This window comes from Enterobacter cloacae complex sp. I3 (genome assembly GCF_014896175.1).
GTDB classification, from domain to species: Bacteria; Pseudomonadota; Gammaproteobacteria; order Enterobacterales; family Enterobacteriaceae; genus Enterobacter; species Enterobacter bugandensis.
This window is the reverse complement of the sequence record NZ_JADBQZ010000001.1, coordinates 173,015-230,386: the sequence shown is the minus strand read 5'-3', so window position 1 is coordinate 230,386 and position 57,372 is coordinate 173,015. Positions and strand designations below refer to the sequence as shown.

Sequence of the window (57,372 nt, the reverse complement as noted above, 5' to 3'; positions counted from 1 at the left end):
GAATTTGTCCTCGTCGCGCCCGCTGACGCTGCCGACAGCGTATGTCCAGTTAGCTGCCGCCACGCCGGGGATGACGATGCCAAACTTCCCGCTATGCTCAATCAGCTCACGTGACCAGGTACTTTTGTCCACCACAATCGCGATGCGCGGCGGTTCAAACTCAACGGGCATTGACCATGCGGCGGCCATAACGTTACGTCTGTCCAGGGTTTCATCACGACTGGTGATAAGCACGGTAGGGCCGTGGTTCAACAGGCGGCTGGCATGACGTAATTCAACAGGGCGAAAGTGGCTCATAGGATCTCCTCATCGGTAACGATGAGTATGACGAAAAAGCACGTAAATCAAAGTGAGTGCGTAAAATTAGTTTATAAACAGAACATCACAATCAAAGGAAAATGATGTATGTCCCCCTTTCTGACTGACTATTTTGCCCGCATTGGGTGGGCGCAACCGACACGGGTTGATATCGAAACCCTGCGCGCGCTGCATTTACACCACAACTGTGCGATCCCGTTCGAAAATATTGATGTCGTCCTGCCGCGCGAAATCCATCTTGACGATCAATGTCTGGTCGACAAGCTGGTGACGGCGCGACGCGGAGGATATTGCTTTGAGCAAAACGGCCTTTTCGAGCGCATGTTGCGTGAAGTCGGGTTTAACGTGCGCAGCGTGCTGGGACGCGTGGTATTAGCGAGCCCGCCGCAAATGCCGCCGCGCACGCACCGCCTGCTGCTGGTTGAACTGAACGGAGAACGCTGGATAGCGGACGTTGGGTTTGGCGGCCAGACGCTGACGGCGCCGATTCGCCTGCTTGCCAACGAGGAGCAGGGGACACCACACGGTATGTACCGGCTGCTGAGCGAAGGCAACGACTGGGTGCTGCAGTTCCGACACCACGAGCACTGGCAGTCGATGTACCACTTTGACCTGACGACGCAGTATTTCAGCGATTACGTGATGGGGAATTTCTGGTCGGCGCACTGGCCGCAGTCGCACTTCCGTCATCATCTGCTGATGTGCCGCCATCTGCCGGACGGCGGCAAGCTGACGCTGACTAACTTCAACTTTACCCACTGGCAGAACGGTCACGTGGAGGAACAGATCCATTTGCCGGATGCGGAGGCGCTGTATAAGCTGATGCAGGAGCGGTTTGGCCTGGGCGTTGATGACCCGAAACACGGCTTTACGCTGGCCGAGCTGACGGCAGTGATGGCGGGGTTTGATACGCATCCGCAGGCAGGGAAATAGCCCGGTGGCGGCTACGCCTTACCGGGCCTGCGGGAGTGTGAACGTAGGTCGGGTAAGGCGTAGCGGCACCCGACAAAATCAACGGCGCGATCTCACCACCTGATACCGACGGGTAAAATACTCAAACGGCGCGCTCCACACGTGCACCAGACGGGTGAACGGGAAGATGAGGAAGATCGTCATCCCCAGCACCAGATGCACGCGGAAGATCGGCGCGACGCCGCTCAACATCTCCGACGAGCCCCCCTTAAACGTTACGATCCCCTGCGCCCAGCCGACCAGTTTCATCATCTCGCTTCCGTCAGGATATTGCGCGGAGAAAGGAATGGTCGACAGCCCCAGGATGCACTGAAGCAGCAGGATACTCATGATGATAATATCCGGCGTGGTGGACGTGGCGCGTACCCGCTGGTTGAAGAGGCGGCGGATCAGCAACATTGACCCACCAATCAGCGTCAGTACGCCGCAAATGCCTCCCGCAATCATGGCCAGCTGCTGTTTAACCGCGACGGGTAAAAACCAGGCGTACATCCAGTGCGGGGTTAACATGCCGAACAGGTGCCCGAAGAAGATCCCCAGAATCCCGATATGAAACAGGTTAGAGGCCCAGTTCATCCCGCGCTTGCTGAGCATCTGGCTCGATGAGGCCCGCCAGGTGTATTGCCCGTAGTCGTAGCGCAACCAGCTGCCGAGGAAAAAGACGGTGGCGCAGATGTAGGGATAAATGTCATAGAAAAACACGTTCAGGTAGTGCGTCATTTTGGGCCTCCGGCGCTGACGTCCACGTACTGCGGCGCGACGTCCTGGCTAAAGCGTCGTTGATATTGCTGCATCGGCGAACTGTCGCACGATGTGGCGTTGTCTTCGATAAACTTCACCTGTTCCTCTTCCCACACGGCGTCCAGCGCCTGACGAGTATCGTCCCGTTTTTCACCGGACACCTGCTTCGCCACGCTGTCGCTGGAAAGCCGTGTACCGGCCATCGTCAGCAGGGCGTCAAACAGCTGGTAATGCGCCACGCCGCGCTGCTTGAGGCGACCACCAATCAGCGCCAGGATCGGCGCGACATTTTGCAATCCTTCACGCGCCTCGTCGTCGGTGACGAGGCTGAGGTATTCCAGGTAGAGCGGCAGATAGTCGGGCAGCTCGCGACAGTCCAGCTCCAGCCCGGCTTTCTCATACTGGCTCATTAGATCGACCATCGCCTGACCGCGATCGCGGGACTCTGCGTGAACGTGCTCGAACAGCAGCAGCGACGTCGCGCGACCGCGCTCAAACACCTCGCACCATTCGGCCTGCTTATCCAGCAGCGGGGCGCTCAGGTGCTGCTGCGCAAACGGCAGCAGCATGGGCGCGTCCTGCTCAACAAGGGAAAGCGCCTCATCGCGGTTTTCCCACAGCAGCTCATCGGGATACTCAATCAGCAGCGCGATGATTTTAAGGATCTGCATTATTCTCCCTCCCCGTGTTCGCGCACCTCGGTGATGTTAATCGCGTCGATGCGGCTACTGTTGAAGAGGTTGAATTTGGTGTCGGAGCCGTGGCAGCCGTCGCCAAAGGTGAAGCCGCAGCCGTTTTTCTCCGGGAAGGCGTCGCGCGCCATTTCGCGGTGGCTGGTCGGGATCACGAAGCGGTCTTCGTAGTTAGCGATGGCGAGATAGCGGTACATCTCCTCAACCTGCGCTTCGGTCAGGCCCACTTCCTCAATGGCGCGGGTATCGGTCACGCCTTCCACGGTCTGGGAGCGTTTATAGTGACGCATCGCCATCATGCGCTTCAGGGCACGCAGCACCGGGCCGGTATCGCCCGCGCTGAGCATGTTTGCCAGGTACTGCACCGGAATGCGCAGGCTTTCCACGGCAGGCAGGACGCCGTCACTCTGCGGCAGGCCGCCCGCATCCGCGTAGGACTGAATCGGCGACAGCGGCGGCACGTACCAGACCATCGGCAGGGTGCGGTATTCCGGATGCAGCGGCAGCGCCAGCTTCCAGTCCATCGCCATCTTGTAGACCGGCGAACGCTGGGCGGCGTCAATCACGTTCTGCGGAATGCCCTGTTTCAGCGCTTCCTCAATCACCGCCGGATCGTTCGGGTTGAGGAACACGTCGCACTGGCGCTCGTACAGATCGGTTTCATGCTCGGTGCTGGCGGCCTCTTCAATACGGTCCGCGTCGTACAGCAGCACGCCGAGATAACGGATGCGCCCGACGCAGGTTTCCGAGCAGACAGTCGGCTGGCCGGACTCAATGCGCGGGTAGCAGAAGATGCATTTTTCTGACTTGCCGCTTTTCCAGTTGAAGTAGATTTTCTTGTATGGACAGCCGCTGATGCACAGGCGCCAGCCGCGACATTTATCCTGGTCGATCAGCACAATGCCGTCCTCTTCGCGCTTGTAAATCGCGCCGCTCGGGCAGGTGGCCACGCAGCTCGGGTTCAGGCAGTGCTCGCACAGGCGCGGCAGATACATCATGAAGGTGTTTTCAAACTGGCCGTACATCTCCTTCTGGATCTTCTGGAAGTTGCGGTCGCGGGCGCGCTTTTCGAACTCGCCGCCCAGCAGTTCCTCCCAGTTTGGCCCCCAGACGATTTTGTCCATCCGCTTACCGTCGATCAGCGAGCGGGGGCGGGCGGTAGGGAGATGATCCCCCTCCGGCGCGCGGTGCAGATCCTGATAGTCAAAGGTGAAGGGTTCGTAATAATCGTCAATCTGCGGCAGGACGGGGTTGGCGAAAATCTTCGACAGCACACCCATTTTGCCGCCGAGGCGCGGCGTCAGCTTGCCGTGTATGCCGCGGATCCAGCCGCCTTGCCACTCTTCTTGATCTTCCCAGTTTTTCGGGTAGCCAATCCCCGGTTTGGTCTCCACGTTGTTAAACCACGCATACTCCATCCCTTCGCGCCCGGTCCAGACGTTCTTGCAGGTGACCGAGCAGGTGTGGCAGCCGATGCATTTATCGAGATTCAGAACCATGCCAACCTGTGAGCGTATTTTCATTTTTTCGCCTCCTGTACCTGATCCCGACCTTCGCCGTCCAGCCAGTTAATATTTTTCATTTTGCGGATCATGATGAACTCGTCGCGGTTCGAGCCGACGGTGCCGTAATAGTTAAAGCTGTATGCCAGCTGGGCATAGCCGCCGATCATGTGCGTCGGTTTTGGGCAGACGCGGGTGACCGAGTTGTGGATCCCGCCGCGCCGTCCGGTCACTTCTGACCCCGGAATGTTCAGGATGCGCTCCTGGGCGTGGTACATCATGGTCATGCCCGGCGGCACGCGCTGGCTGACCACCGCGCGGGCGGTTAGGGCGCCGTTGGCGTTGAAGGCTTCGATCCAGTCGTTGTCCTCTATGCCCAGCTCGCGGGCGTCGGTTTCGCTGATCCAGACGATGGGCCCCCCGCGCGACAGGGTCTGCATCAGCAGGTTTTCGCTGTAGGTGGAGTGGATGCCCCATTTCTGGTGCGGCGTCAGGAAGTTCAGCGCTTTTTCCGGGAAGCCGTTCGGCGGGATCTCGCGCATGTGGGTCACGCTGCGGGTATCAATCGGTGGGCGATAGGCCGCCAGGCTCTCCCCGAAGGCGCGCATCCACGGATGATCCTGATACAGCTGCTGGCGGCCCGAAAGGGTGCGCCACGGGATCAGCTCGTGGACGTTGGTATAGCCCGCGTTATAGGAGACGTGCTCGCTCTCAAGGCCGGACCACGTCGGGCTGGAGATGATTTTGCGCGGCTGCGCCTGAATGTCGCGGAAGCGGATTTTCTCATCTTCCTTGTTCAGCGCCAGATGGGTGTGGTCGCGCCCGGTCAGTTCCCCGAGCGCTTCCCAGGCCTTCACCGCCACCTGTCCGTTAGTTTCCGGGGCGAGGGCGAGGATCACCTCCGAGGCGTCAATGGCGGTTTCAATGCGCGGGCGGCCTTTCGCCGGGCCGTCGAGCTTGACGTAGTTCAGCTTGCCGAGGAAATCGACCTCGTTCTGCGTGTTCCACGAAATGCCTTTCCCGCCGTTGCCGAGCTTGTCCATCAGCGGGCCGAGGGCGGTGAAGCGTTCGTAAGTTTCCGGGTAGTTACGCTCGACCACGGCAATGTTCGGCGCCGTTTTGCCGGGGATCAGGTCACATTCCCCTTTGCGCCAGTCCTGAATATCAAACGGCTGCGACAGCTCCGCCGGGGAGTCATGCTGCAGCGGCTGGAGCACCACGTCGGTTTCTGTGCCCAGATGGCCAACGCACACCTCGGAGAAGACTTTGGCGATGCCTTTGTAGATCTCCCAGTCGCTGCGCGATTCCCACGCCGGGTCAACGGCGGCGGAAAGCGGATGAATAAACGGGTGCATGTCCGAGGTATTCATGTCGTCCTTTTCATACCAGGTGGCGGTCGGCAGGACGATATCGGAGAACAGGCAGGTGCTGGACATGCGGAAATCGAGCGTCACCAGCAGGTCGAGTTTGCCCTCGATGGCGGCGGTTTGCCACTCCACCTCTTCAGGCTTCACGTCGTCCGTTGAGCCTAAATCTTCCCCCTGAATGCCGCTCTCGGTGCCGAGCAGGTATTTCAGCATGTACTCGTGGCCTTTCCCGGACGAGCCGAGCAGGTTAGAGCGCCAGACGAACAGGTTGCGCGGGTGGTTCTTGCCGTTGTCCGGCTGTTCGCAGGCGAAGCGGATATCGCCCGATTTCAACGCCTGAACGGTGTACTCCTGCGGCGTCATGCCCGCCGCGTCCGCACGCGCCTTGACGTGCAGCGGGTTGAGGTTGAGCTGCGGGGCCGACGGCAGCCAGCCCATGCGCTCGGCGCGAACGTTAAAGTCGATCAGATGTCCGGTGAACTTCGACGCGTCCGCCAGCGGGGAGAGCAGCTCCTGCGCGGTGAGCTTCTCGTAGCGCCACTGGCTGGCGTGGTTGTAGAAGAACGAGGTGCTGTTCATCTGGCGCGGCGGGCGGTTCCAGTCCAGCGCGAAGGCCAGCGGCAGCCAGCCGGTTTGCGGGCGCAGCTTCTCCTGACCGACATAGTGGGACCAGCCGCCGCCGCTCTGCCCGACGCAGCCGCAGAAGACCAGCATATTGATCATCCCGCGGTAGTTCATGTCCATGTGGTACCAGTGGTTCACCCCGGCACCCAGAATGATCATCGAGCGACCGTGCGTTTTGTGCGCCGTGTCGGCGAACTCGCGGGCAATTTTTTCGATCAGGTACGCGGGCACGCCGGTGATCTGCTCGCCCCAGGCGGGCGTGTAGGCTTTGATCTGGTCATAGCTGTCTGCGGCGTTACTGTCTTCCAGGCCGCGATCGAGACCGTAGTTAGCCAGCACCAGATCGTAAACGCTGACCACTCGCTTCTCGCTGCCGTCGGCGAGCGTCAGGGTTTTGCTCGGCACGCGGCGCGTCAGCACCGGCTCTTGCTTCACGCTGCGAAAATGCGGGTTTTCGTTGCCGCCAAAGTAGGGGAACGCGACGTCCGCCACGCTGTCGTGGGTAATCAGCAGGGAGAGTGTGAGTTCTGTTTCATGGCCCGCAGCCTGAGGCTCCAGATTCCATTTGCCTTTTTCCCCCCAGCGGAAGCCGATCGAGCCGTTTGGCACCACCAGGTTACCGGCAATATCGAAGGCGACGGTCTTCCACTCCGGGTTATTGGCTTCCCCCAGCCCGTCGACAAGGTCCGAGGCGCGCAGCATACGCCCAGGCACCACGCGACCGTCAACCTGCTCGTCCAGCAGCACGAGCATCGGCATGTCGGTGTAGCGGCGGCAGTAGTTAAGGAAGTAATCGCTCGGGTTATCGAGGTGGAACTCTTTGAGGATGACGTGGCCCATCGCCATGGCGAGGGCGCTGTCGGTGCCCTGTTTGGGGGCCAGCCACTGGTCGCTGAGCTTGGCGACCTCCGAGAAGTCCGGCGTAATCGCAACGGTCTTAGTGCCTTTGTAGCGCACCTCGGTAAAGAAGTGGGCGTCCGGAGTACGTGTCTGCGGCACGTTCGAGCCCCAGGCAATGATATAGCTGGAGTTGTACCAGTCGGCGGACTCCGGCACGTCGGTCTGCTCGCCCCAGGTCATCGGCGACGCCGGCGGCAGGTCGCAGTACCAGTCGTAGAAGCTCAGGCAGGTGCCGCCCAGCAGGGAGAGATAGCGCGTTCCGGCAGCGTAGGAGACCATCGACATCGCCGGAATAGGCGAAAAACCGGCCACGCGGTCCGGGCCGTAGTTTTTGATGGTCCAGACGTTAGCGGCGGCGATCAGCTGGTTCAGCTCTTTCCAGTTTGAGCGGATAAACCCGCCTTTACCCCGCGCCTTCCTGTAGCTTTGCGCCTTTTGCGGATCGTTCTGGATGGCATCCCAGGCCAGAACCGGATCGGTATGCTGCGCCAGCGCCTCGCGCCAGAGTTCAATCAGCCTGCGGCGCACCAGCGGGTACTTAAGGCGGTTGGCGCTGTAGAGGTACCAGGAGTAGCTTGCGCCTCGCGGGCAGCCGCGCGGCTCGTGATTGGGCAAGTCAGGGCGGGTGCGGGGGTAGTCGGTCTGCTGGGTTTCCCAGGTCACCAGGCCGTTTTTGACATAAATCTTCCAGCTACAGGAGCCGGTACAGTTTACCCCGTGGGTGGATCGCACAATCTTGTCGAACTGCCAGCGCTGGCGGTAGCTGTCCTCCCAGTCGCGGTTGGTGTGATACACCTGCCCGTGCCCATCGGCGAAACTGTCGCCTTTTGTTTTGAAGTAACGGAAGCGGTCCAGCAGTTTGCTCATGACATTTCTCCTGCTTCGATAGCATGGCCGGAGTGCGATGCATCACGCTCCGGCGAAGATGTAGTTTTTATTTTTTTGAGGATTTACGGCCATACACCAGCCAGGTGACGAACACGCAGACGATGTAAAACACGAGGAAGACCTTCATGGCCCCAACCGGCGAACCGGTCATTGCCAGCGATGTGCCGAACGCCTTAGGGATAAAGAACCCGCCAACGGCACCGATGGCGGAGATAAAGCCCAGCGCGGCGGCGGTCTCCGTCACCGCTTCATGCTGCGCCTGTTCGTCCGTGCCGCCCTGCTTTTTGACGCGGTCGAGGGTGATTTGGCGAAAGATAATCGCGATCATCTGGAAGGTCGAACCGCTGCCCAGCCCGGCGGTGAGGAACAGGCCCATAAAGACCAGGTAGAAGGCGATAAAGCTGCCGGAGCCAGAGCCGGGGAGCGTCAGGAAGATCAGGGCGCTGAAGATAGCCATAAAAACGAAGTTAATCAGCGTGACGCGCACGCCGCCCAGCCTGTCAGAGATCATTCCGCCCGCCGAACGCGCCAGCGCGCCGATCAGGGGGCCAAAGAAAGCGAGGTGCAGGATGTTCACGTCCGGGAACTGGGTTTTCGACAGCATGGCAAAGCCCGCCGAGAAGCCGATAAACGAGCCGAAGGTAGCAAGATAAAGCAGGCTCAGCAGCCAGAGGTGAAAGCGCTTCAGTACCGGCAGCTGGCTGGCGATAGAGGCTTTAGAGCTGGCGATATCATTCATGCCAAAAAACGCCGCAAGGGTTGCCAGCAGCAGCAGCGGCGCCCAGACCCAGGCCGCATTGGCCAGCCACATCGTTGAGCCGTCCTCCTGCGGTACGCCGTGCACGCCGAGGAAGGTAAACACTGGCAGGAAAATCACCAGCGGAGCAAACAGCTGCATCACGCTGACGCCCAGATTTCCCAGCCCGCCGTTGATGCCCAGCGCGCTGCCCTGTCTGGCCTTCGGGAAGAAGAAGCTGATGTTACCCATGCTGGAGGCAAAGTTGGCCCCGGCAAAACCGCAGAGCAGGGCAATCACGATAAAGACCCAGTAAGGTGTCGCGGTGTCCTGAATGGCTATCCCCAGCCAGACGCAGGGGATAATCAGGATAACGGTGCTCAATACCGTCCAGTAGCGTCCGCCAAATATTGGCACCATAAACGAGTAGGGGACGCGCAATATCGCGCCAGAGAGTGAAGGTAATGCCGTTAGCATAAAAAGCTGATCGGTGGTGAAATTAAATCCGACTTTATTCAGATTGACCGCAACGGCGCTAAATAACATCCACACGCAAAACGCTAATAGCAGGCAAGCTACAGAAATCCATAGGTTTCTTCGTGCGATATGTTTTCCTTTATTCTCCCAAAATTGCGCGTTTTCAGGTTTCCAGTTACTCAACAGATGGGGATTACTTTTATCACTTTGTTGCGACATATCGCCCTCTTGCTTACCATGTTTGAGAGAAAAATGAAGTAAAAACAAAAAGATGATTAAAGAAGTGTTATTGGTTTTTTGGGATGCTTTGGGATACATCTGAAAGGATAGATAAAAAAGCGAACCCCCGAGATTAGAATGAAAATAAGGGCTCGCTTAATGTGTTACTAATTGTAACATTTTGCGTAATTTATACTCCGGAAGGAGTATTAAAACAATTCCAGCGTGATAAGTTTGTCGAGATGTTTATTAAATGCCGCATCGTCCATTTCAGGCATATTTAATACGGTGATCCCATCCAGGCCACAAACCAGCCCTATTAAACGCCAGGCGATATTTTCCGCCCGATCGGTAAGCTTGAACGCGCTGGCATCAGCCCCGGCGCGGATAATCGCCACGGTTTCCTGATGCCACATCTCCATGGTCAGGACATAAGCCGCTTTGATCTCGGGATCACGGCTGGCAAGAATTTGGGCTTCCCGCCAAAGGCGAATGTAAGGTTCAAGCCCACCGTCGTCACTGCCGAGCATGCTGTGCAACCGTTCCCGCCAGCCGGCGTTTTCACCTACCACGTCGGCATCCAGCAGCTCGCGGATCACGCGCACAAACGCCAGCGATTTTAACTCGCCGCCGGAGGCAAAGTGGTGGTGGACCTGCCCGGTCGCGACGCCCGCTTCTGCGGCAATGCGCCGTACCGTCATGGCTGCCAGCCCCTCGGCCAGCGCCACGCGCATCGCGGCCTGTAAGATCGCTTCCCGCCGCTCTTCCTTGCTCAAATAGCGCATTTTTTCTCTACTCTCAATAAGACCGAAACGAGTGTAACAAAAAGCTGGACAGTCGTTCAACTTTACGTAGGATCGCATTCTGGACATGTGTCCATGTTTAAAATGAAAAGGAAATTTATGTTTCGTCAGTGGTTAGCGTTAGTGATTATCGTGCTGGTATACATCCCGGTGGCGATTGACGCGACGGTGCTGCACGTGGCGGCGCCGACATTGAGCATGACGCTGGGTGCCAGCGGTAACGAATTGTTGTGGATCATTGATATTTACTCGCTGGTGATGGCGGGGATGGTGCTGCCGATGGGTGCCCTGGGTGACCGCATTGGCTTTAAACGCTTGCTGATGATCGGCAGCACGCTGTTTGGCCTGTCGTCCCTGGCGGCCGCGTTTGCACCGTCGGCAGGGTGGCTGATAGCGGCGCGCGCCTCGCTGGCGATCGGTGCGGCAATGATCATTCCGGCTACGCTTGCGGGGATCCGCACGCTGTTTACCGACGCGAAAGATCGCAACATCGCGCTCGGCGTCTGGGCGGCAGTGGGTTCCGGCGGGGCGGCGTTTGGTCCGCTGATTGGCGGTATGCTGCTTGAGCATTTTTACTGGGGATCGGTGTTTTTAATCAACGTGCCGATTGTGCTGGTAGTGGTGTCGCTGGCCGCACGTTTTGTGCCCCGTCAGCAGGGCCGACCGGAGCAGCCGCTGAATATCAGTCATGCCATCATGCTGATTGTGGCGATTTTGCTGCTGGTCTACAGTGCCAAAACCGCGCTCAAAGGCGTCCTGTCTCCGTGGCTGGTTGCCTCCGCGCTGGTGACCGGCTCGGTGCTGCTGTTTATCTTCGTGCGTATTCAGCTTCGCGCCCGCATTCCGATGATCGATATGCGCCTGTTCTGCCATCGCATCATTCTGAGCGGCGTGGTAATGGCGATGACCGCCATGATTGCCCTGGTCGGGTTTGAGCTGCTGATGGCGCAGGAGCTACAGTTTGTCCACGGCTTTACGCCGTTTGAAGCGGGTATGTTTATGCTCCCGGTGATGGTGGCAAGCGGATTCAGCGGGCCGATTGCCGGTGTGCTGGTGGGCCGCCTGGGGCTGCGCATTGTCGCTGCCGGGGGGATGGGGCTCAGCGCGGTCAGCTTTATTGGCCTATCGATGCTCGACTTCAGCACGCAGCAGTGGCAGGCGTGGGGGCTGATGGTGCTGCTCGGCTTCAGTGCCGCAAGCGCGCTGCTGGCCTCGACCTCCGCCATTATGGCTGCCGCGCCGAAGGAGAAAGCCGCTGCCGCAGGGGCGATTGAAACCATGTCCTATGAACTGGGCGCCGGGCTGGGGATCGCTATTTTTGGTCTGCTGTTGACCCGCAGCTTCTCGGCGTCCATTGACCTGCCGCAGGGGCTGAATGCCTCGCTCGTCGATAAAGCCTCGTCATCCATTGGTGAAGCGATGAAGGTGGCGCAGGAGCTGACGCCGTCCCTCGCGGAGCCGGTGATTGAGGCGGCGAAAAGTGCGTTTATTACCTCCCACAGCGTGGCGCTGGGGAGTGCGGGCGGAATGCTGCTGTTGCTGGCAGTGGGGATCTGGTTTAGCCTGGCGAAGGTGCCGAAGCCGTAAAACACGCCCGGTGGCGCTGCGCTTACCGGGCCTACGGGCGCGGTTGTCCGAGCCGCGCCACCCGGTTTATTTTTCCTGGGCCGCGGACAGGACGCTGTGCAACAGCACGTTTGCCCCTTTCTCCGACCACTCTGGCAGGATCCTTTCCGCTTCGTTATGGCTGATGCCCTTCACGCAGGGGATAAAAATCATGCTGGCAGGGGCAATTTTGCTGACATAGCAGGCGTCATGTCCCGCGCCGGAGACCATCGGTTTCGCCGAGTAGCCCAGTTCCGCCACGGCCTTCTCCGTGCGGGCCAGACATTCGGCATCAAACGCGATGGGGGCGTAGTCAAAAATGCGCTCAACGACAGCCGCCACCCCGCGCAGGCTCAGGCTTTCAGCCACCTTATGCAGCGCCGCCTCCATGGCTTCCAGTGCCGTCAGCGCCGGATGGCGAAACTCCACGCTGCAGACCACCCGAGACGGCACGACGTTGCGCGAGTTTGGCGTAACCTGCGCCATACCGATCGTCGCACGTCCGTCCGGCGCGTGCCGATAGCCAATCTCCTCCACCTTCAGCGCCAGCTCCGAGAACGCGGTCAGCGCGTCGCGTCGGCTGTGCATCGGCGTGGTGCCCGCGTGGGCGGCAAACCCGTCCAGCGTCAGGGTAAACCAGCGCTGGCCCATTGCCGCGCGGACTAACCCGATATCCAGGGCTTCGTCTTCCAGAATCGGGCCCTGTTCGATGTGCAGCTCGTAGCAGGCGTGAACCGGAAACGCGCGGGCAGGGGCTTCACCCCGGTAGCCGATGCTTTCCAGCGCTTCACCCACGCTGATACCGTCGCTATCCGCGCGGGCGTGGGCGTATGCTTCGCTAAATTGCCCCGTCCAGACCCCTGAAGCGAGCATGGCTGGCGCAAAGCGCGCGCCTTCTTCGTTGGTCCAGTTGACCAGCACGATGTCACGCTCCGTCTCAAGCTGATGGTCATTGAGGGTGCGCAGCAGCTCCAGCCCGGCCAGCACGCCGTAAACCCCATCGTAGTTCCCTCCCAGCGGCTGGGTATCCACGTGCGAACCGGTCATGACCGGCGCAAGATGCGGGTTTTTCCCGGCGCGGCGGATAAACATATTGCCCATGCTGTCGACGTCACAGGTAAAACCTGCGTCCAGCGCCCAGTCGCGCAGCAGGTTACGCGCAATACGATCCTCCTCGCTCAGTGCCAGACGGGTCACGCCACCGGCGGGCGTGCCGCCGATCTGCGCCATCATCTCAAGCGTTGACCACAGCCGTTCGGCGTTGACGCGGATCATGGCTTGTCCTTACCGCTGCGGTAGCGGAAATCACAGCACGCACCGCCCTGCATAATGGTCGTGGTGCGGGTTAGCTCTACGTCCGGCGCATAGCCAACGATGAATTTTTCATCGCGCGCGCAGGAGAGCAGGTGACCAATCTCGCCCAGCCCCATCTCGTGGTACATCTCCGCGTAGCGACAGCGGGTCACGTTGTAGTTGTACTGCTGGTCGTCAGCGTCGATCACCTTCACGTCCAGGGCGTTATCTTTCTCCCACAGATACTGCAGGGCGATAAAGCTCTTGATGTTCGCGCCGTTGGGTTCTTTGCTGGCAAACCCTTTACCAGCGTCAATCGCGGCCTGCTCAATGGCCTCGCCAATCACCGCCTGGGCGCGGGCTTTCCCTATCTCGCGCACCAGGATTTCATAAATTGGCTTAATAATTTCAGCTTCAATTTTGCGGCGGGCGAGAATGCCCAGCTCATTATTATCACTCATCACATTGCCTCGCTGCGTTACTTCGCTTTTGCGCCGCCCAGCACGGTCTGCGGCTGCCATTTGCCGTCGACAACCTTATAGACCGTGAACGACGGCGATTTCAGGTTGCCCTCTTTATCAAACGCGATCTGTCCGGTAACGCCGGAATAGCTGATGGCGCGCAGGGCGGGTAGATAGTCTGATGGCTCAACGGAGTCTGCTTTTTCCATCGCCGCAACCAGCACGCGGGTGGCGTCATAGGCGAACGGGGCGTGCAGTTCGATATGGGTGTGGTAGCGGGCCTGGTAGGCCTGTTCGAATGCCTTTCCACCCGGCATCTGGTCAACGGGCAGGCCCGGCTCCAGCGCCACAACGCCTTCGCCTTCTTTCTGCGCCAGCTTCAGGAACGTCTGGCTGACGAATCCGCCTGCGCCCATCAGCGTGGCATTCATGCCCAGCTGTTTAATGCGGCGAGCCAGCGGTGCGGCCTGGCTGTCGACGCCGCCGAAGAAGATCAGATCGGCGTTTTTACTGCGGATGGCGGTCAGCACGGCGCTGAAATCGACCGTTTTGTCATCCACATACTGACGGTCGACAATTTTCACGCCCTGGGCTTCCAGCGATTTAATAAACTGGTCTGCAAGCCCCTGACCGAAGGCGGTACGGTCGTCGATTACCGCAATGCGTTTGGCTTTCAGGGTGTTAACCGCGTACTGACCGGCGAGCTGGCCGCCGTCATCGTCGTGTCCCATCACGCGGAAGCTGGTATCAAAACCTTGTTGCGTATAGGCGTGACCGGTCGCGACCGGTGCCACCTGGGCGATGCCCGCATCGTGATAAACGCGGGCCGCTGGAATGCTGGTGCCGGTGTTCCAGTGGCCGACCACGCCCGCCACATCGCTGTCCACCAGACGCTGCGCGACGGCTACGGCAGTGCGCGGGTCAGACTGATCGTCTTCGGACTGCAGTTTGAAGGTGACCGCTTTGCCGCCGATGGTCGGATGCTGCTTGTTAATGTCGTCAATAGCCAGCTGCGCGCCGTTCTCCAGATCTTTCCCGATACGGGCGGACGGGCCGGTGAGCGGGCCTGCCAGACCGATCACCACGGTTTCGCCATCGGCGGCCCACGAGGACGTTGAGGCAAGACCGCCGAGCAGAATAGCGGCGCTGAGCGCACTGATTTTTACTGTTTTCATTGTATTTCCCTGATGTTGGCTGGTGTGGTTAAACGGGCATTTCGCCCAAATAAATGTGTGCAATCTGGTCGTCGTTAAGCAGCGCTGTCGATTCGCCATGATGAACAATGCTGCCGCTGTCCATCACCCATGCGCTGTCGGTCACTTCCAGCGCGAGCCGGGCGTTTTGTTCGATAAGCAGCAGGGCGACGCCGCGCTCGCGCAGCCCGGCGATAACGGCAAATATGTTCTCGACCATCTTCGGGGCAAGGCCCATCGACGGCTCGTCGAGGATCAGCAGGCGCGGGCGGCTGAGGAGGGCGCGGTTAAGGGCCAGCAGCTGTTGCTCGCCGCCGGACAGCAGCCCGGCAAGCTGGTGCTGGCGCTCGCCCAGACGCGGGAAGCGTTCGAAAATCTCGTTCATCTCGCGCTTAATGGTGACAGCGTCACGTCTTAGCCAGGCGCCCATCTGCAGGTTTTCCAGTACCGTCATGCGGGAGAAGATCCCGCGGCCCTCCGGGACCATGACCAGTCCGTCGCGAAGCAGGGTCTCCGGGCTCTGTTTGCGGACCGGCTTACCGTTGAATTCAATACTGCCGCTAAAGCTTTCCAGCCCGGTAATGGCGCGCACGGTGGAGCTTTTCCCCGCGCCGTTAGCGCCGATCAGCGTAGCCTGTTCGCCCTCGTGCAGGGTAAAGGAGACATCGCGTACGGCCTGAATGCCGCCGTAATGCACGTCCAGACGTTCTACCTTCAGTAATTCAGACATGGGCGTTACCTCCAAGCCAGGCGGCGATCACTGCCGGGTCGCGCCGCACGCTTTCCGGCGTACCGCTGGCGAGCGTTTTACCGTAATCAAGCACCGTCAGGCGATCGCAGATGCCCATCACCAGCTTGACGTCATGTTCAATCATCAGCAGGGTTTTGCCGTCATCGCGGATGCGGATGAGCAGCTCGCCGAGCGCCACTTTTTCCGCCGCGTTCATTCCGGCGGCGGGCTCGTCCAGCGCCAGCAGCAGCGGATCCGTCGCCAGCGCGCGGGCGATTTCGAGGCGACGCTGATGACCATAGGCCAAATCGCAGGCGCGATAGTGGGCGAACTGTGCAATGCCGGTATAGTCCAGCCAGTGCCAGGCCAGCTCGCGGGTCTGCTTCTCTTCCTCACGGGCGCGTTTATGGCGGCTCAGCGCGGCCCATAGGCCGTTACGGGTGCGCACGTGGCGGCCCACCATCACGTTTTCCAGCACCGACATCTCGTTGAAGAGGCGCACGTTCTGGAATGTGCGGGCAATCCCGGCGGCGGTGACTTTCTCTATGTGCTTTGGGAAGTAGGGCTTATCGGCAATCGAAAACTCGCCGCTGTCCGCCGGATAAAGCCCGGTGATCAGGTTAAAGCAGGTGGTTTTTCCCGCGCCGTTGGGGCCAATCAGCCCGTAGATTTCCCCTCTGTTCACGGTAATCGAAACGTCATCTACGGCAGTCAGCCCGCCGAAGCGTTTTGACATGTTGCGTACGGTTAACAGGTTCATGCCTTCACCTCCTTGTGGCGTACCGGCCAGAGGCCTGACGGGCGCACCAGCATGACCAGCACCAGTGCCAGACCGTAAAACAGCTGGCGCAGCACTTCCGGGTCAATCAATACCGTACCGAACAGCGCCTGCTGAACCGGCGCTGCCTGGCTGCGCAGCAGTTCCGGCAGGGCGGTAAGCAGTACCGCGCCCAGGATCACGCCCGGTATGTGCCCCATACCGCCCAGCACCACCATCGCCAGTACGGCAATCGATTCCTGTAAGGTGAAGGATTCCGGGGAGACAAAGCCCTGAAACGCGCCGAACAGCGCACCTGCTATGCCGCCAAAGGAGGCGCCCATCGCAAAGGCGAGCAGCTTATAGTTACGCACGTTGATGCCCATCGCGCGGGCCACGTCTTCATCCTCGCGGATGGCGTGCCAGGCGCGGCCAATACGGGAATGCTGCAGGCGCAGGCAGACAAAAATAATCGCTACAATCACCAGCATCAGCAGGTAGTACCACAGCCACAGGGCGGGCACTTTGAAACCAAACCAGTGGTAGACGCCGCTAAACTTCAGGCCGAACAGGTTCAGCGTATCCACCCCGGTAATGCCCTTTGCCCCGTTGCTGATGTTTACCGGACGGTCGAGGTTGCGCATCAGGATGCGGATAATTTCGCCAAAGCCGAGGGTCACTATCGCCAGGTAGTCCCCGCGCAGCTTCAGCGTGGGCGCACCGAGTAAAATCCCGCAGACTGCCGCCACGAGGGCCGCCAGCGGAATAATGAGCAGATACGAGGTGTGCAGCCCATCCGGGAACCAGACGCCGAGGATCGGAAACACCTCTAGCAGGTGTGGAGAAGCCATCAGTGCCGCGAGGTAGGCGCCGACGGCGTAAAAGGCGATAAAGCCCATGTCCAGCAGGCCGGTATAGCCGACCACAATGTTAAGCCCGAGCGCCAGCATGATGTAGAGCAGGGCGAAGTCGATAACGCGCACCCAGTAGTTGCCGCCGAGCTGCGTGGCCACCACGGGCGCAATCAGCAGCGCGAGGCAGAACAGGCTCATGCCTGACCAGAATTTGCGCGTCGTCGTCGGGGCCTGAATTTGAAGTGTTGTCATGGTATTCCTTACGCCCTGTGCGCTACGCGCTCGCCCAGCAGGCCAGCCGGACGGAAGACCAGCACCAGGATCAGCACCATAAAGGCAAAGACATCCTGATAGTTGCTGCCAAATACACCGTGGGTCAGTTCACCCAGGTAGCCTGCGCCCAGCGCTTCGATAATGCCGAGCAGGATGCCGCCAATCATGGCACCCCGAATGTTACCAATGCCCCCCAGCACGGCGGCGGTAAAGGCCTTGATCCCGGGTAAAAAACCCATCGAGAAGCTGGCGTTACCGTAGTTGCTCGCCATCATTACGCCTGCCAGCGCGGCAAACGCCCCGCCAATGGCAAACGTCAGGGTGATAATGGCGTTTGGGTTAACCCCCATCAGCGTGGCCACGCGCGGATTTTCCGCCACGGCGCGCATGCCGCGCCCCAGGCGGGTGTATTCCACCAGCAGCCAGAGCCCGGTCATCACCGCCAGCGCCAGCGCCACGGTGACAATACCGGTAACGGTCACGATGGCGGGAGGGTGCATTTCACTTCCTGACGTCACGGTAATCGGATCCATGGGTAGGATCTGCGGAAACATCAGCGGGTTGCGCGTCCAGATAATCATCGCCACGGTTTGCAGCAGGACGGAGACGCCGATACCCGAGATCAGCGGCGCCAGGCGCGGTGCGTTGCGCAGTCGACGGTAGGCAAAGCGCTCCACGGCCATGGCCAGCAAGGCGCAAACGGCCATGGCAATCATCAGGGCAACGCCGAGCTGCAACAGCAGCGGCATATGCGGGAAGGTGCTATTCAGGGCGTTAATGGCGGAGAGCGTGGTGAGCGCGCCGACCATCAGAATATCGCCGTGGGCAAAGTTAATAATGCGCAAAATGCCATACACCATGGTATAGCCCAGCGCGATCAGCGCGTAGATGCTTCCCAGCATCACACCGTTGATCAGTTGTTGTATGAGTGTATCCAACGTCTGTACCCGCAAAGTGCTCGTTCTGCGGCTACCATCCAATAAATGAATTAAATTGTAAAATACGCATCTATTATTTCTTATGATAAATAAATATTGTTTTATGTTTATGATTTAAATGAAAATAGTTAATGCCTGCTTTTGGGTGAAAAGCCTAAAGAAATCAACATATGAATAAAACAGAACAATTGGCGAGCCTGACGGCGTTTGCAGAGAGCCGCCTGGCAAACGATCCACCGCTTCGGGCCGTACGTGCATTCGAGGCCATCGCCAGGCTGGGGAGCGTCACGCTGGCCGCGCAGGAGCTGGATATCTCTCCGTCGGCCGTCAGCCATCAGCTCAAGGTGCTCGAAGGATACCTGCAAATGCCGCTCACGGAACGTCAGGGACGCAGGCTGGTGCTGAGCCAGCACGGGCGGGAATATTACCGCTCGATCCGAGCGGCCTTTAACGTGTTGCGCCAGGCGACGGAGCACCTGGCGGAGCAGGCGCAAACGCGTCAGGTCACCATCAGCCTGATTCCGCTTTTTGGTATGGGGTGGTTTATCCCGCGCTTGCCTGCGTTCATGCGCGCCAATCCCCAAACCGAGATCAACGTGGTGTATGCCAATCACCGTAACTATCTGAGCGACGCGTCGGATATGTCGATTCGTTTTGGTAACGGGCAGTGGGCGGGGTATCAGAGTGAAAAGCTGATTTCCGGCCAGATGGTGCCGGTATGCAGCCGCGCGTTTTTGCGCGTTCATGGCCATATCGACACGCCTGAACAGCTGCTGCAAATGCCGCTGCTGCACGATGAAGATCGTACGAGCTGGACGCAGTGGTTTTTGTTGCAGGGGGTAAAACGACCACTCCGGCGCAGCGGCCCGCTGTTTGAAGACGGGCTGTTGACGCTGGCGGGCGTTCAGGCAGGGCTGGGATGTGCGCTCATGCGTGAGCCGCTGATTGCGCCATATCTTGAGAGCGGCGAGCTGGTCAAGATATTTGACTTACCGATTGATGACGGGCGCGATTATTACCTCTGCGTGCGCTCAGATTCAGAGATGACCGAAGACGGCAAGCTGCTGCAAACCTGGCTGCGTCGGGCGGCAGGCGGGGAGTTGTCTGTCGGGTAAAAGCGGAAGATAAAAAAAGCCAGCGTGCTACGCTGGCTTTTGTACTGACAAATCTTAGAACTGGTAGGTCAGACCCAGCGCAACGATGTTGTCGGTACCGATACCTGCCTGGCGAGTGAACTGGTTGTCGTCCAGCAGGTTGATTTTGTAATCCACGTAGGTGGACATGTTTTTGTTAAAATAGTAGGTGGTGCCGACATCAATGTATTTAACCAGATCCTGGTCGCCGAAGTTCTCGATGTCTTTACCTTTAGACTGCAGGTAGGCGATGGATGGACGCAGGCCAAAGTCGAACTGATACTGAGCCACAACTTCGAAGTTTTGCGCCTTGTTTGCAAAGCCGTAGATATCGCTGCGGTTACCGTTAGAGGTGCCGAAACGGGTTGCGTTATAGGTCTGAGAGTACTGCGCCGCGAGGTAAACGTTGTTCGCGTCGTACTTCACGCCGCCGCTGTACACTTCAGCGCGGTCGCCTTCACCGTATACGCCAGCCGCATTCTGGTCAGCGGTACGGCGAGAGGAAGACATTGCACCACCGACGCTGAAGCCTTCACCCAGATCGTAAGTCAGAGACGCGCCGTAGCCGTCGCCGTTCTGGTTCAGCAGGCTGCGGCCGTTGGTGTTTTCACCGCTTACGCTGCCGTTTTTACCCTGGTACTGCAGGGCAAAGTTCAGGCCGTCAACCAGACCGAAGAAGTCCTGGTTACGGTAAGTTGCCACGCCGTTTGCACGAGACTGCAGGAAGTTGTCGGCACCGTAGGTGTCACCGCCGAATTCTGGCAGAACGTCGGTCCAGGAGGTCACGTCGTAAATCACGCCGTAGTTACGGCCGTAATCGAATGAACCGGCTTCAGCGAACTTCAGACCTGCGAAGGCAACACGGGTCCAGGACTGGTTGTCGCCTTCGTCCTTGTTACCCTGAATCTGGTATTCCCACTGGCCGTAACCGGACAGCTGGTCGTTAACCTGGGTTTCACCCTTGAAGCCGATACGCATGTAGGTTTTATCACCGTCTGCGCCTGCGTCATCAGAGAAATAGTGCAGACCTGTCACTTTACCGTACAGATCCAGCTTGTTACCGTCTTTGTTATAAATCTCAGCTGCGTTTACAACGCCTGCTGCCAACATGGAAGTGACTGCCACTGCAACTAATTTAAGTTTCATCTTAAATATTCCTTATAATTTTTTTCAGTATTTCCTGAACCATCGCGAACGATTTCTAAACGAGGCTGTTCGTCAACGGCGTGCTATTTTTAAAAATCTTGTAGTTGTCTTTCAATAATAAGTTTCAAAATATGAGTAATAATTTCATTTAGTGTGATCGAGATCGGATTAACGACGGCTGAATAAAATTTTGTGGCGATTATTTAATCAGAATGAGTTTATTTTTTTGGCAACGATGATGGCGAATATTATTGCATTTCGTGTTATTAATAGCGGTAATATTCGCAGGGAAGTAGTTACGCAGCGGTGTCAGGTTATGTCAATTTGATGCCGGGGGAATTGACGAAGGAAGCTAATATAAACAGAACATCAACAAATGCACTAATGTTCTGATAAATATATTACGATGTGATCACATATTAAATTTATGTTAATTTTTATGCCGGATTTAATCGAACCCGGCATAAATCTGAACCCTATTTTCGTGTAGCGTACCAGCAGAGCGATGACCCGGCGCAGACCATCAGCGCGCCCTGCCAGAACGAAAAAGAGAGGGGTGAGCTTAGCAGCACGGCTGCAAGCGCGGCAGAGAGCACGGGAGTAAAATAGGATACGGCAGCCAGCACCGTGACGTTACCGTGCAGAATGCCAATATTCCATGCCGCATAGCCAAACCCAAGCGCAATGCCGCACATAACGAGCTTCACGATAACCGGAAAGCTGAACACCATTTCTGGCTGATCGCTAATAGTATATTTCACCCACAGGCTCAGCGCAGTGAGCAAAACAAAGAGGGTAATACCGTTTTGCCCTTTGGCAAATTTGGCGGTTACGGTGCAGTAGGCGGCCCAGATAAATGCTCCGGCAAAAGCAAGCGTATAGCTAAGGGGATTAGAGACGACATTGCGGATTATTTCATCAATGTGTAATCCTTGCTCACCTCCTAATACCCAACACACGCCGAGCAGAGCGATAGCTAAACCGGGGACGACCCACAGCGTTGATTTCTGTCCGTTGAATAAAATAGCAAAGACGATCGTCAGGCTCGGCCAGAGATAATTAACCATACCGACTTCTATGGCCTGCGCTCGCGTGGCGGCATAGCCTAACGACAGCGCCAGACAAATTTCGTAACTGACAAACAGTACGCTGCCTGCAATAAGATACCCGGGTGAAAAACGTTTAATATCAGGAAATCCTACCGTTACCAGGCACAATAACCCGCTGAGGGTGTAAATCATCGCCGCGCCGCCGACGGGCCCCAACCCCTCGCTTACGCTGCGAATCAGACCCACCATTGTGCTCCATAGCAGTATCGCAGCCAGCCCCGTGAGCGTTGCTCTCTTTCTGTCCATTACGTTTTCATCACTAATAAAATAAAAGGGAAAATGTATAGCATTAATTCTGACCCTGTCGCGAATTATTCTCTTACGTGTTTAACCCTTAAGGGGTATTCAAACGCGGCAGCGGTGACTATTAAGGGGGCGACGTCAGGCGACCTTGATTTGACGCAAAAAAAACAGGGGCTTTAATGTTAGTTTGCGGCGCGAAGTCTTATCAGATAACGAGGACAACAATGGACGTCAGCCGCAGACAATTTTTCAAAATCTGCGCGGGCGGTATGGCCGGAACCACAGCCGCAATGCTGGGATTTGCTCCCAAAATGGCGCTGGCTCAGGCACGCAACTATAAGCTGCTGCGTGCGAAAGAGATCCGTAACACCTGCACATACTGCTCCGTGGGTTGTGGGCTATTGATGTATAGCCTGGGCGATGGCGCGAAGAACGCCAGAGAAGCGATTTACCATATTGAAGGGGATCCGGATCATCCGGTGAGCCGTGGGGCGCTGTGCCCGAAAGGGGCGGGACTGCTGGACTATGTCCACAGCGAAAACCGCCTGCGCTATCCGGAATACCGTGCACCGGGTTCCGATAAATGGCAGCGCATCTCCTGGGATGAGGCGTTCTCCCGTATTGCAAAACTGATGAAAGCCGACCGTGACGCCAACTTTATTGAAAAGAACGAGCAGGGCGTGACGGTCAACCGCTGGCTCTCTACCGGGATGCTGTGCGCATCTGCGGCAAGCAATGAAACCGGCATGCTGACGCAAAAATTTGTGCGCTCTCTCGGCATGCTGGCGGTAGACAACCAGGCGCGCGTCTGACACGGACCAACGGTAGCAAGTCTTGCTCCAACATTTGGTCGCGGTGCGATGACCAACCACTGGGTTGATATTAAAAACGCCAACGTCGTGGTGGTGATGGGCGGTAACGCCGCTGAAGCCCATCCGGTGGGTTTCCGCTGGGCGATGGAAGCGAAAAACAACAACGATGCGACGCTTATCGTCGTCGATCCACGCTTTACGCGTACGGCATCGGTGGCGGATATCTATGCGCCGATCCGCTCCGGTACGGACATTACGTTCCTCTCCGGCGTGCTGCTGTACCTGATCGAAAACAACAAAATTAACGCGGACTACGTTAAGCATTACACCAACGCGAACCTGCTGGTGCGGGATGATTTTGCCTTCGATGACGGGCTGTTCAGCGGCTATGACGCTGAAAAACGCCAGTACGACAAAACGTCCTGGAACTATCAGTTCGATGAAAACGGCTATGCGATGCGGGATGAAACGCTGACGCATCCGCGCTGCGTGTGGAACCTGCTGAAGCAGCACGTTTCCCGCTATACGCCGGACGTGGTGGAGAACATCTGCGGCACGCCGAAAGCGGACTTCCTGAAGGTGTGCGAGGTGCTGGCCTCCACCAGCGCCGCTGACAGAACCACCACGTTCCTGTATGCGCTGGGCTGGACGCAGCACACCGTGGGCGCGCAGAACATCCGTACCATGGCGATGATCCAGCTGCTGCTCGGCAACATGGGGATGGCCGGTGGCGGCGTGAACGCCCTTCGCGGCCACTCTAACATTCAGGGCTTAACCGATCTCGGCCTGCTCTCCACCAGCCTGCCGGGCTACCTGACGCTGCCGTCGGAAAAGCAGGCCAGTCTGCAAGCGTATCTTGAAGCTAATACGCCAAAAGCAACGCTGCCGGATCAGGTGAACTACTGGAGCAACTATCCGAAGTTCTACGTCAGCCTGATGAAATCCTTCTACGGCGACGCGGCGCAGAAGGAGAATGACTGGGGCTTTGAGTGGCTGCCCAAGTGGGATCAGGCTTATGACGTCATTAAGTATTTCAACATGATGGATAAGGGCGACGTCACCGGTTATATCTGCCAGGGCTTTAACCCGGTGGCGTCATTCCCGGATAAAAACAAAGTCGTGCGCAGCCTGAGCAAGCTCAAGTACATGGTGGTTATCGATCCGCTGGTGACCGAGACCTCCACCTTCTGGCAGAACCACGGGGAATCCAACGATGTCGATCCGGCGTCGATTCAGACCGAAGTGTTCCGCCTGCCGTCCACCTGCTTTGCGGAAGAGGACGGCTCTATTGCCAACTCCGGCCGCTGGCTGCAATGGCACTGGAAAGGGCAGGACGCACCGGGCGAAGCGCGTAACGACGGCGAAATCCTGGCCGGCATTTATCATCGGCTGCGCGAAATGTACCGCACCGAAGGCGGCAAAGGCGCTGAGCCGCTGCTGAAGATGAGCTGGCACTACAAGCAGCCGGATCGTCCTGAGTCTGAGGAAGTCGCGAAAGAGAACAACGGCGTGGCGTTGGCGGATCTGTATGACGCGAGCGGCAACCTGGTCGCGAAAAAAGGCCAGCTGCTGAACAGCTTTGCGCTGCTGCGCGATGACGGGACAACGGCATCGTCCTGCTGGATCTACACCGGCAGCTGGACGGAGCAGGGTAACCAGATGGCCAACCGCGATAACGCTGACCCGTCAGGCCTGGGCAACACCCTGGGCTGGGCATGGGCGTGGCCGCTGAACCGTCGCGTGCTGTACAACCGCGCGTCCGCCGACGTGAACGGCAAGCCGTGGGATCCGAAGCGCATGCTGATCCAGTGGAACGGGGCGAAGTGGACGGGGAACGACATTCCGGACTACAGCACCGCCGCGCCGGGCAGCAACACCGGGCCGTTTATCATGCAGCCGGAAGGGCTGGGGCGCCTGTTCGCCCTCAACAAGCTGGCAGAAGGGCCGTTCCCGGAACACTACGAGCCGATGGAAACGCCGCTGGGGACCAACCCGCTGCACCCGAACGTGGTCTCAAGCCCGGTGGTGCGCATCTACGAAGAGGACGTGCTGCGCTTAGGCAAAAAGGACAAATTCCCGTACGTGGGGACGACCTACCGCCTGACCGAGCATTTCCACACCTGGACCAAGCACGCGCGGCTTAACGCCATCGCGCAGCCGGAACAGTTTGTGGAGATAAGCGAAACGCTGGCGAAGGCGAAAGGCATTGCCAACGGCGATCGCGTCAAGGTGAGCAGCAAGCGCGGCTTTATTCGCGCCGTGGCGGTGGTGACCCGTCGCTTGCAAAGTCTGAACGTGCACGGCCAGCAGGTGGAAACCGTCGGTATTCCGCTGCACTGGGGCTTTGAAGGGGTGGCGCAGAAAGGCTATATCACCAACACCCTGACGCCAAACGTCGGCGATTCCAACTCGCAAACGCCGGAGTACAAAGCGTTTCTGGTCAACATCGAGAAAGCGTAAGGAGCGATTAAATGGCGATGGAAACACAAGACATTATTAAACGCTCCGCGACCAACCCGATCACCCCCGCGCCTCGCGCGCGGGACTATAAGGCAGAGGTCGCCAAGCTTATCGACGTCTCCTCCTGCGTGGGCTGTAAGGCCTGCCAGGTGGCCTGCTCAGAGTGGAACGACATCCGCGACGAGGTGGGGCACTGCGTCGGGGTTTACGATAACCCGGCGGATCTGAGCGCCAAATCCTGGACGGTGATGCGCTTTAGCGAAACCGACCAGAACGGCAGGCTGGAGTGGCTGATCCGCAAGGACGGCTGTATGCACTGTGAAGATCCGGGCTGCCTGAAGGCGTGTCCGTCTGCCGGTGCGATAATTCAGTACGCCAACGGGATCGTCGACTTCCAGCAGGATAACTGCATCGGCTGCGGCTACTGCATCGCGGGCTGTCCATTTAATATCCCGCGCCTCAATAAAGAGGATAACCGGGTATACAAATGCACCCTGTGCGTGGACCGCGTCAGCGTTGGCCAGGAGCCTGCGTGCGTGAAGACCTGTCCGACCGGTGCGATCCACTTCGGCACAAAAAAAGAGATGCTCGACGTGGCGCAAGAGCGCGTGGACAAGCTGAAAGCGCGCGGCTACGACAAGGCAGGCATTTACAACCCGCAGGGCGTGGGCGGCACGCACGTGATGTACGTGCTGCATCACAACGACCAGCCGGAGCTGTATCACAACCTGCCGAAAGATCCGGCGATCGATACCTCCATCAACCTGTGGAAAGGGGCGCTTAAACCGCTCTCCGCGGCGGGCTTTATCGCGACCTTTGCGGGGCTGATTTATCACTACATCGGTATCGGCCCGAATAAAGAGGTGGATGACGACGAGGAGGAGCATCATGAGTAAGTCGAAAATGATAGTGCGCACCAAATTTGTCGATCGCGCCTGTCACTGGACGGTAGTCATTTGCTTCTTCCTGGTGGCGGTATCCGGCATTTCGTTCTTCTTCCCGACGCTGCAGTGGCTGACCGAAACCTTCGGTACGCCGCAAATGGGGCGCATTCTGCATCCATTCTTCGGCGTGCTGATTTTCGTGGTGCTGATGTTTATGTTCGTGCGCTTTGTCCATCACAATATTCCGGACAAGCAGGACATCCCGTGGGTGAAAGGGATTGTCGAAGTCCTGAAGGGCAACGAGCATAAAGTCGCGAAGGTGGGGAAATACAATGCCGGACAGAAGATGATGTTCTGGACCATCATGAGCATGATTTTTGTGCTGCTGGTGACTGGGGTGATGATCTGGCGTCCGTATTTTGCACAGTACCTCCCGATCCAGGTTGTACGTTACGCGCTGCTTATCCACGCGACGTCGGCCATCATCCTGATTCATGCCATCCTGATCCATATGTATATGGCGTTCTGGGTAAAAGGGTCGATCAAAGGGATGATTGAAGGGAAGGTGAGCCGCCGCTGGGCGCAGAAACATCACCCGCGCTGGTATCGTGATGTGGAACGGCTGGAGGCGAAACAGGAAAGTACGGAAGGGATGAAGTAAGACCTGCGCCGTCGGCTCTGCCCGGCGGCGCTGCGCTTGCGCGGGCCTACTCTTCAAATCAGAACCGCTCTTCCACATACCGGAACGGGTATTTCGTGGGTTTAAGTTTGCCGATTTTGCGCTTCGGTAAATCCACCTTGTCGAGGTGAATTTCTTTATACGGAATCTGCGAAAGCAGATGCGAAATAATATTCAGACGCACGCGTTTTTTATCTTCAGAACGGGCGACAAACCACGGTGCCCAGGCTGTATCGGTGGCTTCAAACATGGCGTCGCGCGCGCGGGTGTATTCGTCCCAGAGGTTAAAGGATTTAATATCCATCGGCGACAGCTTCCAGATCTTACGCCCATCGTTAATGCGGTCGCGCAGGCGGCGCTCCTGCTCTTTCGGCGTCACCTCCAGCCAGTACTTCAGCAGGATAATCCCGGCATCGACCATCGCTTTTTCCATGACCGGCGCGCCGTCTAAAAATTTCTCCGCCTGTTCCTCCGTGCAGAACCCCATCACCCGCTCCACGCCTGCGCGGTTATACCAGCTGCGATCGAATATCACGATTTCACCCGCCGAGGGCAGGTGAGGCACATAGCGCTGGAAGTAGAGCTGGCTTTTCTCTTTATCCGTTGGGGCAGGAAGCGCAACAACGCGAAACACGCGGGGGCTGACGCGCTCGGTGATCGCTTTAATGGTGCCGCCTTTGCCGGCGCCATCGCGTCCTTCAAAAACAATACACACCTTCAATCCTTTGGCGACGACCCACTGCTGGAGCTTAACCAGTTCGACGTGCAGGCGGCGGAGCTCTTTTTCATACTCTTTGGTCTTAAGGGGGGCATTCGATACGACATCAACAGCGACAGGGGTTTTCTTTTTGCTTCCCATGATTGTCATCCTCAGGTTGTCCGGCGTGGAAAAAGCGAGGCCGCACTATGAAGTGTAATCCACCTGAATTAATGGATTAACGTGTCAGCCAGCTGATTTGAACTGGCTCACCATACAAGATTATTTAATAATGCCTTCGCGAATGATTAACCGGTGGTTGAGGCATGAAAAAGACAATATTTTCGTTGGCGCTTGGCACATTTGGCCTGGGTATGGCTGAATTTGGCATTATGGGGGTGTTAACCGAGCTGGCGCACGACACCGGCATTTCGATTCCTTCCGCCGGGAATATGAGCTCGTTTTATGCGTTCGGCGTGGTGATTGGCGCGCCGATTGTGGCGCTGTTCTCCGGCAAGTTCTCGTTAAAAACGACGCTGCTGTTTCTGGTTGCCATGTGCGCAGTCGGAAATGCCCTGTTTACGTTTTCTACGTCGTATTTCTGGCTGGCGCTGGGGCGTTTGATCTCCGGTTTTCCGCACGGGGCCATTTTTGGCGTCGGGGCGATAATCCTCTCCAAAATTGCACCTCCGGGGAAAGTGACGGTCGCGGTGGCCGGGATGATCGCCGGGATGACCGTGGCCAACCTGGTGGGCGTCCCGCTCGGCACCTGGCTGGGGCACCAGTTCAGCTGGCGCTATACCTTTTTCCTGATTGCTGCGTTCGACGCGCTGGTTATCCTCTCGGTTCTGCTCTGGGTGCCGGACATCCATGACAAATCAGAAATCAAATTGTCCGAGCAGTTTCAGTTCCTGAAGAAGCCGGAACCCTGGCTGATTTTTGCCGCCACCATGTTTGGCAATGCTGGCGTGTTCGCGTGGTTCAGCTTCGTTAAGCCGTTTATGGTCAACGTTTCTGGCTTTTCCGAAGGGATGATGACGGCCATCATGATGCTGATGGGCCTTGGCATGGTGTTGGGCAATCTGCTGAGTGGCAAACTCTCGGGGCGCTTTAGCCCGCTGCGCATTGCGGCCATCACCGATATGGTGATTGTCGCCTCGCTGCTGCTGCTTTTCGCCCTGGGCGAACTGAAAACGGCCTCGCTGGTGATGGGCTTTATCTGCTGTGCCGGGCTGTTTGCGCTCTCTGCACCGCTGCAAATTTTGCTGCTGCAAAATGCGAAGGGCGGTGAGATGCTGGGGGCGGCCGGAGGGCAGATGGCGTTTAATCTCGGCAGCGCGATCGGGGCGTACTTTGGTGGGATGATGATTACCCTCGGCTTTAGCTGGCGCTACGTCACGCTGCCTGCGGCGTTCCTCTCGTTCTCGGCCATGAGCGCGCTGTTGATCTACGGTTACCTGCGGGCCAGACAGGCTCAGGCTAACGCTCGCGCGCTAGCCTGATTGCATTCAGGCAAGCCAGGGCTCACCTAGCGTCAGCATCAGGCGGTTGGCCCAGGCGAAGAACGCAGCGGACTGCACCAGGTCCAGCTGGGCTAAGGTGTCCAGCCCCTCTTTTTCCAGAGCGGCGAGGTGCAGCGGCGTGGCGGCAGGCGGGGTAACCGACAGCGCTGCCGCAAAATTAATTTCCGCCTGCCAGCGCGCAGATTGCCCCTCGCTCAGGGACTGTCCTGGACGCACGGCCAGCAGAGCCTCTACCGCCGCGTCATCCTTTGACAGCTGGCTGGCTTTACGCGCATGGACAGAGGCGCAGTAGATGCAGCCGTTGATTTTACTGGCTACCGTTGCGGCCAGCTCGCGCTCGGCGCGCGGTAATCCCCCCGGTGTATAAAAAATTCCTTTATCCGTTAGCGTGCGCTGTTCAAGCACCGGCAGGTTGCGCCCCAGCAGGCGGAAGTAGTCGGAATCGGTATGGCCAAATTTCGCCAGGATCGCAACCTCGTCATCACGGAAGTCCGCCAGCGGTTTGGCGTCGATCCACGGCTCCCAGCCCAGCTCCTGCTGGGTGAACGCGACGGGAGCCGTCTTCCCGGAGACCGTGGTTGCGGTTGTATGCCAGATGCCTGCCGCCACCGGCGCATCGCTTGCCACCACCGGCTTGTCATTTAGCAGCCGCAGCCCGGCGACGAGTCGGCTCTGAAAGCTGACAAACGCAACAAGCTGCGCAAGGGTAACAATGCCTTCCTTGCTCCAGCCCGCCCGGGTCAGCGCCGTCAACGCGGACGGCGTGGCTTCGACGGGAGAGAACGTCAGCAGGCGCGCGAAGTGCAGCGCAGGGGTCAGGCGTTCGGATGTTGGGTCGGCCAGGCCAAACCCCGCATAGTGCGCGGCCAGCGCCTCTGCGTTGTGCCACCTGGCGACTTTTGCCGCGACGGCGAAGCGCTCGTCCAGCGCAAAATCGCTATCCTGCTGGGTAAATAAGATTTCGTAGCTGCCCTGTGCGTGGCGCGTGGCGGCGTCCCGCGTGGTGCGCGCCTCTGCCAGAGGGGAACCGGGTTTAATTTCCGCCAGCTCGGCGAGAATGTCCTGACTTAATGACATAGGTGTCTCCTCAAAGGATGTGGGGGGCAATATGTTCGGCGATCAGTTCGATGGATCGCAGCGTGTCGCGATGGGTGGGCTCGACCGAATGAACCTGGAACGAGATATCCGTGGCGCGCCTGAGAACGGAATCAGCCAGCAGCGAATGCAGCACCGTCTCGGGCGAGCCGATATGGGCGTCGAACTGGCGACGGAAATCTGTGACGGTGTCACCTTTAACCGCGTGTCCGGCAGCGCGATGCTGCTGGGCCTGCCTGGTAAGACCCGGCGTGGCGACCTTCAGCGCGTAGTCATCGCTGTCGGCGACGAACGCCGTGCGGGAGGCCAGAATACGCGGCGCAATGCCCGCAGGCAGTGCCTCAAGATAGGCATCCACAATCGGGTTCTGGATCGCGTCGAGCGTCAAATCCAACTGGTCTGCCGGGCGCGGCTGCGTGCGGGAGAGCATCAAACCGTGTCCGGCCCGCGCGGCGCGAACGGCACCGTCGACGGAAAAGGTGGCAATCCAGATCCGTTCAGCCAGCTGTGGCGCTGGCGGGTAAAGGTGGTTATCCGGATGGGTGAGCGAATCCCCGCGCCAGGCGCTCTGGATCACATGCAAATGGTCAGCAAAGGCCGCGCCGCGCTGTTCAAACGTCAGTCCGAACGGCAGGAATGAGGTCGGCGTGCCGCCCGATCCAAAACCGACTTCGAGACGCCCATCGGCGAGTAGATCCAGCACGGCGGCATCTTCCGCCACGCGCAGCGGGTTTTCCATCGGCAGGGTAATGATGGCCGTGCCCAGGCGGATGGTTTCGGTATGCGCCGCAACGTGGGCCAGAAACAGCAGCGGCGACGGCAGGCCGCCTTCACTTTCGTGGAAGTGGTGCTGCGCGATCCAAGCGCTGTCAAAACCGTGGCGTTCGGCGTGGCGGATCTGTTCGGTTGCCAGACGATAGCGTTCCTTCGGCGTGGCGTCGTCAAGCAGGCGGGTGAAAAACCCCAGGCGTTTTCGCGTCATGCGAACTCCTCCGTAGCGGGTGAAAAATGGGGAATGGCGGCAATCAGCTCGCGGGTATAGTCGTTCTGTGGTGACGTGAATAAGGTTTCGACGTCACCGTGTTCGACCACCTCACCGCTGCGCAGCACCGTGACGCTGTGGGCGATCCGGCGGACGGTAGAGAGATCGTGCGTGATAAAAAGGTAGGTTAATCCCAGCTGCTGCTGTAACTGCTGAAGCAGTGCCAGAATCTGCGTTTGTACGGTGACGTCCAGCGCGGAGGTGGCCTCGTCCAGCACCAGAATAGTTGGCTCCAGGATCAGCGCCCGGGCGATGGCTACGCGCTGGCGCTGCCCGCCTGAAAGTTCCCGGGCGGTGCGGGTCAGGAGTTCGACGGGCAGGGCAACCCGCTGCGCCACGGTCTCTACACGGAGCTTGCGCTCCGCCTTGCTGAGGCGAGCAAAGTTCTTCAGCGGCTCTTCGATGATGTCAAACAGGGTTTGACGCGGGTCGAGAGAGGCGAACGGGTTCTGGTAGACAAACTGGATCTTCTGGCGCAGCTGGCGGCGGGCCTCGCGGCTGAGGTCGGTGGCATCAATATCATCAATAATGACCTGTCCGCTGTCGGCCTGTTCAAAACCCAGCAAAATACGGGCGAGGGTGGTTTTCCCTGAGCCGGATTCACCGACCAGCGCATGCGTGCTGCCGCGCCTGACGTCAAACGTCACCCGATCCAGCGCCTGAAGGTGATGACCTTTGCCCAGCGAGAACCGTTTGCTGATGGCGCGGGCGCGAATGGCTGGTGACGCCAGCGGAAGGCCAGCTACCGGGGCGATGGTCAGGCGCTGGCCCTGGAGATCGCTCAGTAGCTGACGGGTATAGGCGTGCTGCGGCGTGCGGACAATGTCGGCGGTGTCGCCGTGCTCCTGAACCTCGCCGTTGCGAAACACCAGCAGCCTGTCCGCGCGCTGGGCAGCCAGCGCCAGATCATGGGTGACAAACAGAACCGCAGTACCCGATTCCCGACGCAGGATATCCAGCAGATCGAGAATGCGTTTTTGCACCGTCACGTCCAGCGCGCTGGTGGGCTCATCGGCAACGATCACGTCCGGGCGCAGGGCAATGGCGATGGCAATCAGCACGCGCTGTTTCATCCCGCCGGAGAGCTGATGCGGATACTGCTTCATGCGCTGTTCGGGATGGCTCAGGCCGACCTTTGTCAGCAGGGCGAGCACCTGCTCGTCGCGCTGGAGTGCCGTTACCTTTTGGTGCTGCTGAATAATTTCCCCGACCTGTACGCCGATCGTCTTCACCGGGTTGAGTGAATTACCCGGATCCTGCGGAACCAGACTGATTCGCGCGCCGCGCAGGGTATCGAGACGCTTCGCTGACCACCGGCTAATCTCCTCGCCGTTGAGCACGATTTTCCCGGCATCGCGTCGGGCGTTATCCGCCAGCAGACCGATGATCGCCTGTGCCGTGGTTGTTTTGCCGGAGCCGGATTCGCCGACAAAGGCCAGCATTTCCCCCCGCCGGAGGGTGAAGCTGACGTTATGCACCACCTCGCGCCACTGGCGCGCGGTACGGTAGCTGATGGTCAGGTTTTCTACCGAGAGTACGGTCATTTCAGGCCTCCGCTGAACTGCTGGCTGATACGGTTGGTGGCAAGCACGACGGCGATGACGACCACGCCGGGGAAGGTGGTTAACCACCAGGCGGTAGAGAGATAGTTACGGCCTTCGGCAATCAATAAGCCCCATTCCGGAACGGGCGGCGGGGTGCCGTAGCCGAGAAAGCTCAGCGTGGAGAGGGCCAGAATGGCCTGACCAAACTGCAGCGTGGCAAAGGCGAGAACGGCGGTTAAGGCGTTGGGCAGGATGTGTCGCCACAGGACCGCCAGGAACGTCCCGCCGCTGCCAAACGCCGCCTCGACATAATCCGTATGGCGGATGCGCACCACTTCACCGCGCGCGAGGCGGGCGAAGCTGGCGATGGAGGCCACGCCGACGGCAATGGCGGCGTTAACGGTGCCAAACCCGAGCAGAATAATGACCGTCAGCGAGAGCAGCAGAGACGGAATGGACAACAGCACGTCGACAAAACGCATCAGGAAAGATTCGACGCGTCCGGCGAACGCGCCGGCGATCACCCCCAGACCGGTGCCCACCACCAGTCCCATCGTGACGGCAGCGAGCGCTGCGCTCAGGGAGTGGGACGCACCATACACAATGCGGGTGTAAACATCGCGGCCAAGCTGATCGGTGCCGAGCCAGTGGCCCGCCTGCGGTGCCAGACGTTGCGCTCCGGCGATGCCCTCAATCGGGCTGTAGTGGGTTAACAGGCCGGGGGCTACGGCAGCAAAAATCGCGAGAATAATCACCGCCCACGCCAGCCACAGTCCCGGCTGCCACGCGACGCCCTGCCAGCCGGGAACGCGTTTTCGCGCGGCGGCAGCGTAATCGACCAGGCTCATGATGCACCTCCGGTAACGGTTTGCAGACGGGGATCCAGCAGCGGCATCAGCAGGTCCACCAGCAGATTGATCAGGACAAAGCCGAGAGCGGAAATCATGACCACCGCCTGAAGCACGGCGATGTCCTGGTTGTTCACCGCCTGCTGGGTCAGCTGCCCGAGCCCGCTGCGGCCAAATACGGTTTCGGTGATCAGCGCTCCGGCAATCAGTTCGCCCAGCAGCAGCCCGGCAATATTGAGTACCGGCAGCAGCGCGTTGCCGGTGACGTGGCGCCACAGGACGGCGGTTTCACTCTGTCCTTTAGCGCGGGCAACGGCGACAAACGGCTGCGTCGCCACCTGGTCCAGGCTGCGCATCAGAATTTGCGCCAGCGGGGCGGAGATCGGGATCGCGACGGTCACGATCGGCAGGATCAGCCCCTGCAGCGGCGTCGGGTTAATCACCGGAATGAGCCGCAGCTGAAAAGAAAAAAGCTGAATGAGGGCAATCCCCAGCCAGAACGTGGGTAAGGAGATAAACAGGACCGGCAGAGACTGGAGGGTATTACTCAGCCAGCGCAGACCCGGCAGGCGCGACGCAAAGGCCAGCGCAAACGCCAGCAGGACCGCGAGTACAAACGCGGGCAGGGCAAGACTCAGGGTATCCGGCAGATTGCTGGCAATCAGCTCGCTGACCGGCACCCCTGCCTGTAACGAGTAGCCGAAATCTCCGCGCAGCATCGCCAGCAGCGTGTGGCCGTATTGCTGCCACAGCGGGCTGTCCGCGCCGTAGGCCACGCGCATCTCCTCGATTTGCGCCGGGCTTAGGCCCAGGTCCGGGTTCTGAAATTTAATCAGCACCGCGTCGCCAGGCAGCACCTGGAGCAACACGAACGAGAGGGTAAAGGCGGCCCACAGCACCAGCAGCCCGTGCCCAAGACGTTGAAGAAGTGCGTGGCGCATCGTCAGCTCCTCAGTGTTTCTCAATCCACGCGCCGTAGAACGACGGGCGGCCGACCGCTTCAAAATTGACGCCTTTTAGCCACGGCGCACCGGCAAAGACCTGTGGCTCCTCGAAAATCGGAATGACGTAGGCGTTATCCAGCAGGTAACGCTGGGCATCGACGGTCAGCTGCAGGCGTTTTTGCGGATCGACCTCTGAGGAGATATTTACCAGCAGCGCATTCAGCTTGTCGTCGCGGAAGCTTTTGACCTTGTCGCTGGAGCCGCCTTTTTGCAGCAGCGCGTCGCGGTTAGCCGGGTAGAACATGCTTTTCACCACGTCCGGATCGGCGCGGCCCACTTCGGAGACGGTTAACGGGGTTTTCTGTGGATCAAGGTTATCCAGCGTGCGGCTGCCAGCGTCCCCGGCTTTTACGTTCAGCACTACGCCCACCTGACGCCACTGCTGGGCAACCAGCTGCAGCACCTCTTTGTTTTGCGGTTGCGGCAGGGATTCATATACCGTCAGCGCCAGCCGCTGCCCGTCTTTGGCGCGGATCCCGTCGCTGCCCGCTTTCCAGCCCGCCTCGTCCAGCAGCTGGTTGGCTTTTGCCGGGTCAAAGGTCAATTTGTCGCTGAGATCGACAAAGCCCGCGGCGGAATCGGCAATCACCGACTTCGCCTGCGGATAGTTGGCCGAGAAGAGGGTCTCGACCACCTGCTTTGCATTCGTGGCATGCAGCAGCGCCTGGCGCACGCGAATATCGGAGACCAGCGGGTTATCCGGGCGGAAGCTAATACTGTCGTTCACCCCGCGCGTTGGGGCGGCGTAGATTTTATAGCCCTGGTCTGTCGCCTGCTTTTCGTCATACGCCTGCACCTGGCGAATAAAGTCGGCCTGACCGGCCAGCAGGGCACCGACGCGCACGCTGTCTTCCTGGGTGACGATAAACTTGATGCCGTCCAGATTGGCTGGACCCTGTTGCGTCAGGCTTTTGGGCCCCCACTGGTAGTCCTTACGGGCTTCGAGCGTCACTTCGCGGCCGAGCTTCTCGTCCTTCACCACAAACGGGCCGGAGCCGATGATATGCCGGGCGTCTCCCAGCTCTTCAAAGTTGCGCTTCAGCGTGCTGAGCGAGACCAGGCCCGAGCCAATCGTGGCGGTGCCCTGCAGGAACCCCGGCGACGGTTTTTTGAAGTAGAACTTCACGGTCAGCGGGTCGACCACTTCGCTGCGATCGTAGTTATTGATCACTTCTGACACCGGCAGGCGCTGCGCCTTATTGCCCAAACCGTAGGTATCAAAGTTTTTTGCTACGGCGTTGGCGTCCAGCGGCGTGCCGTCGGAGAAGGTGATCCCCGGGCGAATTTTGAAGGTGTATTCGGTTTTATCAGCGTTGGTGGTCCAGCTTTCGGCCACCCACGGTTCGACCTGCAGCGTCTTTGGGTTTTGCCACGTCAGTTTGTCGGTGATTTGGTTCAGAATGCCGCCGTTCGGGTAGAAGCCGCCGGCAGGCGGATAGAGGTTGGTGTGCGCCTGTTGCTCCAGATAAATCAGCGTGCCGCCTTTGACCGGCGCATCGGCGGACCAGGCTGCGGTTGTCGTCAGAATCAGCGCCGTCAGCAGCGGCAGACGAAATGGGGTTTGCATGGTGAATTCCTTTGTTATCTTCTTGTTAGCGTCGGATTCATCATCGGGCGCGGGGGAAAACAAGGGAACAAAGGAATTAAGATAAGGATTGCCGGAAACTGAAAATAAAAACGCCCCGTTAGCGGGGCGATGGCGGGGGCCTAAACGAATTTCGCCAGAGGGTCGGCGGCGGCAAAGGCGACCGTTTTGTCTGCTAATGGCGGATAGATCAGCTCATTCGTGATGGCGATTTTGATCTTCTTCGCCTCGTCGCGGACGGATTTGACGGCCTGTTCCCAGCCCTCGGTATAGACCGCGCCCCACGCGCCTAAATCCAGACAGGTAACATAGTTTACCTGACGATAAGGGTAAGGAGTAACGTTCAGCAGGCTGGCGGCAGCGTTATGACCGGCAAATTTGCCTAGCTGGATCGCGTGCTGGCAGGTCATCAGCGCCGTGTTGCCCGCATCGTCTGTTTTGGCGTGAGCCATATCGCCGGTGGCATAGACGTCAGGATGTGCGGGGACCTGCAACGTCTCTGTCACAACCAGGCGGCCCTGGCTATCGCGTTCACCGTCTATCTGCAGGCTGAGAGGATTTGCCTCGACGCCTGCGGTCCAGACGACGGTCGCAGCAGCAATACGTTCACCGTTTTTCAGCGTTACGCCGTGAGCATCAATGGCTTCAACTTCACTCTTCAGCCGCCATTCAACGCCCAGCGCCTCACTCGCCTCTGCAATTGTTTTACGCAATGCGTCGCTATAACGGCCGCCAATGACTGGCCCTTTTTCAACTACGACTATTTTAATCTCCGTATTGTCGCCAAAACGGGCACGCAGTCGGGCAGGTAGCTCCGTTGCCAGCTCAATGCCGGTAAAGCCGCCTCCGCAGACTACCACGGTGTTGCGCTCGGGCGTGGAGGGACGTAACGCCAGTGAATCAAGGTGACGCTCAAATACCTGTGCGGATTCCAGCTGGTCGATGTCAAAGGCGCAGTCAGCCAGGCCGGCAATCGCTGGGCGTTTGGTTTGGCTGCCCGTAGCGAGGATCAGCCTATCGTAGGAAGCCGTAGCATGCGCGCCGTTGGACATCCGGTATAAAACGGTTTTTGCCGTGGTATCAATTTGTTCCGCGTGTCCGGCGATGAATGTGATATCAAGCTCGGCAAACAGGTCAGTCAACGGGGCGACCAGCGTTGAAACCTTCTCCTCATAGAAGCGTGGCCGAACGCGCAGTTCGGGTAAGGGGGCCAGAACCGCAATCTCCAGACTGTTATTACCCTGCTGCTCAGAGAGACGTGCCGCGCTCACGGCTGCCCACATACCCGCAAAACCACTGCCTACGATTAAAATCTGCTTTTTCATATTCGATCCTTTCTCCCGCCAGGCTTCATGCCTGACATAACTGCCACTATACTTGTCGGAGTTAACTCCGACAACTTCTTTCTGAGTTAAAAATCGTTATAATGCTCCGAACACTAATTCGGAGTTAACCATGGCGTTTTACAGTTCCGGTGTGGAATACGGCATTCACAGCCTGATGTGTATGGTGGATGCGAAGGGCAACGAGCGTGAGATGAGCGTCCGGGAGATGGCTGCCTTGCAGGGCGTGCCGTATGACTACCTCGGCAAAATCTTTACACGCCTGTCACGTGCCGGGCTGGTCATCAGTACGGAAGGCAAGGGCGGGGGCTTTAAGCTGGCGCGTCCGGCGGAGCTGATCAGCGTGCTGGATGTGGCGCATGCCATTGACGGCGAGAAAAACATGTTCGAATGTCGTGAAGTGCGCCAGCGGCTGGCCGTGTTTGATGAAGCACCGCCTGCCTGGGTCTGCGACGGCCCGTGCGGAGTACGTTCAGTCATGGATAGCGCGCAGCAGCGGATGGAAGAGGAGCTCGCGCGTCATACTATTCTCGACCTGGCGCGTAAAATGTACCGAAAAGCGCCGGACACCTTCCAGATTGAGGTTCAGGAGTGGATTTCAGTTCGTCGTTCGTCGTAGCAATGAGCCGGGTAAGGCGTAGCCACTACCCGGCAAAAGGTGTTTACGAGCGTAAGTCGATCACCATACGGCCACGGATCTGGCCCTGTTCCATCTCTTTAAAGATGGCGTTGATGTCCTCGATAGGACGCATCGTCACTTTCGGCACCACTTTGCCCTCGGCCGCAAACTGGAAGGCTTCCTGCAGATCCTGACGGGTGCCAACCAGCGAACCCACCACCTGTATACCGTCCAGCACCAGTCGCGGAATGTCCAGGCTCATCGCTTCCGGCGGCAGGCCAACGGCGACCACGCGGCCACCGGCACGCACGGCATCTACCGCCGAGTTGAAGGCCGCTTTTGCGACGGCGGTGACGACTGCGGCATGCGCGCCGCCGGTTTTTTCCTGCACAATCTTAGCGGCATCTTCGCTGCGTGAGTTGATGGTTAAATCCGCACCCATGCTCGCGGCCAGCTTCAGCTGTTCATCGTTAACGTCCAGAGCGATGACTTTGGCATTAAACACGTTTTTGGCGTACTGCAGCGCGAGGTTGCCCAGCCCGCCCAGACCGTAAATCGCGATCCACTGGCCCGGTTTTATACCGGAGATTTTCACCGCTTTGTAGGTGGTGACACCGGCGCAGGTGATGCTGCTGGCCGCCGCCGAATCCAGACCATCCGGCACTTTTACCGCGTAACCCGCGGTGACGATGCACTCTTCCGCCATGCCGCCGTCAACGGAGTAACCGGCGTTTTTCACGTCACGGCACAGGGTTTCGTTACCGGTATTACAGTATTCGCAGTGACCGCATCCTTCAAAGAACCAGGCCACGCTTGCACGGTCGCCGACTTTCAGCGACGTCACGCCAGGGCCGACTTCTTTCACGATACCAATACCTTCATGGCCCAGGATTACCCCGGTTTTATCGCCAAAATCACCGTTCTTCACGTGGAGGTCGGTATGGCATACACCACAGCACTCCATTTTCAGCAGGGCTTCTCCGTGCTTAAGCGGGCGTAAGGTTTTTTCAGTGACATTGACCTGATGATCCTGAGTAACAACAGCAGCCTTCATGTGTATCTCCTTGTTCATGATAAGAATCTGCATAGCAGGTGTAGTACCCCTTAAGGATTAATACATTAGCCTGGTAATGCAAGGCTGCGGCAACATAATGTCATCATTTGATTCGATTTCGGATTAAGAATACGGCGATCCTCTAATAATTAAGGGGAAAAATGCTGGCCCGGCGAGGTGCTCGCCGGGCGCAGATTTACAGCTGGGCTTCAATCTCCTCAATTTCTCTACGCCATTGCGCCTGCAGCTGCGGCTTCTGATGTTTCGGCTTACGCGCCAGATCGTCTTCCAGCAGCGTTTCCAGCGCGATCAGCCGCTCCAGCAGATCGTCGTACGGCGAGGGTTGAACCTCGCCAGCAGTGACGACGGGCGCGGCGGATGTCCCGAGCCCCACGCTTTCGCGCAGCCGCTCAAACACGGCTTCAGCATCGTGCCACTCGCTCAGCCAGCCGTCCTCAATCAGCCAGAAGCGGTTACAGCTTTGGCTAATTAACTGGCGATCGTGGCTGACCAGCAGCACGCCGCCTTCGAACTGTTGCAGCGTTTCCGCCAGTACCTCTTTGCCTTCCATGTCGAGATGGTTGGTGGGCTCATCCAGCATCAGCAGGCTATATCGGGCAAGCGTCAGCCCGACGAACAGCAGGCGAGAGCGCTCGCCGCCGCTGAGCGTGCTGACTTTTTGCCCGTGTCTCGCCCACGGGAACCCGGCGCTAATGAGCGCCATCTTCCTGTTTTGCGGGTCGGGAGCGAAAGGTTCCAGCGCGTCGAGCAGCGTGGCGTCATCCGGCAGCTGATGCAGCGTCTGGTCGTAGTAGCCCGGCGAGACGCGCGGATGAATTTTCAGTCCGCTGTCCGTCGGTTCATCCACAAAATTTCGCCAGATAAGCTTCATCAGCGACGATTTACCGCAGCCGTTACGACCGACAATTGCCACGCGATCGCCGCTTTTCAGCCGCGCCGTTTCGATGTTAAACAGCGGCGGTAGCCCGGGCGCAGGCGGGACGCTGAGGTTTTCCATCTCCAGCAGACGGTCCGCCCGCAGCGCGTCGCCGCGCAGGGTTAGCGTCCATGGACTGCCCGCCGTGAGCGCGGTCTGGCTCTCTTTGAGTCGTTCGACCTGTTTTTCCATCTGCTTGGCTTTGCGGGCCAGGTCTTCGTTGTCGTAAACCTTACCCCAGGTCGCCAGACGTTTGGCGCTGGCGGTCACGCGGTCGATCTCCTTTTGCTCCGCCTTGTGGCGCTGCGCATCGCTTTCGTCTTTTGCTGCAAGCGCTTTACGGGCGGCCGTACAGGGAAGGGCAAAGTAGTGCAGCGTCTTATCACGCAGGATCCAGCTGCCGTTTGTGACGGCATCCAGCAGTTGTCTGTCGTGCGAAACCAGCACGAAGCTGCCTGACCAGTTCTGTAAAAAGTGTTCCAGCCAGAGCATGGTCGGCAGATCCAGGTGGTTGCTGGGTTCATCCAGCAGGAGCAGATCCGGCTCGTGAATCAACGCCCGCGCCAGCAGCAGGCGGGTGTGCTGTCCGCCGCTCAGGGTGGCGGATTGCAGCGTCATATCCTGCGGCGTGAAGCCCATGCTCGCCAGCAGCGTTTCGGCTTTCCAGCGCAGACTGTCGTGCTCAGCTAAAGGCAGTTGCGCGAGTACGGCATCCAGCATGGTCAGCGGGAAAATGGCGTCCGGGAGATGTTGCTCCACGCGCGCCATCAGGCAGTGTCCGGCCAGCGCTACCGTTCCGGCGGCTGGGATATCTGTTCCGTCCAGCACCTTTAGCAGCGTACTTTTGCCACAGCCGTTGTCGCCCAGCAGGCCAATGCGGTCGCCTTTTTTCAGCGTAAAGGAGAGTGAGTCGAAGAGCGTGCCAAACGCCGTATCAACGCGTAAAGATTGTGCAGTGAGTAAAGTGCTCATTGTTGCTTACCCAAGAGTTACAGGCATGTTTATGCCTCGTCAAACATCGCTGACGATAACTCAGTAAGCCCGAGAGAAGGGATTTCAGGGGTTGGTGTCTTCGCTCAAGCAGAAGTTATCGCAGCACGATACCGATAACGCTTGAGCTGGTGCGATCACCAAATGTATGTGAAACATTGAAAATTTCACGATACAGCATAATTGGCCTCCTTATATATTCAGTGGGTTAATGGATGAAAGGAGTGTAGCGGGGGAAAGGGGGTTTGGCTAGTGGGTATTCGATGGTGCGGTCTGTTGCCCCTCATCCTAACCCTCTCCCCCAATGAGGAGAGGGACCGGTTCGGGCGCAGAATTAAATCGAGGTACGGCGATAGCTGCGGTATTCAGGCATCCAGAAGTTATCATCAATAGCCTGCTGCAGCGCGTCGGCAGAGGTTTTCACCGCCACGCCCTGCTGCTGCGCCATTTTACCCACCGCAAACGCGATAGCGCGCGACACCTTGTGAATGTCCTTCAGTTCCGGCAGCACCAGCCCTTCGCCGTTGTTGACCAGCGGCGAATAGCCCGCAAGGGTTTCGCTCGCTGACATCAGCATCTCATCGGTAATGCGGGACGCGCCGGAGGCGATCACGCCCAGACCAATGCCCGGGAAGATATAGGAGTTGTTGCACTGGGCGATCGGATAGGTTTTATCCTTCCATACCACCGGATCGAACGGGCTGCCGGTGGCAACCAGCGCGTTACCTTCGGTCCAGGCGATGATGTCCTGCGGCGTCGCTTCCACGCGGGAGGTCGGGTTAGAAAGCGGCATCACGATAGGGCGCTCGCAGTGCTTGTGCATCTCGCGAATAATCTCTTCGGTGAAGAGACCGGTTTGCCCGGAAACGCCGATCAGAATATCTGGCTTCACGTTGCGCACCACGTCCAGCAGGGAGAGCACTTCGTTGTCGGTGTCCCAGTTCTTCAGGTTCTCGCGCTTCTGCACCAGCTTGGTCTGGAACGGCAGCAGGTTCGGCATACCGTCGGTCAGCAGGCCGAAACGGTCAACCATAAAGACGCGGGAGCGAGCCAGCTCTTCGCTTAAGCCTTCGCGCTGCGTCTGGGCAATAATCTGCTCGGCGATGCCGCAGCCCGCAGAGCCTGCGCCCAGGAAGACGATTTTCTGGTAGCTCAGCTGGCTACCGGCCGCGCGGCTGGCGGCGATAAGCGTGCCCACGGTCACCGCTGCGGTGCCCTGGATGTCGTCGTTAAAGGAGCAGATCTCATCGCGATAGCGGTTCAGCAGCGGCATCGCGTTTTTCTGCGCAAAGTCTTCAAACTGCAGCAGAACGTCCGGCCAGCGGTGCTTCACGGCCTGAATGAAATCGTCGACAAACTGATAGTACTCGTCGTCGGTAATGCGCGGATGACGCCAGCCCATGTACAGCGGATCGTTCAACAGTTGCTGGTTGTTGGTGCCGACATCCAGCACCACCGGCAGGGTGTACGCCGGGCTGATGCCGCCGCAGGCGGTGTAGAGAGAGAGTTTACCGATTGGGATCCCCATCCCGCCAATGCCCTGGTCGCCGAGGCCGAGAATACGTTCCCCGTCCGTCACCACAATCACTTTAATATTGTGGTTCGGCACGTTCTGCAGAATGTCGTCCATGTTGTGACGGTTCTGATAAGAGATAAAGACGCCGCGTGAGCGACGGTAGATCTCAGAGAAGCGTTCGCACGCCGCACCCACCGTTGGGGTGTAGATCACCGGCATCATCTCTTCGAGATGGTTTTGCACCAGGCGATAGAAGAGGGTTTCGTTGGTGTCCTGGATGTTGCGCAGGTAGATGTGTTTGTCGATCTCGGTTTTGAAGCCCTGATACTGGATCCACGCGCGCTCCGCCTGTTCTTCAATGGTTTCAACCACTTCCGGCAGCAGGCCAAGCAGGTTAAAGCTGCTGCGCTCTTCCATGCTGAAGGCGCTGCCTTTGTTGAGCAGGGGGAATTCGAGTAAAACCGGGCCGGCGTATGGGATGTATAAGGAACGATGTTTTTTCAGTTTGTTGTCCATGTCACTCACTCTTTTTTTGAAGATCCGTCCCTGACACTGCTGTTTGTCATCTTTCTGGCCTGTGCTACGGGGTGCGGTCGGGCGGTATTATAAAGGAGCTAAATATTAATTACCGCAACACATAAACAAAAACACCATCGGTTTTGCCGATGGTGTTCTGGATCTCAGTCGGGAACTTACTTGCCCGCGTGGCGTTTTCTGCCGGTGGCGTGAGTGACTTGCGTTTCGTGGTCGCCTTCAATCACCACTTTACGCTGATTAGAAAGCTTGTAGTTCAGTCCCAGAATGTGGCGTGCCTGACGGTTCGATTTCATGTTAACTCCTCAATCCTGTTGATAGTTTTAAGGACCAGTTTGCTTTCGCAAACGAAATGTAACCCCTTAGGTTGCAGATCCAGCTTAGCAGGTTTTTACAAAGGTGCGTTTTGCCCGCTGACGACGTAGTTAATGGTCTGCTGGTAGATGTCACTGAGGATGTCATTATCCGTGGATTCCACCCACTTGGTCAGTTCCATTAAAATGTCATCTTCAGTCACAGCACCGTGCTCGGCGTGAAGACCCTGCGCAATCGCGTTAACGAGTTCAGGTTGTGCTGCTGTGGTATTAGCCGGGTAATAAGTAAACATGCTGCCTCCGTGTCGTTGTCAGTTTAATGGTACGGCTCGCAAAAAATTTAATTCATAAACAGAATGGCAAATATTTCCCCGGTTGTGTCTCAGATTCATCTTAGAAATAAAAATGACATAAGTGCATGCTTTTATGCGCTTTTAAAACGGAGGGATATATTGGCGTGAGGCAGTGCGGATATTATGGCGGTGCTCCTGCTATCGCGGGAATATAGCAGGAGCCGTTTTTAAATTACCACTTCATTTCGCCGGTATTCACTTTGGCGCTTAATTCCAGAGAGCTCTCTTCGGCCAGGCCCGGATACTGTTTTTTCAGTGCACCGATGACGCCCGCAGAGTTTTTATGTGCCGACAACGCCTGTTCAAAATGCTGCAGATAGCCACGGGTAAAATCAATAGCCCCGGTTCCGGACGGTGGCGTGCCCAGGTAGTGGCCCGGTATCACGCGTTCCGGCCTGTGCGCGGCCATGTTGTCCAGGGTCTGCTGCCACTGCTGACGGCGAGCCGGCGTCTGGGTATCAGCCGTCCAGACGTGAATCCCCCAGGAGATCCCGGTGCCGCCGAGGATGGTTTTCACGGACGGGATCCACACATAGGCCGCATAGCTGTCCGGCTGCTCGATATCGACCTTTTCCCCGTCAATCATAAAGGTGGTGGAGGCGAGCACCTGCGGCACCACCAGTTCCGTTGGCGCGCCGTCTTTCATCTGCGGGCCCCAGAAGGCGAGCTTGGCGTCTTTGGTGGCCTTAATATGGTCAACCACCTGCTGCGTGGCCACCACTTTGGCATTCGGGAAGGCCTTCACCAGCGGCTGCAGGCCAAAATAGAAATCCGGATCGCCGGAGGTGATCACAATCTTATTCAGCGTTTTACCGCTGCGGCGAATTTTCTCTACCAGCGCTTCGCCATCCTTCACGCTGAACTGCGCGTCAAACAGCACCGCCTCTTTCGGGCCGGAAACGAGCGTGGAGGAGACCGCGAAAATGCCTTTTTCCTGCGGGTTATAGGTATCAATCGTCAACGGCGCAGCAAAAACGGCCGGAGCGAAAAGGGTGGAAAGCAGGGCAATATGAGTGAGTTTCATGCTGTTGTCTCTGTTGTTCAGGAATGTCTCTATTGTACGGATATTCTCATTTGCCAGAATTCCTGAAACAAGACATGCTTAGTTTCATAAATCGAGCAGATGGAGCTTATATGGATCGCGTTATTGCCGCTCAGGTCTATAACCGGATATGCGAGCTGGGAAGCCTGAGCGCGGCGGCCCGCGCGCTGGGCATTTCCCGGCCGATGGTGAGCCGTTACCTTGAACAAATGGAGAAGTGGGCGGGGACGCGGCTGGTAAACCGCTCCACGCGCAAGTTGACGCTGACGGCGGCAGGGGAAAAGGTGCTGCAAAAAACGCGGACGCTCTCGCAGATCTCGCAGGAAATCGAAGGTCAGTCGGAAAAAGATCTGCCGTCCGGCACGCTGCGGGTAGCCTGCGCGCACTTTACCGCCATGCACCTGATTGCGCCGGTCCTGCCCGGCCTGCTCTCGCGCTATCCGCAGCTGCGCATCGAGCTGGACGTGAACAACCATCCGGTCAGCCTGGTGGGAGAGCGCATTGACGTCGCCGTGCGCATTACCGATAACCCGGAGCCCGGCATGATCGCCCGCCGGCTGGGGGAGTGTCGATCGGTGCTCTGCGCCTCGCCGGCGTATCTGGCACAGCACGGCACGCCCGTCAGCCCCGAAGAACTGGCGCAGCATAACTGCCTGCACTACAGCTTTTTCGCCGGGCAGTCCTGGCACTTCCTGACCCCGGAAGGCGAAAGCCTGAGCGTGGCCGTCAGCGGCAACCTGAGCGCCAGTATCTCTTCACTGCTCATGAACGCGGCGATCGAGCACTGCGGCATCGCCATGCTGCCGGAGCGCGAAGCGCGCGCCGCGCTTGAGCAGGGATTACTGGTGCCGGTACTGGCGTCGCTGGAGCCGAAATCGCTTGCCATCCACGGCATTTATCAGTCACGGGAATACCAGCCTGCCGCGCTGCGCGTGTTTCTTGACGAACTGTCCCGCCACCTTGCCTGAGGGGCGATTATTTTGCCTTTAGCCAGGGAGAGGCCGTGCTCCAGAAAATAATATCGGCCCCGAGATAATTTTCGCCGAAGCGGACAAACTCGGCTTTGGTGAACGGTTTTCCGGTCTGAGGATCCTTATAGGTCAGAGTCGGCTCCTGAACCGCCATGGCAATGAGCGGCAGCGCCTGTTTATTTTTATGGAAGAAGGGATAGGCATTCTTCATGTGCGCCTTGCGGTTGGGCACAATGTCCGGCCCGCCCAAGCCAATATTGTTGGCGCTGGCATACGCAAAAAGACGCCCCATATAGTTGTGGTCGTTATCCCACTCGCACGGCCAGAAGTTCACGTACTGCACCACATGTGATTTCTGAAAAACCTTGCGCGCAAAGGACAGATTTTCCATCTCACCCGCGAAATAGCTATCGCAGGTGAAGCCCGCTGGCGGATTTTTCTCGTCAATATCAATCGCGGTTTCAGGCAGGTTTACGCCATACACCTCGCCATCAAAGCGTTTTGCGAGCGCTGCCAGCAGTGCCTGGTAGCGCTGGCGCACCGTGGGGTCCCACTGACGCGCTACCCATCCCGCGCCGACAGGCTTGCCCTCGCCGGGGTTATCAAACTGCGGCGCAATCCCGCCGCTGTATTGCTTATCGTGCATCAGATAGTCCGGGACGTAGCGGGCGTCCGGCTCAAAGAAACGATCCTGGATCTGAATAAAGAGTTTTTTCCGGACGGCCTTAAGACGCGCCAGATCCTGCTCAATCCGCGAGAAGTCATAGCTGTCCTTCTCGGGTTCAAGCTGGCGCCAGTTGTAAACGATCTGCACGCCGCCGATGTCGCCACGCGCAACCAGCGGGAGCGCCGCGTCGAGGTCGCCTGAGCTGGTATAGATAAAGTTTTCCGGCGTTTTGGCCATTGAAGAAAGAGAGAGAGCCAGCGTGGCTACCGCGACGGCCATCCTGATTTTTAGCGTCATATCATTATCCTTGTTGTCGGTACAGCAGGTGAAAGACACGGAATCGTCTGTGTTCCAGGGCGTGTCAGATGCGTAGTCTATACTTAACCCTTTGTAAGCCAAAAGGAGAGCAAGAATGACGATTCATAAGCACGGTTCGGCACACTGGTCTGGCGACATTAAGCGCGGGAAAGGAACGGTTTCCACCGAGAGCGGCGTTCTCAACCAACAGCCTTACGGCTTTAACACCCGCTTTGAGGGTGAAAAGGGGACCAACCCGGAAGAACTGATCGGCGCGGCACATGCGGCTTGTTTTTCCATGGCGCTGTCGCTGATGCTGGGTGAAGCGGGCTATACCGCTGATTCGATTGATACGACCGCGGACGTCTCTCTGGATAAAACCGACGGCGGCTTTGCCATCACTAAGGTTGCGCTGCAAAGTAAGGTCACCGTACCGGGCATTGCGCCACAGCAGTTTGACGGCATTATTCAGAAAGCCAAAGCGGGCTGTCCGGTGTCGCAGTTGCTCAAGGCCGAAATTACCCTGGACTATAAGCTTAACTAAATCACAGCCGGGTTTGTGCCCGGCTATCCCTTCAGCGCGGCGGGGAACACCTCCGCCAGCCAGGCGATAAACACCTTCAGTCTGTGCGTTAAATGCCGGTTCTGCGGGTAGACCACGTGAAACGGGTACGCGGCAGGCTGCCAGTCACCCAGAATCGCCACCAGCGCTCCCGCCTGCAAATAGGTCTTTGCTGAATACTCAAAAGTTTGAACGATCCCCAGACCCGCCGCGGCAGCCGCCAGATGAGCGTTACTTTCATTGACACCGAGATAGTGCGGAAGAGTGATTTCCAGCGCCTCGCCGTTCTGCCGGAAGCGAAACGGAAACGGCCGCCCGGTGACGGGAGAGAGATAACTAACAAGCTTGTGGCCGTTGCGCAGCTCCTGCGGATAGGCCGGAACGCCGTGGTTTTTAAGGTAACCCGGCGTCGCGCAGGTGACCATCTGAGCGTCACCGAGATGACGTGCGATAAGCGTTGAATCGTTCAGCGGGCCGCCGCGGATCACGCAGTCTACGTTACCGCTGATAAGATCGATCGGACGATCGGCCACGCCAAGATCGATACGGATATCCGGGTAGCGCTGCATAAAATCCGGCAGCAGGGGGATGAGCACGTCCCGTGCGGTGGAACCGCCCACGTCAACCCGCAAATGTCCCTTGGGCGTCGCGCGGGAAACGCGAAACGAGGTGTCGATATCTTCGATATCAATCAGCACCCGGCGCGCTTTTTCATAGTATTCCAGCCCTTCAGGCGTCGTGACCACCCGACGAGTCGTGCGGTGAAGGAGACGTATCGCCAGGTGCGCCTCAAGGGATTTAACCAGTTTGCTCAGCGTGGCGATCGGCATATTCAGCGAGTCCGCCGCGCGGGTAAAACTGCCGGATTCCACCACCCGCGTGAAGGCGCGCATCGCCATTAGCTGATCCATGATGACCTCTGATTATTTCCGTAGATGAATAGTCATTTTCATTTTTGCCCATTTTTCACAAATGTCGCAAGGGATAAAGTCTGTCCAACGCAAACACAAAAAGGTAAATGACATGAACACGACTCTCTCAGGAAAAATTGCACTGGTCACCGGCGGCAGCACCGGTATTGGTCTTGCCACGGCGCAGGAGCTGGCGGCACAGGGCGCGAAGGTGTACATCACCGGGCGTCGTCAGGCCGAACTTGACGCCGCGGTAGCAGAGATTGCTTCTGACGCAGTGGGCATTCGCGCGGACGTCTCTAAGCTTGCCGATCTGGATGCGGTTTATGCCCGGATAGCAAAAGAAGAAGGCCGTCTCGATATTCTGTTCGCCAATGCGGGTGGCGGCGATATGCTGCCGCTGGGCGCGATCACCGAAGAACAGTTTGACCGGATTTTTGGCACCAACGTTCGCGGGGTGCTGTTCACGGTGCAGAAGGCGCTGCCGCTGTTATCAACCGGCTCGTCGATCATTCTGACCGGCTCGACGGTGTCGATTAAGGGGACGGCTAACTTCAGCGTCTACAGCGCCAGTAAGGCCGCGGTGCGTAACTTTGCCCGCTCCTGGGCTCTGGATTTGCAGGGCCGTGGGATCCGCGTCAATGTCGTAAGCCCGGGCCCGATCAAAACGCCTGGTTTAGGGGATCTGGTGCCGGAAGAACACCGCCAGGGGCTGTACGACGCGCTGGCCGCGCAGGTGCCGCTCGGACGTTTAGGTGCGCCGGGCGAGGTGGGTAAAGCGGTGGCGTTTCTGGCCTCCGACGCGGCCAGCTTTATCAACGCCACCGAGCTGTTTGTGGACGGCGGGATGGCGCAAATTTAACCCAGGCTGCGCCAGCAGCGAACGTGACGGCCCTCGCGAGAGGGCTGTAGCGGCTGAGGACGTTCGCACCCCTGCGCGGCCATCGGGCAGCGGTCGCGGAAAAAACAGCCTTCGGGCAGATGACGGTTGCCGGGCAGCTCCGTTTTGCGTAACGCCAGCGTTTCATCCAGCGGCTCTCCGGTGCGGGGAACCGAATCGAGCAGCAGGCGGGTATAGGGGTGGCGCGGCTCGCCAAGTACCTGCGCGGCGCTGCCCAGCTCCACAATCTGTCCGAGATACATCACCGCCACGCGGTCGCTCATGTGTCTGACCACCGAGACGTTATGCGAGATCAGTACGTAGGTCAGATTACGCTGCTGCTGTAGCGTCACCAGCAGGTTGAGGATTTGCGCCTGCACGGAGATATCCAGCGCGCTGGTGGGTTCATCGAGCACGATGATATCCGGATCGGACGAAAGCGCCCGGGCGATGGCAATGCGCTGGCGCTGCCCGCCGGAGAAGGCGTGTGGAAGGCGGTCGAGATATTCCGGGCGAATGCCCACCTGCAGCGCCAGATCCGCCGCCAGCTGACGGCGCTCGCGCTCGCTGCTGCGTTTTTGCACCCACACCGGCTCGGTAATGATGCGCCAGACCGGCAATCGCGGGTCGAGCGAGGAGAGCGGATCCTGAAACACCATCTGCATGCCACCGGCATGGTGGGCACGCTGGCATGCGCCGGTGCTGGGTTTAAGCATCCCCATCAGCAGCTGCGCCAGCGTGCTTTTCCCACAGCCGGATTCTCCGACAACGCCCAGCGTTTCGCCCCGACGGATCTGGAGATCCAGCCCGTTGAGCGCATGGACCCGTTCCGTCACGCGGCCCAGCCAGTTTTTGCGCGCCGCAAAGTTCACGTGCACGCTATCCAGTTCCAGCAGTACATCAGACATGGTGTTTCTCCCGTTGTGGATACCAGCAGGCAGCCAGTTGGCCCTCTGCGCCATGCGGCTGCAGGCGCGGCGTTTCGCTGCATTTTGCCCCCGCGGCAAAGCAGCGCTCGCGGAACGCGCACCCCTGCGGAAGCTGGCTCAGGTTAGGCACAGTGCCGGGGATGGCGGGAAGCAGGTCGCGCGGCTGGCCGTTTTCCGGCGCGCACCGCAGCAGGCCGATAGAATAGGGATGCACAGGGCGGTGGATCAGCGTTTGCGTGGCGCCGCTCTCGATCACGCTGCCCGCATACATCACGTACATTCTGTCGCAGAGCTGGGACACGACGGCCATATCATGGCTGATAAACAGCACCGAGGTGCCGCTGGCCTTCGCCTTATGCTTCAGCAGGCGCAGCACCTGGAGCTGGACGGTCACGTCCAGCGCGGTGGTCGGTTCGTCGGCGATGATCAGCTCCGGCTCGCAGGAGAAGGCAAGGGCGATCATCACTCGCTGGCGCATGCCGCCGGAGAGTTCAAACGGATAACGCGCCATGACCTCCTTCGCGTCCGGAATTTGCATCTCTTCCAGCAGGGCGATCGCCTTCTGCTGCGCCTCGCGCCGGGAAAGCGGCTGATGCTGGCGGATCACCTCCACCATCTGTTTGCCAATCCGCCGCGTCGGGTTGAGAGCGGTCATGGGCTCCTGAAAAATCATCGCCACTTTAGCGCCGCGCCACTGGCGAAGCTGTTTCTCGGACGCCGTCAGGACGTTTTCACCGAGTAATCTCACCTGACCGTGATGAATACGGTAGCTGCCCTCCGGCAGCAGGCGCATGGCGAGCATGGCGGTAACGGATTTGCCCGACCCTGATTCGCCCACCACGCCGACAATTTCGCCCCTGCCGATCTCCAGCGAAACGTGGTTCAGGGCGTGGACCTCCCCGCGAAAAACCGGGAAGCTCAGGTGCAGGTCTTCAATATTGAGTACCGGTTCGGTCATTACTGTTTGCCTCCTGACTTCGGATCCAGCAGATCGCGGATACCGTCGCCAAACAGATTAAAGCCCACGGCGGTAATCAAAATCGCCGCACCGGGAAAGGCGCAGTACCACCACTGGTCCAGGACGTAGTTACGGCCCACGGCCACCATTGCGCCCCATTCGGCGGTGGGCTGCTGCGCGCCCAGGCCAATAAACCCCAGCGTGGCGGCCATCAGAATGGCGCTGCCGATATCCAGCGACGCCTGCACGATCAGCGGCGGCAGGGCGTTGCGCAGGATGTGCCAGCGGATCAAATGCCAGCGGGACGCGCCAAACGTGCGGGCGGCCTGAACGTAGGTGAACTGACGCACCACCAGGGTTTGCCCGCGCGCCAGCCGCACGTAGAACGGTATGCGGACAATCGCAATCGCCAGCATGGCATTAAACAGGCTCGGACCGAGCGCGGCGGCCAGCGCCATGGTCAGCACCAGAGAAGGAATGGAGAGCATAATGTCCATCACCCGCATGATGACGGCGTCGCCGCGCCCGCCCAGGACGCCGGACAAACAGCCCAGGAGCGAGCCAATGCCGCCCGCAATCACCACCACCGCCAGCCCGGCGGTAATCGACTGCTGGCTGCCCGTCAGCACGCGGCTGAACAGGTCGCGTCCCACCTCATCGGTGCCAAACCAGTGTTGCGCAGAAGGGGCCTGCAGGCGGGCGGTGAGGTCCAGCGCGTTCGGGTCATGCGGCACTATCCACGGCGAGGTCACCATCAGCAAAAGCATCGCGATCATAATGACGCCGCCGACAATCGTGAGCGGGCTTTGGCGCAGCATCCAGAACAGCTTTGCCCAGTTGATGCGTTGTCTGGCGGTTTTCACCGGGACGGGTGTTTCCTGCGTTAACATCATTCGGCACCTCCGCGCCCGATTCGCGGGTCAATCCACAGGTAAAGCAGATCGACCACCAGATTAACCAGCACGTAGGCCAGCGAAACGACGACGGCAAAGCCCATCACCGCCGGGAAGTCCAGAGCCTGAATGGACGTCACCACCCAGGCGCCCATACCCGGCCAGGCAAAGACGGTTTCGGTCAGGACGGCGCCGTAAAGCAGGTCGCCCAGCGCCAGTCCGAGCACGGTAATGGACGGGATCATCGCATTCGGCAGGGCGTAGCGCAGGACGATGTACCAGCCGGGCAGCCCGCTGGCGCGTGCGGTGCGGATGTAGTCCTCGCTAAGCTGCTCCAGCATCGCCGAGCGCACCTGGCGCGCCACGATGCCCAGGTGAACAAACGCCAGCGTCAGCGAGGGTAAAATCAGGTGCTGCAGCGCGTTGAAAAAGACTTCACCGTTGCCTTCCAGCAGGGCGTCCAGCAGATAAAACCCGGTGACGTGCGTCGGCGGATCGAGCCAGTCGTCCAGCCTGCCGCCGCCCGGCAGAATCTGCAGATGCCCGTAGAACAGGACAATCACGCCCAGCCCAAGCCAGAATGCAGGCGTGGAAATCCCGGTCATCGCCATTAAACGCACCAGGTGATCCAGCCAGCGGTTGCGGTACACCGCCGACAAAATCCCCAGCGGCACGCCGATAACCAGCGCCAGCAGCAAAGAACAAAAGGCCAGCTCCAGCGTTGCGGGGAAAAAGGCCTTCAGGTCTTCCGCAACCGGGCGTCCGGTACGGATGGATGTGCCTAAATCACCGTGGGCCAGGGCGTCCACGTAGCGGCCAAACTGCACATACAGCGGCCGATCCAGCCCCAGCTGCTGGCGAATGTTCTGCACGATTTCGTCGCTGGCGCGATCGCCCGCCAGCAAACGCGCCGGGTCGCCGGGGATCATGTGTGAAATAATAAAGGTAATAATACAGACACCGGCCACCACCAGGAGTAACCCCCAGCAGCGCTGGCGCACGATGCTCCAGAACGTCATACGCTTTCCCCCGGCGAGAACCGTTATTTACTCATGGTGGCGATGTTGAACACCTGCTCGAGCATCGGATTAAAGGTGAAGCCTTTGACCTCTTTGTTCATCGCCAGCTGGTAGTTCTTCTGGAACAGATAGACGTAGGCCGCTTCGTCTATCACCACCTTTTGCGCCTGCTGGTAATCTTTGGTGCGTTCCGCCTGGTCGGTGGTTTTCAGCGCGGCCTGCAGCAGCGAATCCACCTCTTTGTTCTCATAGAACGAGCGGTTGCCCGGCAGCCCTTTTTTGTCCGATTCGAACCAGTAGTTCATGAACATGTATGGGTCGGCAAAGTCCGGGCTCCAGTTGCCGATGGCAATGTCGTAATCGCCTTTACCGACGCGGTCGCGCATGGTGGCATTGGCCAGTTTTTCCAGCTTGACGTTAATGCCGATCTTGCCGAGGCTCGCCTGAGTGGAGAGGGCGATAGGCTCCCAGTTCGGATCGTTGTCCGAGTAAAGGAAGGTCAGGCTGGCGGGTTTGTCTTTGACCTTCTCCAGCGCCGCTTTGACTTTGGCCTCGTCGAAGCTGTACTGCATTGCCGCGGCGTCAAAGCCCCACATGCCTTCCGGGATCGGGCCGCGCATCTGCTTGCCGTTGCCGCTCAGAATGCCTTTTACCATTCCCTGATAGTCCGTCGCCCAGGAGATGGCCCGGCGTAAATCCACCTGATTGAGCGGCGCTTTGCTGTTGTTGAGATAGAGATAGGTCACGCGTAGGGAGGGGTATTCCGCGACGGCGACTTTGCCTTCCTGCTTCAGGGCCGCCAGCTGATCGACCGGCAGGGAGTCTGCAATGTCCAGATCGCCGCGGGAAAGCTGCAGTCGGCGCGAAGCGCTCTCGCCGATAATTTTCACCGAAACGCGCTTAAAGTGCGGCTTGTCGCCCGGCCAGTGGGGGTTCGGGACCAGGATCAGCTGCTGGCCTTTCTGCCAGCTCTTCAGCATATACGGCCCGGAACCGGCGGTGTTTTGCGCCAGAAAACCGCGCGCATCGTCCGCGGCATTGGCCTTCAGCACCGCCGGGTTAATGATGGACGCCCCGTCGTTTGCCAGCGTGTAGAGGAAAGGCGCGAACGGCTGGCTGAGGGTGAATTTCACCGTGTGGTCATCGACGGCATCAATTTTCAGATCTTTCGGGAAGGCTTCAGACGGCCCCTGGCCGAGCTTCAGCAGGCGCTCAAAGGAGAGTTTGACCGCTTCGGCGGTGACCGGCGTGCCGTCGGAGAATTTGGCGTTATCCGTCAGGGTAAAGGTCCACTCTTTCTGGTCGTCGGACGCCTTCCAGCCCGTCGACAGATCGCCCTCCACCTCGGTAGAGCCGGGCTTGTACTTGACCAGACGCTGGTAGGACGGATAGGTGACGGTCCAGTCGTTGTTATCGATGGTGATGGCAGGGTCGAGCGTTTGCGGGTCGGCGGCTTTACCGATCGCCAGCATGTCTTTCGGGACGGCGGCCAGCGCCAGCGGGGCGCTCAACGCCAGCGTGGCGGCAATCAGGGTCGTGAGAAGCGATGTTTTCATGGCAGTGCTCCAGGTTAAAGAGAGGTGTGCGTCAGGGGAAAACAGGCAAAACGGTCATCAAGCAGCGGGTAGCTGGCGGCGTTCGGCAGTTCGAAGTGCCACCATTCGCTGCTAATCCCCACGAAACCGCCGCCGAACATGATGGCGTTCAGCAGCAGACGGTTACGCTGGGCGTGCGGGGGTACGGAAGGGTGATAGGGATGCGAACGGTCATGCATTTCGTCAAAACCGGCGCCCATATCCAGCACGCTGTTATGCTCGTCCATCAGCGTGACGTCGATGGCCGTACCGCGGCTGTGGTTGGAGCCAATTGCCACATCGACCACATACTCCGGGTTCGGGCAGGCGTCCCACAGCTGGGCCTGCGCCTGCTGCGGCCGGTAGGCGTCGTACACCACCAGCTTCAGCCCGGCCAGGGCGGCAATGCTGATGGCTTTTGCCAGCGCGGTGGCGGCGTCGGAATGCAGCAGGCACAGCGCCTCCTGATAGATCGGCCTGCCGGTGATGTTGTCGGCGGTGGCGTACTTCAGATCGATATGCAGCGTGGGAAACGTCTTCGCCACGTCAATCAGTTCACTCTCATCGGGCATAGCTCCGCTCCTTTAGCGTTCGAATTGACCAAACTCTTGTTGTAATTGTCGGTTTACCGCCAGACGCGCCGGGAGCGCATCACCCAGCGCTTCCACCACGCCCGACAGCAGCAGGTTGAACAGACAGCTCACGGGGGCAAGCGAATCCCAGAAATGACCGGTATCGGTTTTCACCTGCAGTAAATCCATCGGGTAATCCCGCGCCCACGGGCACCAGATGTCGGTGATTAAGGCCAGCGGGATCCCTTTTTCGCTCGCCACGCGGCAGTACTGGCGGGCCATCGTGGAGTAGGTTCGCGTATCGGTCAGCACAACGTAAGGGTGCGAAAACCCGGAGTTGAGGGATTCCACCCAGCTGCCGGACGCGCCTTCGGAATAGCTCACGCGCGGGCGAAGGTACTCGAGATGGCTGAAGAAGGCGTTGGCGATCCCGCGCGTGGACTGGATCCCCAGCACAAACACCGCGTCGGCGTGGGCCAGGTTGTGCACCACCTGACGGAAGGTGTCCGTTTGCGCCAGCTGATACACCTGCGTAATGGCGTCCACCTCCAGCGACAGGGCATGCTGAAGGCGGTTGGGCAGGGGGCGCTGCTGCTGCCAGGAGTCCAGCCGCTCGTTCATGCCCCAGGGCTGATACGGATCGCGCAGGCTCTTTTTGACATCTTCCAGGTTGCGATACCCCAGCTTGCGCAGGAAGCGTCCGACGGTGATCCCGCTGGTCCCGCTCGCCAGACCGACGCTCTCCGCGGTTTCAAACGGGATTTGCGCGGCGTGCGCCAGCAGCCAGCTCCCGACCCGCTTTTCGCTGGGAGTGAGCTGGCTGAACGTCGCTTCGATACGGCTCAACATCTCGGGTTTCGTCGTCATACCGCCTCGCTGTTAACTGGCTGTCAAAAGCTGGATTTGTGTTACCGGGTTAACAATGCACGACGCGTGCCATGTTCACGGTGAGGTAAAAACCCGCCGTGCTGTTAATTTCACGCAATATTTAGTTAACCAATGATCAACATTTGTGCAGCGTAGTTCACTTTTGGTGCAGCGGCTGACGCGGCAGGTATGAATTTGATGAATACGTCAGTCCGTTCACATTTTTGATAAGATAAAAGGACAGTGAACATAAAAGGGATCCCGGCATGGCGAATTTGCCCTGGCGAATCAGCGTGCGCCTGGCGGCGCTGGCAAAGAAAACAGGGATGGTCGTGGGGATCGTCCTGGTCGTCCTGCTGGCGGTGCGGGTCTATCTCTCGCAGCAGGGGCCGGACCTGCACCTCTGGCACACCTGGCGGGCGGACGAGATGTCCGTCCGTGAACTCGATAACACCAACTTTGCCGGGTATGTTGCCCGGGAAAACGCCATTTTCGCCGAGCTTGATAGGGCGGTGACGGCGAAAACAGCGGGCGAGGAACAAACGCCGCTAAACCGCTATTATCGCCAAAGCCTGGTTTGGCCGGGACAGTTCACGCCCGATGCCAACCGTTCGTTTGAGCTGATGCCAGCAGGAAAACCCCGTGGCGCGGTGGTATTGCTGCACGGGCTAACGGACTCGCCTTACAGCGTCAAGCACCTTGCAGAAAATTATCAACAGCAGGGCTTTGTGGCCGTGGTTCCGCGCCTGCCCGGACACGGCACCGCGCCCGGCGCGCTGACCGACGTTGACTGGGAGATGTGGCTCGCGGCGACGCGTCTTGCCGTGCGGGAAGCCACGCGCCTGACGGGAGATAACGTGCCGCTGCATCTGGTGGGGTACTCCAACGGCGGGGCGCTGGCGATGAAATATGCTCTCGATGCGCTGGATTCCTCTGCGCTTCGTCGACCGCAGCAGGTAATCTTACTCTCACCGATGATCGGCGTGACGGCCTTTGCGCGCTTTGCCGGTTTTGCGGGGCTACCGGCGCTGCTGCCGCCGTTTGCCAAAGCGGCGTGGCTGAATATCTCCCCGGAATATAACCCGTATAAATACAACTCATTCCCGGTGAACGCCGCGCGCCAGTCGTGGCTGCTGACGAAGGCCCTGCAGGAGCAGATTGGCCGCGAGGCGCGGGAGAACAGGCTGGTGAATTTACCGCCTGTGCTGGCGTTCCAGTCGGTCATGGATTCTACGGTCAGCACCCGCGCGGTGGTGACCGGCCTGTTTGACCAGCTTCCGGCAAACGGCAGCGAGCTAGTGGTGTTTGACATCAATCAGGCGGCCAGCTTCCGCCCGCTGTTCAAGCCGTCGTCGTGGACGGCAACCTCGGCGCTGCTGCCGGTTGCGCAGAGACGTTACGGTGTCACGATTATTACAAATGC

51 protein-coding genes (2 of these 51 only partly in view) are annotated in these 57,372 nt (G+C 58.7%); 12 read left to right on the top strand and 39 right to left on the bottom strand.

The features are described from left to right. Positions 1-297: the 5' portion of a flavin reductase family protein gene (locus IM271_RS01010; protein ID WP_193052017.1), read on the bottom strand. The gene continues 276 nt to the left of window position 1, outside the view; only the first 297 of its 573 coding nucleotides appear in the window; its start codon is at positions 295-297; its stop codon lies off the left edge, out of view. Positions 298-405: 108 nt separating this feature from the next. On the opposite strand from IM271_RS01010, the gene nhoA reads away from it, so the two are divergent. After that, positions 406-1,251 carry an N-hydroxyarylamine O-acetyltransferase gene (nhoA, locus tag IM271_RS01005; RefSeq protein ID WP_193052016.1) on the top strand — a complete coding sequence of 282 codons (846 nt, stop codon included), beginning with the start codon at positions 406-408 and terminating at the stop codon, positions 1,249-1,251. Between the two features lie 78 nt (positions 1,252-1,329). Here the strand turns inward: nhoA and narI are convergent, their stop codons facing one another. The 6 genes from narI to IM271_RS00975 all read right to left on the bottom strand — a co-directional run bounded on the left by narI (position 1,330) and on the right by IM271_RS00975 (position 10,221). Further along, entirely contained in the window at positions 1,330-2,010 is a 681-nt protein-coding gene (gene narI, locus IM271_RS01000; protein WP_022648214.1) for a respiratory nitrate reductase subunit gamma, read from the bottom strand. Next, on the bottom strand, positions 2,007-2,702 hold the full coding sequence (gene narW / locus IM271_RS00995) for a nitrate reductase molybdenum cofactor assembly chaperone (RefSeq protein WP_048999890.1): 696 nt from the start codon (positions 2,700-2,702) through the stop codon (positions 2,007-2,009). The genes narI and narW overlap by 4 nt, the downstream gene beginning before the upstream one ends. Beyond that, positions 2,702-4,246 carry a nitrate reductase subunit beta gene (gene narH / locus IM271_RS00990; RefSeq protein WP_008501747.1) on the bottom strand — a complete coding sequence of 515 codons (1,545 nt, stop codon included), beginning with the start codon at positions 4,244-4,246 and terminating at the stop codon, positions 2,702-2,704. Before narH ends, narW begins: the two co-directional genes overlap by 1 nt. Continuing rightward, entirely contained in the window at positions 4,243-7,983 is a 3,741-nt protein-coding gene (locus tag IM271_RS00985) for a nitrate reductase subunit alpha (RefSeq protein ID WP_193052015.1), read from the bottom strand. The genes narH and IM271_RS00985 overlap by 4 nt, the downstream gene beginning before the upstream one ends. A 67-nt stretch (positions 7,984-8,050) precedes the next feature. Then, the gene (locus IM271_RS00980; RefSeq protein WP_193052014.1) at positions 8,051-9,436 is read right to left on the bottom strand and encodes a NarK family nitrate/nitrite MFS transporter; all 1,386 of its coding nucleotides are present in this window, start codon (positions 9,434-9,436) and stop codon (positions 8,051-8,053) included. A 209-nt stretch (positions 9,437-9,645) separates the two neighbouring features. Further along, positions 9,646-10,221 (bottom strand): TetR family transcriptional regulator, encoded by a 576-nt coding sequence (locus IM271_RS00975; RefSeq protein WP_193052013.1) that lies wholly within the window; start codon positions 10,219-10,221, stop codon positions 9,646-9,648. 117 nt (positions 10,222-10,338) lie between these two features. On the opposite strand from IM271_RS00975, the gene IM271_RS00970 reads away from it, so the two are divergent. Then, positions 10,339-11,826 (top strand): MFS transporter, encoded by a 1,488-nt coding sequence (locus tag IM271_RS00970; RefSeq protein WP_063154196.1) that lies wholly within the window; start codon positions 10,339-10,341, stop codon positions 11,824-11,826. Between the two features lie 66 nt (positions 11,827-11,892). Here the strand turns inward: IM271_RS00970 and IM271_RS00965 are convergent, their stop codons facing one another. Genes IM271_RS00965 through IM271_RS00935 form a run of 7 tightly spaced genes read right to left on the bottom strand, consistent with a single transcriptional unit; the run spans position 11,893 to position 18,343 of the window. Then, on the bottom strand, positions 11,893-13,119 hold the full coding sequence (locus IM271_RS00965) for a Zn-dependent hydrolase (protein ID WP_193052012.1): 1,227 nt from the start codon (positions 13,117-13,119) through the stop codon (positions 11,893-11,895). Then, entirely contained in the window at positions 13,116-13,598 is a 483-nt protein-coding gene (locus tag IM271_RS00960) for an L-2-amino-thiazoline-4-carboxylic acid hydrolase (RefSeq protein WP_028013263.1), read from the bottom strand. Before IM271_RS00960 ends, IM271_RS00965 begins: the two co-directional genes overlap by 4 nt. Before the next feature lie 17 nt (positions 13,599-13,615). Next, positions 13,616-14,773 carry a branched-chain amino acid ABC transporter substrate-binding protein gene (locus tag IM271_RS00955; RefSeq protein ID WP_041909827.1) on the bottom strand — a complete coding sequence of 386 codons (1,158 nt, stop codon included), beginning with the start codon at positions 14,771-14,773 and terminating at the stop codon, positions 13,616-13,618. 28 nt (positions 14,774-14,801) lie between these two features. Then, the gene (locus IM271_RS00950; RefSeq protein ID WP_192986984.1) at positions 14,802-15,521 is read right to left on the bottom strand and encodes an ABC transporter ATP-binding protein; all 720 of its coding nucleotides are present in this window, start codon (positions 15,519-15,521) and stop codon (positions 14,802-14,804) included. Next, the gene (locus tag IM271_RS00945) at positions 15,514-16,281 is read right to left on the bottom strand and encodes an ABC transporter ATP-binding protein (RefSeq protein ID WP_193052011.1); all 768 of its coding nucleotides are present in this window, start codon (positions 16,279-16,281) and stop codon (positions 15,514-15,516) included. Before IM271_RS00945 ends, IM271_RS00950 begins: the two co-directional genes overlap by 8 nt. Then, complete coding sequence (locus tag IM271_RS00940) at positions 16,278-17,384, bottom strand: branched-chain amino acid ABC transporter permease (RefSeq protein ID WP_193052010.1); 1,107 nt, start codon at positions 17,382-17,384, stop codon at positions 16,278-16,280. The genes IM271_RS00945 and IM271_RS00940 overlap by 4 nt, the downstream gene beginning before the upstream one ends. An 8-nt stretch (positions 17,385-17,392) precedes the next feature. Continuing rightward, the gene (locus IM271_RS00935) at positions 17,393-18,343 is read right to left on the bottom strand and encodes a branched-chain amino acid ABC transporter permease (RefSeq protein ID WP_045260595.1); all 951 of its coding nucleotides are present in this window, start codon (positions 18,341-18,343) and stop codon (positions 17,393-17,395) included. 170 nt (positions 18,344-18,513) lie between these two features. Between IM271_RS00935 and IM271_RS00930 the strand changes: the two genes are divergently transcribed. Then, entirely contained in the window at positions 18,514-19,458 is a 945-nt protein-coding gene (locus IM271_RS00930; protein WP_193052009.1) for a LysR substrate-binding domain-containing protein, read from the top strand. A gap of 54 nt (positions 19,459-19,512) precedes the next feature. Here IM271_RS00930 and IM271_RS00925 read toward each other — a convergent pair whose 3' ends face one another. Beyond that, entirely contained in the window at positions 19,513-20,622 is a 1,110-nt protein-coding gene (locus tag IM271_RS00925; RefSeq protein ID WP_028013256.1) for a porin OmpC, read from the bottom strand. 476 nt (positions 20,623-21,098) lie between these two features. After that, entirely contained in the window at positions 21,099-21,977 is an 879-nt protein-coding gene (gene yddG, locus IM271_RS00920) for an aromatic amino acid DMT transporter YddG (protein WP_193052008.1), read from the bottom strand. Between the two features lie 221 nt (positions 21,978-22,198). Between yddG and fdnG the strand changes: the two genes are divergently transcribed. From fdnG to fdnI, 3 genes are read left to right on the top strand one after another with little or no spacing between them, the layout of a single operon-like run. Continuing rightward, a complete protein-coding gene (gene fdnG / locus IM271_RS00915) occupies positions 22,199-25,246 on the top strand; it encodes a formate dehydrogenase-N subunit alpha (protein ID WP_193052007.1) in 3,048 nt (1,015 codons plus the stop codon). Between the two features lie 11 nt (positions 25,247-25,257). Continuing rightward, positions 25,258-26,142, top strand: coding sequence for a formate dehydrogenase subunit beta (gene fdxH / locus IM271_RS00910; protein WP_045260592.1), 885 nt, complete (start codon positions 25,258-25,260; stop codon positions 26,140-26,142). After that, complete coding sequence (fdnI, locus tag IM271_RS00905) at positions 26,135-26,791, top strand: formate dehydrogenase-N subunit gamma (RefSeq protein WP_048960000.1); 657 nt, start codon at positions 26,135-26,137, stop codon at positions 26,789-26,791. Before fdxH ends, fdnI begins: the two co-directional genes overlap by 8 nt. Positions 26,792-26,849: 58 nt before the next feature. Here the strand turns inward: fdnI and ppk2 are convergent, their stop codons facing one another. Continuing rightward, on the bottom strand, positions 26,850-27,668 hold the full coding sequence (gene ppk2, locus IM271_RS00900; protein WP_193052006.1) for a polyphosphate kinase 2: 819 nt from the start codon (positions 27,666-27,668) through the stop codon (positions 26,850-26,852). Between the two features lie 164 nt (positions 27,669-27,832). Between ppk2 and araJ the strand changes: the two genes are divergently transcribed. Beyond that, positions 27,833-29,008, top strand: coding sequence for an MFS transporter AraJ (gene araJ / locus IM271_RS00895; protein ID WP_193052005.1), 1,176 nt, complete (start codon positions 27,833-27,835; stop codon positions 29,006-29,008). Between the two features lie 6 nt (positions 29,009-29,014). On the opposite strand, the gene IM271_RS00890 is transcribed toward araJ, so the two are convergent. The 7 genes from IM271_RS00890 to IM271_RS00860 all read right to left on the bottom strand — a co-directional run bounded on the left by IM271_RS00890 (position 29,015) and on the right by IM271_RS00860 (position 37,472). Beyond that, entirely contained in the window at positions 29,015-30,106 is a 1,092-nt protein-coding gene (locus tag IM271_RS00890) for an alkylhydroperoxidase domain protein (RefSeq protein ID WP_193052004.1), read from the bottom strand. A gap of 10 nt (positions 30,107-30,116) precedes the next feature. Then, positions 30,117-31,106, bottom strand: a complete 990-nt coding sequence (locus tag IM271_RS00885) for a putative FMN-dependent luciferase-like monooxygenase (RefSeq protein WP_193052003.1) — start codon at positions 31,104-31,106, stop codon at positions 30,117-30,119. Beyond that, complete coding sequence (locus IM271_RS00880; protein ID WP_193052002.1) at positions 31,103-32,710, bottom strand: ABC transporter ATP-binding protein; 1,608 nt, start codon at positions 32,708-32,710, stop codon at positions 31,103-31,105. Before IM271_RS00880 ends, IM271_RS00885 begins: the two co-directional genes overlap by 4 nt. Then, complete coding sequence (locus IM271_RS00875) at positions 32,707-33,558, bottom strand: ABC transporter permease (RefSeq protein WP_023327540.1); 852 nt, start codon at positions 33,556-33,558, stop codon at positions 32,707-32,709. Before IM271_RS00875 ends, IM271_RS00880 begins: the two co-directional genes overlap by 4 nt. Next, positions 33,555-34,499, bottom strand: coding sequence for an ABC transporter permease (locus IM271_RS00870; RefSeq protein ID WP_193052001.1), 945 nt, complete (start codon positions 34,497-34,499; stop codon positions 33,555-33,557). Before IM271_RS00870 ends, IM271_RS00875 begins: the two co-directional genes overlap by 4 nt. Positions 34,500-34,509: 10 nt before the next feature. Beyond that, the gene (locus IM271_RS00865; protein WP_193052000.1) at positions 34,510-36,129 is read right to left on the bottom strand and encodes a TIGR04028 family ABC transporter substrate-binding protein; all 1,620 of its coding nucleotides are present in this window, start codon (positions 36,127-36,129) and stop codon (positions 34,510-34,512) included. 140 nt (positions 36,130-36,269) lie between these two features. Then, complete coding sequence (locus tag IM271_RS00860) at positions 36,270-37,472, bottom strand: NAD(P)/FAD-dependent oxidoreductase (RefSeq protein WP_193051999.1); 1,203 nt, start codon at positions 37,470-37,472, stop codon at positions 36,270-36,272. Positions 37,473-37,602: 130 nt separating this feature from the next. Between IM271_RS00860 and IM271_RS00855 the strand changes: the two genes are divergently transcribed. Then, a complete protein-coding gene (locus tag IM271_RS00855) occupies positions 37,603-38,109 on the top strand; it encodes an Rrf2 family transcriptional regulator (RefSeq protein ID WP_028013240.1) in 507 nt (168 codons plus the stop codon). Positions 38,110-38,152: 43 nt separating this feature from the next. Here IM271_RS00855 and adhP read toward each other — a convergent pair whose 3' ends face one another. From adhP to IM271_RS00825, 6 genes are all read right to left on the bottom strand, one after another. Further along, entirely contained in the window at positions 38,153-39,163 is a 1,011-nt protein-coding gene (gene adhP, locus IM271_RS00850; RefSeq protein ID WP_193051998.1) for an alcohol dehydrogenase AdhP, read from the bottom strand. 196 nt (positions 39,164-39,359) lie between these two features. Continuing rightward, positions 39,360-41,072 (bottom strand): ABC-F family ATP-binding cassette domain-containing protein, encoded by a 1,713-nt coding sequence (locus IM271_RS00845; protein WP_193051997.1) that lies wholly within the window; start codon positions 41,070-41,072, stop codon positions 39,360-39,362. 352 nt (positions 41,073-41,424) lie between these two features. Then, on the bottom strand, positions 41,425-43,122 hold the full coding sequence (locus IM271_RS00840) for an NAD-dependent malic enzyme (protein WP_028013235.1): 1,698 nt from the start codon (positions 43,120-43,122) through the stop codon (positions 41,425-41,427). 176 nt (positions 43,123-43,298) lie between these two features. Then, positions 43,299-43,436: a stationary-phase-induced ribosome-associated protein gene (gene sra, locus IM271_RS00835; protein WP_008501714.1), complete on the bottom strand. Its 138-nt coding sequence runs from the start codon at positions 43,434-43,436 to the stop codon at positions 43,299-43,301. 95 nt (positions 43,437-43,531) lie between these two features. Continuing rightward, positions 43,532-43,747 (bottom strand): biofilm-dependent modulation protein, encoded by a 216-nt coding sequence (gene bdm / locus IM271_RS00830; protein ID WP_023335793.1) that lies wholly within the window; start codon positions 43,745-43,747, stop codon positions 43,532-43,534. Positions 43,748-43,979: 232 nt separating this feature from the next. Continuing rightward, complete coding sequence (locus tag IM271_RS00825) at positions 43,980-44,831, bottom strand: Vmh family MBL fold metallo-hydrolase (RefSeq protein ID WP_193051996.1); 852 nt, start codon at positions 44,829-44,831, stop codon at positions 43,980-43,982. Between the two features lie 110 nt (positions 44,832-44,941). Between IM271_RS00825 and IM271_RS00820 the strand changes: the two genes are divergently transcribed. After that, complete coding sequence (locus IM271_RS00820) at positions 44,942-45,817, top strand: LysR family transcriptional regulator (RefSeq protein ID WP_045260574.1); 876 nt, start codon at positions 44,942-44,944, stop codon at positions 45,815-45,817. Between the two features lie 7 nt (positions 45,818-45,824). On the opposite strand, the gene IM271_RS00815 is transcribed toward IM271_RS00820, so the two are convergent. Then, positions 45,825-46,784: a hypothetical protein gene (locus IM271_RS00815; RefSeq protein WP_193051995.1), complete on the bottom strand. Its 960-nt coding sequence runs from the start codon at positions 46,782-46,784 to the stop codon at positions 45,825-45,827. A gap of 115 nt (positions 46,785-46,899) precedes the next feature. Here IM271_RS00815 and IM271_RS00810 point away from each other — a divergent pair, with 115 nt between their 5' ends. Continuing rightward, positions 46,900-47,328, top strand: a complete 429-nt coding sequence (locus IM271_RS00810) for an OsmC family protein (RefSeq protein WP_028013230.1) — start codon at positions 46,900-46,902, stop codon at positions 47,326-47,328. A gap of 23 nt (positions 47,329-47,351) precedes the next feature. Here IM271_RS00810 and IM271_RS00805 read toward each other — a convergent pair whose 3' ends face one another. Then, positions 47,352-48,257 (bottom strand): LysR family transcriptional regulator, encoded by a 906-nt coding sequence (locus tag IM271_RS00805; protein ID WP_126818104.1) that lies wholly within the window; start codon positions 48,255-48,257, stop codon positions 47,352-47,354. Between the two features lie 112 nt (positions 48,258-48,369). Here IM271_RS00805 and IM271_RS00800 point away from each other — a divergent pair, with 112 nt between their 5' ends. Next, positions 48,370-49,119, top strand: coding sequence for an SDR family NAD(P)-dependent oxidoreductase (locus IM271_RS00800; protein WP_047368601.1), 750 nt, complete (start codon positions 48,370-48,372; stop codon positions 49,117-49,119). Here IM271_RS00800 and IM271_RS00795 read toward each other — a convergent pair. From IM271_RS00795 to IM271_RS00765, 7 genes are read right to left on the bottom strand one after another with little or no spacing between them, the layout of a single operon-like run. Then, the gene (locus tag IM271_RS00795; RefSeq protein ID WP_047368600.1) at positions 49,116-50,045 is read right to left on the bottom strand and encodes an ABC transporter ATP-binding protein; all 930 of its coding nucleotides are present in this window, start codon (positions 50,043-50,045) and stop codon (positions 49,116-49,118) included. The two genes, IM271_RS00800 and IM271_RS00795, sit on opposite strands and share 4 nt — an antisense overlap. Then, positions 50,038-51,024, bottom strand: coding sequence for an ABC transporter ATP-binding protein (locus tag IM271_RS00790; protein WP_041909881.1), 987 nt, complete (start codon positions 51,022-51,024; stop codon positions 50,038-50,040). Before IM271_RS00790 ends, IM271_RS00795 begins: the two co-directional genes overlap by 8 nt. Beyond that, positions 51,024-51,917, bottom strand: coding sequence for a D,D-dipeptide ABC transporter permease (ddpC, locus tag IM271_RS00785; RefSeq protein ID WP_041909883.1), 894 nt, complete (start codon positions 51,915-51,917; stop codon positions 51,024-51,026). The genes IM271_RS00790 and ddpC overlap by 1 nt, the downstream gene beginning before the upstream one ends. After that, positions 51,914-52,936: an ABC transporter permease gene (locus IM271_RS00780; protein ID WP_041909885.1), complete on the bottom strand. Its 1,023-nt coding sequence runs from the start codon at positions 52,934-52,936 to the stop codon at positions 51,914-51,916. The genes ddpC and IM271_RS00780 overlap by 4 nt, the downstream gene beginning before the upstream one ends. A gap of 23 nt (positions 52,937-52,959) precedes the next feature. Continuing rightward, on the bottom strand, positions 52,960-54,492 hold the full coding sequence (locus IM271_RS00775; RefSeq protein ID WP_193051994.1) for an ABC transporter substrate-binding protein: 1,533 nt from the start codon (positions 54,490-54,492) through the stop codon (positions 52,960-52,962). A 14-nt stretch (positions 54,493-54,506) separates the two neighbouring features. After that, positions 54,507-55,082, bottom strand: a complete 576-nt coding sequence (gene ddpX, locus IM271_RS00770; protein ID WP_193051993.1) for a D-alanyl-D-alanine dipeptidase — start codon at positions 55,080-55,082, stop codon at positions 54,507-54,509. 12 nt (positions 55,083-55,094) lie between these two features. Then, the gene (locus tag IM271_RS00765) at positions 55,095-55,949 is read right to left on the bottom strand and encodes a MurR/RpiR family transcriptional regulator (RefSeq protein ID WP_049137999.1); all 855 of its coding nucleotides are present in this window, start codon (positions 55,947-55,949) and stop codon (positions 55,095-55,097) included. A 266-nt stretch (positions 55,950-56,215) separates the two neighbouring features. On the opposite strand from IM271_RS00765, the gene IM271_RS00760 reads away from it, so the two are divergent. Then, a protein-coding gene (locus IM271_RS00760; protein WP_193051992.1) for a carboxylesterase crosses the window boundary here: on the top strand, positions 56,216-57,372 show its 5' portion. 325 nt of this gene lie beyond the right edge of the window; the window shows 1,157 of its 1,482 coding nt (coding positions 1-1,157); it begins with the start codon at positions 56,216-56,218; its stop codon lies beyond the right edge, outside the window.

Bases quoted from the DNA above. Each gene is read 5' to 3' on its own strand.
- bdm (WP_023335793.1), bottom strand. From the start codon at position 43,747: ATGTTTACTTATTACCCGGCTAATACCACAGCAGCACAACCTGAACTC.
- IM271_RS00855 (WP_028013240.1), top strand. From the start codon at position 37,603: ATGGCGTTTTACAGTTCCGGTGTGGAATACGGCATTCACAGCCTGATG.
- araJ (WP_193052005.1), top strand. From the start codon at position 27,833: ATGAAAAAGACAATATTTTCGTTGGCGCTTGGCACATTTGGCCTGGGT.
- IM271_RS00845 (WP_193051997.1), bottom strand. From the start codon at position 41,072: ATGAGCACTTTACTCACTGCACAATCTTTACGCGTTGATACGGCGTTT.
- narW (WP_048999890.1), bottom strand. From the start codon at position 2,702: ATGCAGATCCTTAAAATCATCGCGCTGCTGATTGAGTATCCCGATGAG.
- ddpC (WP_041909883.1), bottom strand. From the start codon at position 51,917: ATGATGTTAACGCAGGAAACACCCGTCCCGGTGAAAACCGCCAGACAA.
- IM271_RS00840 (WP_028013235.1), bottom strand. From the start codon at position 43,122: ATGGACAACAAACTGAAAAAACATCGTTCCTTATACATCCCATACGCC.
- IM271_RS00930 (WP_193052009.1), top strand. From the start codon at position 18,514: ATGAATAAAACAGAACAATTGGCGAGCCTGACGGCGTTTGCAGAGAGC.
- adhP (WP_193051998.1), bottom strand. From the start codon at position 39,163: ATGAAGGCTGCTGTTGTTACTCAGGATCATCAGGTCAATGTCACTGAA.
- ppk2 (WP_193052006.1), bottom strand. From the start codon at position 27,668: ATGGGAAGCAAAAAGAAAACCCCTGTCGCTGTTGATGTCGTATCGAAT.
- IM271_RS00940 (WP_193052010.1), bottom strand. From the start codon at position 17,384: ATGACAACACTTCAAATTCAGGCCCCGACGACGACGCGCAAATTCTGG.
- narI (WP_022648214.1), bottom strand. From the start codon at position 2,010: ATGACGCACTACCTGAACGTGTTTTTCTATGACATTTATCCCTACATC.
- nhoA (WP_193052016.1), top strand. From the start codon at position 406: ATGTCCCCCTTTCTGACTGACTATTTTGCCCGCATTGGGTGGGCGCAA.
- IM271_RS00980 (WP_193052014.1), bottom strand. From the start codon at position 9,436: ATGTCGCAACAAAGTGATAAAAGTAATCCCCATCTGTTGAGTAACTGG.
- fdnI (WP_048960000.1), top strand. From the start codon at position 26,135: ATGAGTAAGTCGAAAATGATAGTGCGCACCAAATTTGTCGATCGCGCC.
- yddG (WP_193052008.1), bottom strand. From the start codon at position 21,977: ATGGACAGAAAGAGAGCAACGCTCACGGGGCTGGCTGCGATACTGCTA.
- IM271_RS00825 (WP_193051996.1), bottom strand. From the start codon at position 44,831: ATGAAACTCACTCATATTGCCCTGCTTTCCACCCTTTTCGCTCCGGCC.
- IM271_RS00970 (WP_063154196.1), top strand. From the start codon at position 10,339: ATGTTTCGTCAGTGGTTAGCGTTAGTGATTATCGTGCTGGTATACATC.
- IM271_RS00960 (WP_028013263.1), bottom strand. From the start codon at position 13,598: ATGAGTGATAATAATGAGCTGGGCATTCTCGCCCGCCGCAAAATTGAA.
- IM271_RS00780 (WP_041909885.1), bottom strand. From the start codon at position 52,936: ATGACGTTCTGGAGCATCGTGCGCCAGCGCTGCTGGGGGTTACTCCTG.
- IM271_RS00865 (WP_193052000.1), bottom strand. From the start codon at position 36,129: ATGCAAACCCCATTTCGTCTGCCGCTGCTGACGGCGCTGATTCTGACG.
- fdxH (WP_045260592.1), top strand. From the start codon at position 25,258: ATGGCGATGGAAACACAAGACATTATTAAACGCTCCGCGACCAACCCG.
- IM271_RS00775 (WP_193051994.1), bottom strand. From the start codon at position 54,492: ATGAAAACATCGCTTCTCACGACCCTGATTGCCGCCACGCTGGCGTTG.
- IM271_RS00800 (WP_047368601.1), top strand. From the start codon at position 48,370: ATGAACACGACTCTCTCAGGAAAAATTGCACTGGTCACCGGCGGCAGC.
- IM271_RS00790 (WP_041909881.1), bottom strand. From the start codon at position 51,024: ATGACCGAACCGGTACTCAATATTGAAGACCTGCACCTGAGCTTCCCG.
- sra (WP_008501714.1), bottom strand. From the start codon at position 43,436: ATGAAATCGAACCGTCAGGCACGCCACATTCTGGGACTGAACTACAAG.
- ddpX (WP_193051993.1), bottom strand. From the start codon at position 55,082: ATGCCCGATGAGAGTGAACTGATTGACGTGGCGAAGACGTTTCCCACG.
- IM271_RS00820 (WP_045260574.1), top strand. From the start codon at position 44,942: ATGGATCGCGTTATTGCCGCTCAGGTCTATAACCGGATATGCGAGCTG.
- IM271_RS00985 (WP_193052015.1), bottom strand. From the start codon at position 7,983: ATGAGCAAACTGCTGGACCGCTTCCGTTACTTCAAAACAAAAGGCGAC.
- IM271_RS00890 (WP_193052004.1), bottom strand. From the start codon at position 30,106: ATGTCATTAAGTCAGGACATTCTCGCCGAGCTGGCGGAAATTAAACCC.
- IM271_RS00880 (WP_193052002.1), bottom strand. From the start codon at position 32,710: ATGACCGTACTCTCGGTAGAAAACCTGACCATCAGCTACCGTACCGCG.
- IM271_RS00950 (WP_192986984.1), bottom strand. From the start codon at position 15,521: ATGTCTGAATTACTGAAGGTAGAACGTCTGGACGTGCATTACGGCGGC.
- IM271_RS00925 (WP_028013256.1), bottom strand. From the start codon at position 20,622: ATGAAACTTAAATTAGTTGCAGTGGCAGTCACTTCCATGTTGGCAGCA.
- IM271_RS00965 (WP_193052012.1), bottom strand. From the start codon at position 13,119: ATGATCCGCGTCAACGCCGAACGGCTGTGGTCAACGCTTGAGATGATG.
- IM271_RS00955 (WP_041909827.1), bottom strand. From the start codon at position 14,773: ATGAAAACAGTAAAAATCAGTGCGCTCAGCGCCGCTATTCTGCTCGGC.
- IM271_RS00885 (WP_193052003.1), bottom strand. From the start codon at position 31,106: ATGACGCGAAAACGCCTGGGGTTTTTCACCCGCCTGCTTGACGACGCC.
- IM271_RS00765 (WP_049137999.1), bottom strand. From the start codon at position 55,949: ATGACGACGAAACCCGAGATGTTGAGCCGTATCGAAGCGACGTTCAGC.
- IM271_RS00810 (WP_028013230.1), top strand. From the start codon at position 46,900: ATGACGATTCATAAGCACGGTTCGGCACACTGGTCTGGCGACATTAAG.
- IM271_RS00975 (WP_193052013.1), bottom strand. From the start codon at position 10,221: ATGCGCTATTTGAGCAAGGAAGAGCGGCGGGAAGCGATCTTACAGGCC.
- IM271_RS00795 (WP_047368600.1), bottom strand. From the start codon at position 50,045: ATGTCTGATGTACTGCTGGAACTGGATAGCGTGCACGTGAACTTTGCG.
- narH (WP_008501747.1), bottom strand. From the start codon at position 4,246: ATGAAAATACGCTCACAGGTTGGCATGGTTCTGAATCTCGATAAATGC.
- IM271_RS00860 (WP_193051999.1), bottom strand. From the start codon at position 37,472: ATGAAAAAGCAGATTTTAATCGTAGGCAGTGGTTTTGCGGGTATGTGG.
- IM271_RS00945 (WP_193052011.1), bottom strand. From the start codon at position 16,281: ATGAACCTGTTAACCGTACGCAACATGTCAAAACGCTTCGGCGGGCTG.
- IM271_RS00805 (WP_126818104.1), bottom strand. From the start codon at position 48,257: ATGGATCAGCTAATGGCGATGCGCGCCTTCACGCGGGTGGTGGAATCC.
- IM271_RS00870 (WP_193052001.1), bottom strand. From the start codon at position 34,499: ATGCGCCACGCACTTCTTCAACGTCTTGGGCACGGGCTGCTGGTGCTG.
- IM271_RS00875 (WP_023327540.1), bottom strand. From the start codon at position 33,558: ATGAGCCTGGTCGATTACGCTGCCGCCGCGCGAAAACGCGTTCCCGGC.
- IM271_RS00815 (WP_193051995.1), bottom strand. From the start codon at position 46,784: ATGACGCTAAAAATCAGGATGGCCGTCGCGGTAGCCACGCTGGCTCTC.